This window comes from Ruegeria sp. C8 (genome assembly GCF_056537565.1).
In genome coordinates this window covers 1-54,469 of sequence record NZ_JBQFRV010000010.1, presented here as the reverse complement: position 1 = coordinate 54,469, position 54,469 = coordinate 1, and the positions used below count along the sequence as shown (strand labels likewise).

Sequence of the window (54,469 nt, the reverse complement as noted above, 5' to 3'; positions counted from 1 at the left end):
CCGGTCTTGCGATCGATGGAGACACGAATGTCCATTTCCGCGCCGTAACGGCTCTTGGCGGCACGGGCGAGCGATTCCTCCATCGCTTCGACAACCAGACCGGGGTCGATCATCTTTTCGCGGGCCACGGCCTCGGCGGTCTGCAGCAGCTCCAGCTGGTTGGCTGAGGTGATTGCCATCAGTTCGTCTCCTCTTCGGACCCTTCGGTCTCAATCTCGTCGAAAGCGTTTTCGTTCAGGGCACCCGCGTCTTTGCGCTGGCGCAGCATTTCCTTGATCAGCTCATCGGTCAGGACCAGCTTGGCGTCGCTCAGCCAGTCGAATTGCAGACCGATGGTGATCGTCTCAGCCCCCTCGGGGATGTTGATCAGAACCTCATCCCCTTCGATCCCGGCCAATTCACCCTTAAAGCGGCGGCGACCGTCGATCAGCTCGGCAGTTTCGATCTTGGCCTCATACCCTTCGAAATTTTCAAAGTCCTTGAGACGGGTCAGAGGGCGATCAATACCGGGGCTCGAGACCTCTAGCGTATAGGCATCGAGGATCGGGTCCTCGACATCCAGCGTAGCGCTGACCGCGTTGGAAATCTCGGCGCAGTCATCCACTTCGATACCGCCATCGGGCTTGTCGGCCATGATCTGCAGCGTGGTTTGCTTGCCGCTCATCAAACGGATGCGCACAAGCTCATACCCCAGATCCTCGATCACGGGGGTGATGATCTCGGCAAGTCGCCGGTCAATGGCCGCTTTGGCTATCAGGTCGTTTGTCATCAGGTTCTCTACCCTATGGATCGGGCACAAAAAAACGGGCGCGCGGCCCGTCGAATTTTCCGGTGGAGCCTTGAACCAGAAGTTCAACGCGCCGCTGTTGCAACTGCATATACGCAGGAGTTCCCGAGTCTGCAACCCCCGGCGCAATTCGTGATCGGATTTACGCCAACCACCACCGTTCGGCGATACGGCCATCATCCAGCGTCGCTTTACCGATCTGCCTTGGCATTCCCACCTGAGCCGCCACGGCCAGCGCCATGTCCGATTCGCTCGGGTAATAGCGCAGCCCCCGCTGGGATTTCAGTTCGCCTCTTTCGGGCAGGGCGGCAATGTCCACATATCCGTCACGCAAGGCTTCGGCGCGGACGCGCGCATCAGGGATCACGATGATTTCCACTGTATCGGCCCAACCGGCCTGACCGTCCTTGTAATGCCCGGCAACTTTGCGGCCCAGGAAATGACGCCCATCCTCGGCCCGCTCGACCCGGTAGCATCCGGTCCCGTTGGCCGCGTGTAAAGGCGTCACCGCCTGCCCATCGCGCGCTACGACAAAGCGGCTGTCGGCCAGCAGGAAGGGAAGACCAGGATTGGCCTCAGCCAGTTCCAGCCGCACGTGATCAGCGGCCAGGGCCTCGGCCTGACCAAGTTCAGCCAGCACGGCCACAATATCATCAGCGTGCAGCGCCGTTCCATTGTGGAACGAGACGTCTTGGCGCAGATCAAATCGCCAGATGTGCGCATTGTCTTCGGTCTGCCACCCAATCGCCAACTCTCCGCGCAATGTGCCATCCGGTGCAATCTCGGTCAGGGTGTCGAACACGGCCCCACGGGCCAACTGTTCCAAACTGTCATCGCGCGGAACTGCCAGCCGCAGCGCGCCACCTTTCTTCGGAGTATCGGCCAAAGACGCCCCGGTGGCCGCCAGCAGCGCGGCGGCAGCACCCGATGCAAACAGAGCACGGCGGTCCATCCGGGTCATGCCACCCCCTCGGCCACGCGGTCCATGATGCGGACAAGCTCGGCACTTATTCCGGGTTCCGACAGGGCGTGACCTGCATGGCGAACCATTTTCAGTTCGACATTGGGCCAGCGCTCGGCCAGCGACCACGCCGCCTGGGGCGGACAGATCATGTCATAGCGCCCCTGCACGATATGCCCGGGGATATGTGCGATGCGATCCATCTGATCCAGAATTTGCCCATCCTTCTGCAGAAAGGCATTGTTGGTGAAATAGTGATTCTCGAGCCGCGCAAAGGCCCGCGCGTATTCACCGGGGCTTTCGCCCGTCGATCCGTTCGAATGGATCGATGCCAAGGCGTTCTCCCACGCCGACCAAGCGCGCCCATACAAAACTTCGGTTGCCCGGTCGCCCGAGAACAGGCGTTTGTTGTAGGCCGCAATTGTATCCGACAGCTCTTCCTCGGACAGCAGGGCGGTGAATTTTGCCCATTGCTCGGGCCAGAACTTGCCCGCGCCGCCGCCATAGAACCAATCCAGCTCGGCCTGTGTCGCAAGAAACACGCCGCGCAGAACCAGACGGCTGACGCGATCAGGATGCGCCTGCGCGTAGATCAAAGCCAGAGTCGCGCCCCAGCTACCTCCAAACACGGTCCATTCGTCGATATCCAACAGCGACCGCAGTCGCTCGATGTCCTCAACCAGATGCCACGTCGTGTTGTCCTCGACCGAGGCATGGGGCCGCGATTTCCCGCATCCGCGCTGATCGAACAGAATCACCCGGAAGACACGTGGATCAAAATACCGCCGCATCGCGGGGCTGCAGCCACCCCCTGGTCCCCCATGCAGCACAACCACCGGCACCCCGTCGGGGTTGCCGCTTTGCTCCATATAAATCTGGTGCCCATCGCCCACACTAACCAACCGCTGATCAAAAGGATCGATCGGCGGGTAGAGATATTGCACTGCGCGCTTTTGGTCCGGGTACTTGTCCATTATGGCCCTATATAGTCCTTAAGACGTAAAAGAGCACACGGAGACAGGAATGCAAGCGCATCCGAACACGGTCGACCCATCCGAGATCGCTAAATTCGAGGCGATGGCAGCGGAATGGTGGGACCCGCATGGGAAATTCAAGCCTCTGCACATGCTGAATCCGTGCCGACTGGATTATATCACACAACAGATCGCGGGTGAGTTTGACCGCGACTTGACCGCGCCTATGCCGTTCGAGGGTCTGCGCCTTCTGGATATCGGGTGCGGCGGAGGGCTGCTGAGCGAACCCATGGCCCGCCTTGGGGCCGAGGTGGTGGGGGCCGACGCCGCCGAGGGCAACCTGCCCGTCGCGCGCATCCATGCCGAGCAATCGGGCCTTGAGATAGACTATCGCCACACCACCGCCGAGGACATGGCCGCTGCAGGCGAGCAGTTCGACGTTGTGCTGAACATGGAAGTGGTCGAACATGTTGCCGACCCGCTAAGCTACCTGACCGCCACGCAACAATTGCTGAAACCCGGCGGGCTCGAGATTTGCTCGACCATCAACCGCAACCCGAAATCCTATGCCATGGCCATCTTCGGGGCCGAGGTTGTCATGCGCTGGCTGCCACGCGGCACACATGAGTGGAACAAGTTCATCACCCCCGATGAGCTGTTCGAACTACTACGCCAAGCAGGGCTGGAGCCGGTGGACCGCAAGGGATTCGTCTTCAACCCGATCCTCTGGAGCTGGTCGATCTCAGACAGGGATTTGAGCGTGAACTATGTGACGGCGAGTTTGAACCCGGGGTAGTCTCAGCACAAATATGCGACCGATCAGCAACTGGACAATTGGGTGGTTCCTTCCGCTCTATGATCGAAATCCGCTTGTCGGAAGCGTGTTGGGCTTAGCGTGCATATTTTTTGCGCTCATTGCGATTGGAGTGTTCATGCTTGCGATCAAAGAGAACGCCGGAACTCCGATTCCGACAACCGGGCTGGTATAGGCGCCTATTGTCATCATGCTGTTGAAACCATCGTCGATGGTTATATGCCTAGCGTGCGAATTCCTATGACGGAATTTTGGCGTATATTCTCTACTGAAAGTTAGAGGTTGCCCCATTCGCGAAAGATATGAACCTGCAGACTTGAGCAAGGTCCTCTCGCGCCCTCAAGAATCCATTACTGGTGCAGAGTGGCATTTCTCACCGCTACTCCCCCTCCAACTGCAACCGCAAATCCCTCAATACGGGCAGCGTGCTGCGGACGCGCTCCAACCCCAGCTCTCCAACCACGCGGTTGATCAGCGGAGCAATCGAGGAAATCGCCTGATCGCGCGCGCGGCGGCCAGCGGGGCTGATCGCGACCATCTTGCGGCGGGCGTCGTCCCAGTCGGGACGGATGTGGATGTAGCCGGCCCATTCCAGCTTGGCCAAAGTGTTGGTCATTGCGCCTCGGGTCACGTGGAAGGTGCTGGCGAGTTGCGCGGGCGTCCGTTCTCCTCCGGCATAGGCCAGATGGTTCAGCACCGAGAAATGCGAGATTTCCATGCCCTTGGGCAGCACCCGGCTCAGCCGGTTACGCAATAGCTGGTCGGCGGTCAGGATCTCGCTGAAAAGCGTGACCGCAAGGGCATTGGTGTCGTCTGTCATGGTCCGGTTCTGGTTCAGGGGCCGTCAAAAGCCCGCACATGGGTCAATGAGGGCACGCGACGGCGCGCCTCGGACACAGAACTATCATTCAATTCGAAAAAGTGAATGCCCGGATCGGTCCCTGCGTCGATCAGAACCTCTCCCCAAGGGGCGACGACCATGCTGTGACCGTGGGTGTGGCGGGTTTTGCCCCGCGTTTTGGGATGGGCGCCGGTTTGCGCGGGGGCCAGAACCCAGCAGCCGGTCTCAATCGCGCGTGCGCGCAGCAGCGATTCCCAATGCGCGGCCCCTGTGACAGGCGAAAACGCCGCCGGGACGGTCAAAATCCGCGCCCCGGCCTGCGCCAAAGCGGCATGCAGATGCGGAAAGCGGATGTCATAGCAGATGGTCAGGCCGACTTTGCCGAAATCTGTCTCGGCGATGACGGCCTTGTCGCCGGGGCGGTAATTGGCCGATTCGCGGAAGGTTTCGGTCTCGGTCACCTGCACATCGAACATGTGGATTTTGTCATAGCGCGCTACGATCTGCCCTTTGCGGTCGATCATGAAGCACCGGTTGGCAAAACGGCCATCTGCATCATGGGTCTTGATCCCCAACGAGCCGATCAGCAGCCAAACACCCAACTCAGCGGCCTGCGCCCGCAGACCGGCCAGAGTTGTGTCGTCTTCCTCATGCTGCAACACCTCGCGCTGCCGGGTGGTGCTGTTGGACACGCAATTCGTGACCTCGGGGGTCAGGATGAACTGCGCGCCTTGCTCGGCGGCCTCGGCCATAATGGCGCGAACCATTTCCAGATTCGCAGCCGGATCGTCCGACGAGGTGATTTGCAGCAGAGCGGTCTTCATCACGCCGCCAGCAGACGGTCCAGCTTGCCCTGACGGTCGAGCTCATAGAGGTCATCACAGCCGCCAACGTGATCGGGGCCGATGAAGATCTGCGGCACGGTGCGTTTGCCGCCGGCACGTTTGATCATCTCGGGCTTGCGCTTGGGGTGCATCAATACGTCGATTTCCTTGAACTCGACCCCTTTTTGCTTCAGCAGGCGTTTGGCCGCGTGGCAGAAGCCGCACAGAGGCGATGTGTAGATTTCAACAGGTTTCATAAATCCGTCCCTTCGGGTTTCACACGATCTTGTGCGAATTAGGCATCCTTGGCAACGCGCGCCAGCACCAACACGAAAATATGATTTGCCCCAGCGGCAAGACACGCCTGCGTACAGGCCGCCAGCGTGGCACCTGAGGTCATCACGTCATCCACCAACAGGATATCACGCCCTTTGATGCGCTGATCTCGTTTGGGATGCGGCGCTATGACCCCATCCAGTGCATCAGCACGCTGGGCGGCTGTTTTGCCGTCCAGAACCGGCGTACGCGCCGTTCGAACCAGCAGGTCCAGGCAGACCTGCAACCCCGTTTCGCGCCCCAGATGCTGCGCCAGAAGCGCCGATTGGTTATACCTCCGTTTCACCAGGCGGGACCAGTGCAGCGGAACCGGAGCGATCAACATGTCGGGCTTCAGAACCTCTCGGCCCGCCTGCGCCATCCAGCGCGCGGCGGGTTTCGCCAGTTCGGGCCGGTCGCCATGTTTCAACGCCAGGATCAGGGATTTCGCCCGCCCTTTATACAGCAGCGCTGCGCGCCCGTCCTTCCACGGGCGAGGCGTCTTTCGGCAATCGTCACAGTCGATCCGAAAGCCGTCCCTTTCGCCGGGGACGGGCATGCCGCAACTGTCGCAGACCGTGCCGCCGATGAACGGCGTGTCCCGCCAACATGTTGCACACAGGCCAAAGTCGGATTCGGTCAGCTCTCCGCAGCTCATGCATCGCGGGGGATAGATCAGGTGCAACGCTGTTTGAACTCGGGGCCAAATGCGATACCTGCGGGGTATGAAAATGCCTGCGTCCAATGCACCCTCTCTGTTTGACCGCGCCACCCAGCGCCACCGCCGCGCGCGGGTTAGGGATGAGGCCCTATTCCTGCACCGCGCCGCTGTAGACGAGGTGCAGGATCGGCTAAGCATGGTTAACAGAACCTTTACGGCGCCTGCGATTGTGACCCCTTTTGCGCATATCTGGCAGGATGCAATGCCCGGCGCGACGCTCGTGGCGGATGAAGAAACGCTGGAGCTTACGCCTGGCACGCATGATCTGGTGGTTCACGCCATGGCCCTGCATTGGGCCAATGACCCGGTCGGCCAACTGATCCAATGTCACCGCGCCTTACGCCCGGATGGGCTGCTATTGACCGTCTGTCTGGGCGGAGAGACCCTGCATCAGCTGCGCGCCGCCCTTGGGCAGGCCGAGATTGAGGTGACCGGTGGCCTCAGCCCCCGAATCGCTCCGATGGGAGAGCTGCGGGATCTAGGAGCTCTGCTGCAACGCACTGGGCTGGCGCTGCCGGTGGCGGATGCGGTGCCTATGACTGCGGAATATCGAGACCTGACCCATCTGATGCAGGACCTGCGCGCGATGGCCGAGACCAACGTGCTGACCAACCGATTGAAATCCCCGACCCGCCGCAAGGTGTTCGAACGCGCGCAGAGTATCTACGCAGAACATTTCGCGACACCTCAAGGCCGCCTGCCCGCCACGTTCGAGCTGATCTGCCTGACCGGCTGGTCGCCCGACGACAGCCAACCCAAACCGCTGCGCCCCGGATCCGCCCGGATGCGCCTTGCCGAAGCCCTTGGTACCAGCGAGGGCAAACTGTCCGATTGACGACCGGACATTTCCCCTTATCTCAGGCCAGACCTAGAAAATGCAGGAAGACCCAAATGTTTGACGCCACACGCCCCGTGCATGCACCAGCCGACCACCCCAAGGTTAAAATGGGGCGCGTGGGCATCCTGCTGGCCAATTTGGGCACGCCCGATCACTACAGCTATTGGCCAATGCGCCGCTATTTGAACGAGTTCCTCTCGGACCGCCGAGTGATCGACTACCCGGCGTGGAAATGGCAGCCGATTCTGCAGGCGATCATCCTGACCAAGCGCCCCTTTAGCTCGGGTGAGGCTTACAAGTCGATCTGGAATCATGACAAGGGTGAAAGCCCGCTGATGACGATCACCAAGGACCAGACCGCCAAGCTGCGCGATGCGATGCAGGCTCGCTATGGCGATCAGGTGATAGTCGATTTCTGCATGCGCTACGGCAATCCGTCTACCAAATCCAAGGTCCGGAATATGGTGGCAGAAGGCTGTGACCGCATCCTGTTCTTCCCGCTCTATCCGCACTATGCCGGTGCCACGACGGCAACCGCCAATGACCAGTTCTTCCGTTGCCTGATGGAGGAACCGTGGCAACCTGCGAGCCGTACGGTACCCGCCTACTACGACGACGACACCTATATCGAGGCGTTGGCCCAATCCGTCGAACGCGCCTATGCCAAGATGGAGACAAAGCCGGACGTGCTGGTCTGCTCCTACCACGGGATGCCTGAACGATATCTGCAGCAGGGCGATCCCTATCACTGCCAATGCGTCAAGACCTCACGATTGCTGAAAGAGCGGCTCGGCTGGTCGGACGATCAGCTGGTCTCAACCTTCCAGTCGCGCTTTGGCCCCGAGGAGTGGTTGAAGCCCTATACGGTCGACCACGTGGCCGATCTGGCGAAACAGGGTAAAAAGAACATCGCGGTTATTGCACCGGCGTTCTCGGCCGATTGCATCGAGACGCTGGAAGAGATCAATGAAGAGATCAAGGAAAGCTTTGAAGAGGCCGGCGGTGAACACTTCACCTATATTCCCTGCCTCAATGACGATGATTCGCATATCGCCGCTTTGGGCAAGATCATCGAAGACAATCTGAACGGCTGGCTGGACTAACCAGCCCCGACAACTGGACATGAAAAAAGGCGGTGGAAAGCTCCACCGCCTTTTCTCTGGATATTGCTCGTCGAATTAGCTTGCTGCAACAGCTGCGGCAACTACAACCAGCAGGATCAGCGGCAGGATGATGCCCTGCGACGTGCCCTGGGTTTCTTCAACAACAACAGGTGCCTCAACAACCGGCTCTTCCAGGTTACCGGCATAAGCGGTCGAAGCAGCAGCGGTCAGTGCAGCGGCGAGAACGAGTTTTTTCATATTAACCTCCAGAATCTGCACGGCTCCAGTCCGCGGAACCGCACATCTAAGACTTACCTCGTGATATTTTTCTAATCAGCAAAGCGGTTGGAATGCAATTGCAACTTGCCGATTAATCGAGTCGGTGAGCGAAAATGTCGTCAAATTAGCAACACTTGCGTGCCGACCTTCGCCATTGAGAACAGCTCGGCGATGTCTTCGTTGAACAGGCCGATGCAGCCATTCGAAGATTTCCGCCCGATCTTGCGCGTGTCATGTGTACCGTGGATGCGGTAATACTTCCACCCCAGATACAAAGCGTGCGTTCCCAATGGGTTATCGGGGCCGGGCGGGATGTAATCGGGCCATTCAGGGTTTCGTCTCTTCATCGACGGCGTCGGAGACCAGCTTGGCCCCTCAACCTTGCGAATGACGCTGGTGCGCCCGCGACGGGTCATCTCCTCGGTCAAAGGAACCGAAGAGGGGTAGAGTTTGTATACAGATTGATCATTTGACCAATAATGCAGCGCTCGTGACGTGGTATCGACAAGAATGGCCCCGTTTCTGGTGTTCGAGAAATAAGGCCGCCAGTCCTGAGCGCGGAATCCTGAGACATTACGCCGGACCGGCGCTTCGGGTTCAGGTGCAGGTCGTAGCGGGTCGCCCGGGATGTACTGCGCGATCGCAGGCGCGGCCAGCAGAGACGAGGCTCCGGCCAGAAACCCCCGGCGCGTCGAAAGAGGAATGTGCTTTTTAACCATGACAAAAGGTCCTTCGTTATGGCGAAATGGAAAATCTGGCCCATTTTATTGCCAGAATGCTTCAGTCGCAAACCAAACCGGCAGAATCATGCAGGGTATGGTCATTGTGCGTTTGCTCAAGACAGCCTAGCGCGTTATGCCCGTTAGCGACACAATAATCAGGTCGATCATGACGCGTATCTTTTCTTTTCTGTTGATTTGCCTTGTCGCCTTGGCGGCATGTACCGACACGAGCACCACGGCGCTGGGTGCCGATGGGCGCCCCTTACCTTCAGTCTACAAAATCCGTGGCAACCCCGAGAAGCTGCAGTTCCGCATGCTCGATTCGGTGAATGCACTGCGGCAGGCGCAGGGCTTGCAGTCCGTGCAACTGAACTCTCAGTTGAACGCGGCTGCGGCGACGCATTCCAAAGATATGGCCCGACAGAATCGTCCCTGGCACTTCGGATCGGATGGCTCTTCCCCGATCGACCGAGCGGCACGCGTTGGCTATTTCGGGACGTTCCTGGGTGAGGCGATCTCGGAAACCTATGAGACGGAAACCGAGACACTGGCCGCCTGGATGCAGGAACCCGGCCCCCGTTCTGTAATCCTGGACCCCAAGGCGACGCAGATGGGCTTTGCGTGGCATCAGGAAAACGGCGGTAAGATCTGGTGGACGCTGGAAATGGGAACCGGCGGCTAACAACCCTCCCCCTCCCAAAACAAAAAAGCCCGCGGTTTTCGCGGGCTTTTTTCAATTTCACAAGGCTTTAGGCGGCTTGCATAGACTGCGCTTCGGTAAGGATCGCGTAAAGCTTGACCGGATCAGGGTTCGCCCGCAGCTTGGCGCAAACCGCGCTGTCACGCAGAGTGCGCGACACCAGTGCCAAAGCCTTGAGGTGATCCACACCCGCCTCTTCAGGTGCAAACAGCGCAAAGGCGATGTCCACCGGCTGGCGGTCAACCGCGCTAAAGTCGATCGGCTTCTCAAGCATCACAAAAACGCCTGAGACCGACTCGATCCCGCCCAGCCGCGCATGTGGCAATGCCACGCCATGACCTACACCCGTGGGGCCGAGGCTTTCGCGCTCCAGCAGGCAATCCACGACGATCTGGGTATCCAGATCCAAAGCACTGGCAGCAACGTCGCCGATTTCCTGAAACAGCCGCTTCTTGCTAGATGCGGCAGATAACACACGTACTGCTTCGGGCTTGAGAATGCTCGAAAGCTCCATGATCATGCTCCATAGCGGCCTTTGCGTGCTAAGGCCGACCTCTCTCAACTTGCCTGTTTAAGGATCAATCCAGCCGATATTGCCGTCATCGCGGCGATACACGACATTCAACCCATCCTTGTTCTCATTCCGGAACACTAACACCGGCGCTCCGGCAAGTTCCATTTGCATTACGGCCTCACCAACGCTGAGCGATGGGATCTTTGTTTCCATCTCAGCCACAATCATGGGCTGTAGCGATTCGGGTTCATCTGCCGTGTTCGATTCGTCAGAGGCGAGGATATAAGAGGACGCCCCAAAGAGTTCAACAGGCTCAGAACGATCCTTGTGATGGTCCTTCAGGCGGCGCTTGTAGCGGCGCAACTGTGTTTCCATCTTGTCACAGCATGCCTCGAACGCTGCATAGATCTCGGTTGCGTGGGCCTTGGCCTGAGCGGTCAGGCCGGTAGATAAATGTACAGTCGTTTCGCATACATATTCATGCGCCGAACGGGAAAAGACGACATTGGCGTCGGTCGGGCGCTGGGCATACTTGCCAACAACTTCGCCCAGTTCGGTCTGCACGTGGGTCTGCAGGGCCGCACCGATGTCGATCTGTTTTCCGCTGATTTGGTAACGCATGTGATCTCCTTCACAATTCACACCCATTCTGACGTTGCGTCACGCAACATGCTTGTTTTTATCGGGTGGGGGATATCGACATTTTGATCGGTTGCTGCCGTCCCAGCCCTTCAGTGAAGGGGTATCGAGATCCAGACTGGAACCGAATAAATGCCATACCCCAATTGAGACAAGAGGCGGCGGAAGAGTCAATCAAAACAGAGCTGTATATACGCGATTTCCGCGAAGCGTCCGGCGAAAAATCGCCCAACCCTATGAAATACGGAAGTTTTCGCCCAGATAAACCCGGCGCACGTTTTCGTTCTCGACCACTTCGTCAGGTGTACCTGACATCAGAACCTGCCCGTCATGCAGGATATAGGCGCGATCCACGATCTCGAGCGTTTCGCGCACGTTGTGGTCGGTGATCAACACGCCAATCCCGCGCTTCTTCAGATCAGCCACCAGATGCCGGATATCCCCCACACTGATTGGGTCAACGCCAGCAAAGGGTTCATCAAGCAGCAGATATTTCGGATCGGCGGCCAGACAGCGCGCGATCTCTACCCGGCGCCGCTCACCACCGGACAGGGCAAGCGCGGGCGCGCGGCGCAGGTGTTCGATCGAGAAATCCGACAGCAACTCCTCCAACCGCTCTTTCCGGCGATGGGCGTGCTTGACGGTGATATCCAGAACCGAGGCGATATTGTCCTCGACGCTCATGCCGCGAAAAATCGACATCTCCTGCGGAAGATAGCCGATCCCAAGACGAGCGCGGCGATACATCGGCAGCGTCGTGACATTCTGCCCGTCTATCGTGACCTTACCGGCTTCGGGGAAAACCAGCCCGGCGACGGAGTAAAAGGTCGTCGTCTTACCCGACCCGTTCGGACCCAGCAGTGCGACTACTTCGGACCGGTCGAGCGTCATGGACACATCCCGGATCACAGTTTTTTTCCGATAGGATTTGCGCAGTTTATCGATGCGCAGACCTGCGCTTCCTTCCGCGACAGACAAGGTTGGGGCGGCCATCAGTTTCCGCCACCCTGCTGAAGAATGGTTTTGACGCGGCCCGTCATCGTTGCGGTGCCCGAGGTCAGGTTCGCAACCATCTGGTCGCCGCTGATCGTGCTGGGCCCCTGTGTCAGCAGCACGTTGCCCTTCATCACGATCACACCTGTGTCGATGGTGTATTCCGCCTGATCCCCTTCGGCGGCATCCGGAGGGCTGACCAGAACGACATTCTCGGTCGCTTCCATCCGTTCAATGGATGAGCGGTCCTGACTGTAGATCACCAGAACCCGCTCAGCCGACAGGCGCATTTCCCCCTGAATCACGATCACATTGCCGAGAAACTCGGCCGATCCATCCTCTTGATTGACGTTCAGTGAGTCCGAGGTCACCTCGACCGGCAGGCTGGGGTCGGCCTTGACCGAACCGAATGCAACCTGCGCTTCCTGTGCGATGGCAGAAACCGGGCCCATCAACAGAGCCATGCAAACAAAGAGAAATCGAAAATAGATCACAGGTTATCTTTCTGCTTTTGTTGGCTCATATACCAACTTCACGCCGTCTGTAAAAAGAATATGGACCGGTCCGTCCTTTTTTTCAGTGCCAAATTGCATACGACCGGCAGAGAATGTTCCGATGACGCCGGTGCCATCGACCTGACCGGGAGTGTCGCCACGTATTTCTTCCAGCGATGTATTCAAAAGGTCGGTCGTGACCTTAATGCCGTCCGAGGTGGTAATCACCACATCGCCAACAAAAGTCGCCGTCCCCTTATCGGGCCGGATCAGGCCCGAGTTGGAATCCAGTTTGATCTCACCACCGTTCAGCATCCCGAACCGCCCGCGAAACTGCGCCGCCGTCGGCTCTTCGCCCTCGGACCCTTGGGTCACCCTGGTCGACTCAATCTGTACCTCTTCGCCCTTTTTGGTGGTACCGCGGTAGTTGGGTTGCGTAATGACCTGCCCGGCCAGGCGATCTTCGATATCCTCCTGCGAGAAGGGCACCGAGACATCGGTTTCGATGCTGCGAGACAGAAGGAAAACGGTGGACAGCAAGACAATCGCCGTCAGAGGCAGCAGCACCTTGAGGAACTGAACCATGCGGGAATAGCGATCCACCGTATCGCTCCCTAACCCAGACCGACGCGCAGGCAGTCGTGGATGTGCAACAGACCCTGCGCCTGCCCATCCGCTTCAGGATCGACCACGAACAGCGATGTGATCTTGCGGTCATTCATGATGCCTACGGCCTCTTCCGCCATGGCGTTAGGCGCGATGGTCAGAGGATCGCGGGTCATGACCTCATCCGTGGTCTTGTTCAAAAGCCCGTCCATGTTGCGGCGCAAGTCGCCATCCGTCACGATGCCCAACAGTCGACCCGCATCATCTGTCACACCTACTACGCCAAAGCTCTTCTGGCTCATGACCAGCAGCGCCTCGCTCATGGAGGTACCGGACCGCACCACGGGCAAATCGGCATGCATGAGGTCGCGCACCGTGGACAGCTGCGCGCCGAGTTTGCCGCCGGGGTGGAAGGCGCGGAAGTCCTCTGGCTTGAAATCACGGTGCTTCATCAGCGCGATCGCCAAGGCATCGCCCATAGCCAGCGTCAGCGTGGTCGAGATCGAGGGCACCATGCCGAACCCGCAGGCCTCACCCAAAGAAGGGATCAGCAGATGCACGTCAGCTTGTTTCATCAGCGTGCTTTCCGGCTTGCTGGACAGACCGATCAGCGGAATGCCGAATCGGCGCGTAAAGGCCAGAAGGTTGACCAGCTCCGGCGCTTCGCCGGAGTTCGAGATCGCCAGAACCACATCATCCTTGGACACCATGCCCAGATCACCGTGGCTCGCCTCGGCGGGGTGGACGAAATGGGCGGGCGTGCCGGTCGAGGCCAATGTGGCCGCGATCTTGTGGCCGATATGGCCCGACTTGCCGATACCGCTGATGATGATGCGACCGGTGGCCTGCAGGATCAGCTGCACCGCTTCGGCAAAATCCTCGTTCAGGCTTTCGGCCAGCGCGTCCAGTGCGCGGGCCTCATCGGTGACAACCTGACGGGCGGTTTTCAGGAATGCTTCGGTATCGGTCATGAGTGCGCAAAAATATCAGTTTCGGGCCAGCCTGCGAGGTCGAGTTTCGCACGCATCGGCAGGAAGTCAAAACAGGCCTGCGCCATCTCGGTCCGGCCTTCGCGGGCCAGCCGCTTGTTCAGCTCATCCCGCAGGCGATGCAGGTACAACACGTCCGAAGCCGCGTATTCCAGTTGGGCCTCAGACAGGGTCTCGGCGCCCCAATCGCTCATCTGCTGTTGCTTCGAGATATCGACGCCGATCAACTCCTGACACAGGTTTTTCAGCCCGTGGCGGTCGGTATAAGTGCGCACGAGGCGGCTGGCGATCTTGGTGCAATAGACCGGTGCGGCCAATGCCCCAAAGGCGTGGTACATCGCGGCGATATCGAAACGCCCGAAATGGAACAGTTTCAGCACGTTGGGGTCTTCCAGCATGGCGCAGAGGTTCGGAGCCTCGGTCTGCCCCTTTTCAACCTGAACGATATGGCTGTTGCCGTCGCCGCCAGACATCTGGATCACGCACAAGCGATCCCGATGCGGATTCAGCCCCATGGTTTCACAGTCGATGGCCACGAACGGCCCAAGGTCCAGCCCTTCAGGCAGGTCGTTTTTATAAAGGTGGTTTGCCACAGAGGTTTCCTTTGTGCGGTCTCGACCCCGAGATAGGCGGTTTATCCGGTAAACTCAACGCTGAGCCTGTAGCCGGGCATTCTGTCGCTTTGTGGGCTTGATATTATCCCTATGGGGGGGATAAGGATAAGCCATGACTGATCACACGCATGAATCGCACCCGCTAATCACCGCCCGCCTGAAACGGGCGCATGGGCATCTGGCGAAAGTCATTGCCATGCTCGAAGATCAAGCGCCCTGCTCCGACGTTGCCCAGCAACTGTTTGCGGTCGAGAAAGCAATCACCAATGCCAAGCGGGTTCTTATCCACGATCATATCGACCATTGCCTGACATCCGAGGACGGATCGGCCATCGAAGATTTCAAAACCATTACAAAGTACCTCTGACCAATGCTCAGTGTCCTGCAAAATCGCACCTATCGCCACCTTCTGGCAGCTCAGGTCGTTGCGTTAACGGGGACCGGGTTGGCGACGATCGCTTTGGGCCTTCTGGCCTATGATCTGGCGGGCGAGGCTGCGGGGATGGTGTTGGGCACGGCTCTGACCATCAAGATGGTCGCCTATGTGGGGATTGCCCCGCTGGCGGCGGCGTTTGCAGAACAACTCGACCGGCGCAGGATGCTGGTGGTGCTGGATCTGATACGGGCTGCGGTCGCACTGTGCCTGCCCTTCGTATCCGAGGTCTGGCAGATCTATGTACTGATTTTCGTCCTGCAATCGGCCTCGGCCGGGTTCACCCCCGCGTTTCAGGCTACGATTCCCGACGTCCTGACGGATGAACAGGACTACACGCGCGCGCTGTCCTTGTCGCGCCTTGCCTACGATCTGGAAAGCCTGCTCAGCCCAATGCTGGCGGCTGCGTTGTTGGTCTTTGTCAGTTTTGACACGCTGTTTTGGGGGACCGGAGCTGGGTTTATTGCCTCGGCGCTGCTGGTGGTGTCCGTTTTTCTGCCCTCGCCCAAACCCGCAGAGCGACGCGGAATATACGAACGGACAACGCGCGGCATCCGCATCTATCTGTCGACAACACGTTTGCGCGGCCTTCTGGCACTCAGTTGGTCTGCAGCGGCGCTGAGCTCTATGGTGATCGTCAATACTGTGGTCCTTGTGCGCGCGGATCTGGGCCTGTCCGAAAGCGCCGTGGCCATAGCTCTGGCCGGATTCGGCGGCGGCTCGATGATCGCGGCCTTCGTACTTCCCTCTCTGCTGGATCGGTTCAAGGACCGCCGGGTCATGCTGACCGGGGCGACAATTGGCGTGCTGGCCATGGCCGGAGCAGCCATGACATCCGGAGCACTCACCCTACCGCTGCTCACGGCCTTCTGGGCCTGCGTGGGCTTCGGCTATTCAATGACCCTGACCCCCTCGGGCCGCCTATTGACCCGCTCGGCCCGGCCCGAAGACCGACCCGCCGTATTTGCCGCCCAGTTCACCCTATCCCATGCCTGTTGGTTGGTCCTCTATCCGCTATCGGGATGGCTGATGACCCGTTTCTGCGCAACCGTGGTCATGACCACCACAACCTGCGTTTCTGCCTTAGGCATCGCTGCTGCACTGATCATCTGGCCGCGGTCCGACAAAGCACCCTCTGCGCAGAAGCCTTGAGCCTCCGGGCGCTTCTGCCGTAAACCAGAGCGACCCTGCCGGAGGCCCCATGGATCAGCTCGACCGCCGCATCATCACCGCGCTGCAGCACAATGCCCGTGAATCGACCACGAATATCGCGGCCAAGCTGGGTGTGGCCCGCACTACCGTGCATGAGCGGATCAAACGCATGGAAGACCGCGGCGTGATTGCGGGCTATTCCGTTCAATTGCACGCCACCGACGATACCCCGCGCGTGCAGGTGATCGTAATGCTTGAGGTCCAGCAAAAGGAAACCACCCGCATCATCAAACGGCTTGAAGCCTATCCCGAGGTCAAACGATGCCTGTCGATCAATGGCGAGTTTGACCTGCTGCTCTCCGCCGAGGCCCCCCGGATCGAGGATCTGGATATTCTGGTCGATGAACTGGCCAAAATCCCCGGCGTTCTGCGCACCAATACCAGCGTCGTGTTCGGACGTCGGATCGACCGAAAATGATGGGGCGATAACCCTCTGTAAACTGATGACTGGCTAGCTTGGCCCGGAATGACCCGAATCCCGGACCGGCAGAATGCCCCATTGTTTCGTCTCGATTGTCTTTGTGCTGACGCTTGCGCTGATTGCGCAGGTCGGGCGTGCCATGCCGGATGCCCGAACGGGTGATATCTGCGATCAGGCCGCACGCCGCGCCGCGCTGTCCGAAGGCGTACCACTGGACGTGTTGCGCGCCATTTCACGGGTTGAGACGGGGCGCACCCATGAAGGGCGGCTACAACCCTGGCCCTGGACCATCAATGTCGAAGGGCAGGGCTATTGGTTCACCTCCGAGCTTGAGGCAAAAACCTATGTTTTCCGAATTTTCAAAGCCGGCAAGCGCAGCTTTGACATCGGGTGTTTTCAGATCAACTACCGCTGGCACGGTAAAGCCTTCCGCTCGATCGACGCGATGTTCGACCCGCAGGAAAACGCCACCTACGCCGCACGGTTTCTCAAAGACCTCTATGCCGAGCTTGGATCGTGGCCCGCCGCCGCCGGGGCCTATCATTCGCGCACGCCGTCTTTGGCCGAGGCTTATCGCGGTCGGTTCCAGACCGTTCTGACCCAGCTGGACGGGTCCGTTCCACCACAAACTCACGTCGCGTCGCGGGACCCATTCACCGGCGCCGCAGCCCCGCTGATCCCGGCGCAACCGGTTGAATCCAATGGCGGGTCTCTGGGGTCTCTGGTTCCGGCGGCGGGTGCTGCCACCGCCTTCATCGCATTCAACTAGGAGGTCAGCGTGCCCACCATAAACGCCCGGTCCCTGTTCTCGCCCACCGTCCTATTGGCGCTGGCGCTGATGACCGTCATCGTGATGATGATCCTGCCGATGCCTGCCTGGGTGTTGGATGTGGGGCTGGCCGCGTCCTTCGCGCTGGCCATTTTGATTTTCACCCTGACGCTGTTCATCGAACGCCCGCTGGATTTCTCATCCTTCCCGACGATCCTGCTGGCCTCGCTGATGCTGCGGCTGTCGCTGAACGTCTCGTCCACCAAACTGATCATCGGTCAGGGCCATACCGGGCCAAATGCGGCAGGCAACGTCATCGAAGGCTTCGCCAACTTCGTGATGGGCGGCAGCATCTTTCTGGGCCTCGTGGTGTTCTGCGTCCTGCTGATCGTGAATTTCATGGTGATCACCAAGGGTGCCGCGCGGATGGCCGAGGTTGGCGCACGCTTTGCTCTGGACGGGATGCCGGGCAAACAGCTGGCCATCGACAGCGACATGTCCGCCGGGGCCATCGATCACCAGCAAGCCAAAGAGCGGCGCGAACGCGAACAGCAGGAGACGACCTTCTTCGGCTCGCTCGATGGTGCGTCGAAATTCGTCAAAGGTGATGCGGTCGCCGGGCTGTTGATCACGCTGCTGAACCTTGTGATGGGGCTGGTCATGGGCGTGATCGTACATGGTATGCCGGTCACATCCGCCTTTGAGACCTACGCCATTCTGACCGTGGGCGATGGTCTGGTCTCGCAAATCCCAGCGGTGATCATCTCCATCGCTTCGGCGCTATTGCTGGCGCGCGGCGGCACGCAGGGCGCGACCGACAACGCCATCTTCTCGCAACTGGGCAAGCACCCAGCCGCGCTGGGCACAGTGGCTGTGTTGATGGTTCTCTTCGCCCTCGTTCCCGGCCTGCCCTTCCTGCCCTTCATGCTGGGCGCGGGTGTCTTGGGATACGCGGCCTACAGGGTCCATCAAAAGCAGAAGGCCGACACGCTTCAGGCCCAGACCCCCGCGCCCGAAGCGGAAACCCCTGTTTCGCAAGCCATTGGCGATATTCTAGATCTGGACGACGTACATCTGGAGTTCGCGCCCGACCTTGTCAGCATGGTGCTAAACCCCGGAACCGGGCTGGACGCGCGCATTGCGAATATGCGGACTTATGTGGCCTCGACCTTTGGCCTCATCCTGCCCGAGATTCGCCTGACCGACCGCGCCGACCTGCCCACCGGCACCTATGTCATCAAGGTGCAGGGCGTCGAACAGGCGCGCGGTGTGCTAAACCCCGATCTGGTATTGGCGCTGGTGCAGGACGGGCATGAGTTTTTGCCCGATGGCAATGACGTGACCGAGCCTGTCTATGGTGCCCCTGCTCGCTGGATTCTACCCAAAGATCAAGAGGATGCCGCCCTGAACGGCGCCACCATCGTTTCTCCGCCCGAGATTCTGGCGACCCATCTGCTGGAGATCATCAAGCAGAACTTTTCACGCCTGCTGACATTGAAATCCCTGCGTCGTCTGTTGTTGGAAATGACCCGCCTCAGCGATCCCGGCCGGGCCGAGGCAAACCGCAAGCTGCTGGATGAACTGATCCCCGACAAGGTGCCGATCGACACGCTGCACGCCGTTCTGAGGTTGCTGCTGGATGAGCGTGTTTCGATCCGCAACATGGCCCTCATCCTTGAAAGCGTGGCCGAAGCGCGGCTGACCACAACCCAGCCCGAAGGCATTTGCGAGCTGGTCCGCCAGCGGCTGGGCTTTCAGCTGGTGGCCGAGATGAAGCGTGAGGATGGCTCGATCCCGCTGATCCAACTGGCTCCGGAATGGGAGGATACGTTTGCCAGCTACCAAATCGACGGACACGCCGCCGGGCTGGACGTGGCGCTGCCCCCCAACCTGTTCAACAAGCTGGCCGATGGCGTGGTGGACAGCGTCGCACAATCCGCCGATCACGGGTTGTTTCCAGCCGTCGTGACCTCAACACGTCGACGACGCCTGTTGCGCTCGATCATGCAGGCGCGCGGGGTGTCCAATCCGGTTCTCTCTTTCGAAGAGATTGGTCTCGAGGCTCGCCCCGCCCTGGTCGGAACCGTACCCGCATGATCGCCCTGCCGCCCGAGCTGTTGGGACAACTCGGCACTGGGCTGTGGCATGTGTTTGCCGTTTTTCTGAGGGTGTCCGCTGTGGTCACCCTCTTGCCCGCTTTTGGCGAACGCAGCATCCCGGTCCGGGTCAAGTTTGCGGTCACCGTGGCCTTTACCCTGATCGTGTTGCCTGCGGTACCCTCCCCGCAATCCAATCCGGACCTGCTGCCGATGGCGCGTCTGGTCGGCACCGAGGTTCTGGTCGGCATGGTTCTGGGCATGGGGCTGCGCCTGTTTGTGCTGGCCCTGCAGACCGCCGGGTCTATTGCGGCGCAATCAACATCGCTATCTCAACTTTTGGGTGGCGCGGCCGCCGACCCGGCCCCTGCCTTGGGGATTTTCCTGACATTGGCCGGACTGGCCCTTGCGGTGCTGATGGATCTGCACATCAGAATAGCCGAGTTTCTGATCCACAGCTACGCGATGTTTCCGATGGGTCAAGCCCTCTCGGCCCCTGATCTGTCGCAGTGGGGCGTCAGACAGATCGCCCACAGCTTCGGGCTAGCCTTTGCGCTGGCCACTCCGTTCGTGATCGCCTCATTGATCTACAACCTCGCCCTCGGGGTCATCAACAGGGCGATGCCGCAGCTGATGGTTGCCTTTGTCGGCGCCCCCGCGATCACCTTTGCCGGGCTGTTCCTGCTATTTGCCGGAGCGCCCCTGATCCTGTCTGTGTGGGCACATGCGTTGTTTTCATTTACCCTCAACCCACTGGAGTCCGGTCGATGAGCACCGATGACGACAGTGACAAGTCCTTTGACCCGACGCCTCAGAAGCTACAGAAGGCACGCGAAAAAGGTGAGGTTGCAAGGTCCACTGATCTGTCCGTTGTTGCCGCCTATACCGGTTTGCTGATCGCGCTGCTGACGGTCGGCAAGTTCACGGTCGATCAGATGGGCGCATTGTTTGTGGTTCTGATCGACCAGTCGGATGGCATCGCGCAGCTTGTTACATCGGGGCCGGCAACAGCACCGGTCGCCGGAATGCTGAAAGGCGCGCTTTTACCCGTGGCCCTTCTGTTTGCGCTTCCCACGGCGGCGGTCTTGCTGAGCCTTATCGCCCAGCGCGCATTGATTTTTGCACCCACCAAGTTGCAACCCAAACTCGCGCGGATCTCACTCCTATCCAACGCCAAAAACAAGTTCGGGCGGGGCGGGCTGTTCGAATTCGCCAAGAGCTTTGCCAAACTGCTGATCTACGGCACCTGTCTTACCCTGTTTCTGAAGGCCAATCTGGCCGAGATCGTTTCCGCCAGCGCAGCCCCGGCCCATAGCTCGATCTTGCTGATGATGAACCTGCTGTTTCGCTTTCTGTTTATCGTGATAGCTATCGCACTTGCGATCGGGGTCGTCGACTACGTTTGGCAATATGCCGAACACATGCGCAAGAACCGGATGTCGCGTAAGGAAATCCAGGATGAGACCAAGGACGCCGAGGGCGACCCCCATGTCAAACAACAGCGCCGCGCGCGGGCGCAGGAGATTGCGACCAATCCGATGATGGCCGATGTGCCAAAAGCCGACGTCGTGATCGTGAACCCGACCCACTACGCGGTCGCTTTGAAATGGTCCCGGGCAGCTGGGGCGGCCCCCGTCTGTGTAGCCAAGGGTGTCGATGAGGTGGCCGCCGCAATTCGGTCGGCTGCAGGCGAGGCCGGCGTTCCCATCCATTCGGACCCGCCAACGGCACGCGCGATTCACGCGACCGTCGACATCGGGCAGGAGATCGCCGAAGAACACTACCGCCCGGTCGCCGCTGCGATCCGGTTTGCCGAAGCCATGCGAAAGCGCGCGAAAGGACAGATTGGATGAAACGTCACGAACTGCCCGCCCTGAAATCGGTCACCGAAGCGGTCTACCAAAGCGAATATCAAAAGCTGCGGCCCGTGCTGGAGGCCGAAGCGCGTGTGCAGGCTCAGTTGGCGCGTCTTGACGCACAGGTCGTGCAAACCCGCCAGGACAGTGCGGTGACCGATGGGTATCAGATCACCGGAACCGATGTTTTGTGGAATGGGTGGGAGGCCGCGACACGGCGGCAATTGAACATGGAATTGGCGCGATGCCGGGCACAGAAACTTGCAGCCATGCAGCAACTGCGTCAGGCCTTTGGGCGAAAACAAGCGGTTGAACGCCTGAATGACACCCTCAAGGCCGAACAGAAGCGCGCGCGGTCACGGCCTAAACCGTGACGGCCTCAGGTATCCTGGCGACTGACACTCATGATCAGGACCTTCGAGACATCGTCACCCAGATCCTTCTTCGCCACCTCAAGCAGAGATTTTCGCAAGGTGCCGAGGTTGTCGGAATGCGTGAAAGCACCGTCGAACCCTCCGGTATTGGCGTGATCGAACAGCACTTGCAGAAAACCGTCCCGCAGCTTTGGTTCGATCGCGTAGAAGGTTTCGGTGATGGCCGAGTTTGCCTCAAGGCTCAGGGACATGGTGACGAGGGCTGAGATCTCCTTATCCTCCACGATCGGCACAACAAATTGCTTGGTGAGCTTCAGGTATTCAAAGCCTCCACCTTCACCCTTTTTCCCCTTGTCTTTGTCATTGCTCTTGGACTTGGCGGGTTTTGCCTTTGTTTCCTTTTCAACCTTTTCAGTCCCCTCGGCTTCTTTCTTCGTTTCACCGGACCCAAGGAAGGTCCCGGCGCCGATGCCGGCACCCGTGCCAACGACCAGAAAAATCACGGGGAGCAGTTTCTTGATCATAAGAGCCCCTTAGAACGGCAAAAGGGTATCGAGGATCTGCTGGCCGTAGCGCGGCTGTTGCACATCCGTGATCTGCCCGCGACCACCATAGGACACACGCGCCGAGGCGATCTTGTCATAGGTGATCTCATTCTTGCGCGAGATGTCCTGCGGGCGCACATAGCCTGACACCAGCAGCTCTCGCAGTTCGAAATTCACGCGCAGTTCTTGCGCGCCCGAGATCGACAGAACTCCGTTCGGCAGCACGTCAATCACCGTCGCGGCCACGCGCAGGGTCAGTTTCTCATTCCGTCGCACCGATCCGCGACCGGAACTTGAGGCCTCAGATTCGATCCCGACGGCCTCATCGAACGAAGCCCCTTCGGGCAGTTTGTCTTGTGCCCTTTGCGGCAATCCGAATAGGTTCGGCACTGACAGATTTTCAGATACTGACCGCGACCTGTTGGTGTTGTTGGAGATCTCAGCCTCTTCGTCCAGCTCAATCACGACGGTCAGGATATCGCCTTTCTTGATGGCCCTCTGGTCACCAAGCAGCGATTGCTGCCCCCCACTCCAAAGCGACGACCGATCCACCGTTCGCTGCGGTTGAGTATGCAAGGGCAGGCCGGGCCACAGCATCGCCACCTGTTCCGGCGAATCTTCGGTCGGGGTGAAGCTGGGCGGTTTGCCCAGGTGATCCAACCGCCCGCAGGCAGAAATCGTAAGTACCGCAAGAAGAAGGGGTTTTGACAATCCAGACATCATTTTACCTCGATTTGACCATCAGACCGTATCCGGCCCGTCACTGTTGTCCGCGAGGACAGGTTCATAACGCGAATTCGGTCCCCCACCGCGCCCCGGCCCAGCGCGCGGCCTTCGGTTGTGATCGACAGCGGTTGGCTGCTGAACAACAGAACGACCAGATCATTGCGATCCACAAGCGCGGGCGGACCGACATCCGCCGCGCGAATGGGGCGGCCAGGATAAAGCGCGACACGGGCCTCCTGCCCGATCAGTGCATTCGGATCGGTCACAGCCCCCGGCAGGTCGCGCGGCTTTGTCTCAAGATCCACATGCGAGATGATCTCTTTCGCGCGGATCGTCCGGGTCGGCACCACAATCTCGGCAAGGGCCCCAACCGGCGCCATCAGGGTCAGGCCAAGCAATAACACTCGCATCAGCGCACCTGCGTCGTTGCGCTCATCATCTGATCGACGGCGGTGATGACCTTGGCGTTCATTTCATAGCCCCGCTGGGCCTCGATCAGTTCCGTCACCTCGCGCACAGCATCGACCGAGCTGTCCTCAAGATACCCTTGCCGCAACGTGCCCAATCCGTCCTCTCCCGGTACGCCCTGTACCGGTGCGCCGGAAGCCTCGGTCTCTTTGAACAGGTTGCTGCCAATGGCCTCCAGACCCTTGGCGTTTGAGAAACTGGTCAAGGTGAACTCGCCCAATCGTTGGCCTTCGGGGGCATCGTCGAAATAGGCATAGACCTCACCCGACGCGTTGATCGAAATGGACCGAGCGTCATCTGGGATTGTGATCTCGGGTGACACGGCGAACCCGTCCGATGTCACGATCAGCCCTTCGGCCGAGCGTTTAAGGCTGCCATCGCGCGTATAGGCGGCCTGACCGTTAGGCAGCGTCACCTCAAGATAGCCGCGCCCTTCGATGGCCACGTCCAGATCATTACCCGTGGCCGACACGGCCCCTTGTGCCAGCTGCACCGTCACGGCGGCAGGGCGCACGCCCAGACCCAGCTGAATACCCGTTGGCAGAACCGTCCCGTCTGAAGCATTGACTGCGCCGGCCCGCGCCATTTGTTGGTAGTGCAGATCCGCGAACTCGGCCCGGCGCGCGTTGTACCCGGTGGTGTTCATGTTCGCCAGGTTGTTCGAGATCGTCTCGACCCGCATTTGCTGCGCGGTCATACCTGTCGCCGCGATTTTCAATGCCCGCATGGGATATCTCCTTTCTTAGCGCATCAGCGCTTTGAGCGCGCCGCGTACCCGTTCATGTTCGGTTTCGAGAAAGCTTTGACCCAATTCGTAAGCGCGCTGGATTTCGATCAGCCGGGTCACCTGAGCGATGGCGTTGACATTCGAACCTTCGAGAAAACGGTGCAGGACAACAGGCGCATCAACGGGGTCAATATTGCCGGTCGTGCTGAACCGCGTATTGCCCTCACGCACCAGTTCCTTGAGATCTTCGACGCGGTAGACCCCGATCTGTCCCAGCAATTGCCCCTCGACACTGAGCGTCCCATCGCTGCCCACATCAATCGAGGCCGCATCGGGCGGGATGAAAACCGGCGAGCCATTGCTGTCCAACACCTGTGCGCCATCCGGTGCGACCAGATCGCCCTCGGCATTGGGAGAGAAACTGCCCGCGCGGGTCAGGCGGTTGCCTTCCGGGGTTTCCACCATGAAGAAGCCGTCCCCTTCGATGGCAAAGTCGAACTGCCCTCCGGTTTCGGTCAGAACCCCTTGCTGCTGAGAGGTATTGCGCGCCTCGGCCCGGCTCATGGACAGGGAGGGATTGCCCGGCATGTCACGGACAAATTCCGAGAACACCAGCCCCTGCGCGCGATAGCCGGTGGTGTTGGCGTTGGCGATGTTATTCGCCACCAGCCGCATTTCATTCATCAGCCCGGATTGGCGAGACAGGGTGACATAGGCGGTATCCATCAGCGACCTCCTGCGATCAGCGGAACCAGGGTTCCCGTGAAAAACGTGACAAGTGTCTGGGTCATGAACCCCATCGAAATCCAGAACACGACAACGATGGCGATCAGTTTGGGCACGAAGGTCAGCGTCATCTCCTGCACCGAGGTGAGGGCCTGAAACAGACCCACGATCAGGCCCGAGATCAGCGCCACCGTCAGGATCGGGACCGAGGTGATCACCGCGACCCAAAGCGCCTGGCGGACGATGTCGTAGAAAAGACCTTCGTTCAGCATGGCTCAGACCGGCATTCTCAGGATTTCCTGATAGGCCTCGACCACCTTGTTGCGAACGATCACGGCCGTTTCGACCGCAAGTTCAGTCTGGGCCAGCGCTTGCACCAGCGCATGTGGATCGGCCTGCCCGGTCATCGCGGCCTGCGACTTCTGCTCGCTTTGCTTGAGGGTTGTGGCAAAGTCCTGAAACGTTGAACGCAGGCCCTGTGCCATGCCTTCATGGTCGGGATTGGCCTGCGTTGCAGGGCGGGCCACAGTATAGTTCTGTGCGGCGGTCAGGGATCGGATATCCATTCTGGTTCTCCTTTATTTTCTAAGCAATTCCATAAGCGACGACGACATCTGCCGCGTCTGATCGAACATTTTCAGATTGGCCTCGTAGCTGCGCTGCGCTTCACGCGCGTCGGCGATCTCGATCATCAGATCGACATTCGAACCGAGGTAGTGCCCGCTCTCATCCGCAAGCGGGTGACTCGGGTCGTGAATGCGCGACAGGTCGCGGCGATCCAGTTGCACACGGCCCGCCTGCACCATCGCCCTGCCGTCCTGCTGGACGGTCTCAAACGGGACGGTCTTACGCCGGTATCCGGGCGTATCCGCGTTCGAGATATTCTCGGACACGTGCCGCAATCGGGCCGCCTGCGCGCGCAACGCACTGGCCGAGGCGGATAGGGAATGGGAAAAATCGCTCATATCAAACGCTCCTTACCCGCGGCCCAGACTGGTGCGCAGAATGCCAATGGACGAGCGATAGATCGCCAAAGCGCGGTCGTGCTGGCGCTTGACCTCAATCGCTTTGAGCATCTCGCCTTCCAACGACACGCCATTGCCATTGGGATCGCCATGCGGCTCAGCCTCATACTCGGCCCAGCTTTGCCCGGTTAGGTTGCTGCCGTTCAGATGACCCTGCCGGGTGGCGGTCATTTCGGTCTTGGCCGAGGTGTTTTCGAATGCGGTTTTAAAGGCCTCGATATCGCGGGGCTGGTAGCCCGGCGTATCAGCGTTGGCCATGTTGCGCGCAATGACCGCCTGCCGTTGTCCGGCATGGGTTGCCATTGCGTACGCTGTCTTAAAGACGTTCAGGTCATAGAACATCGGGGCTTCTCCCTCGATCAATTTCAATCAAGGCTTAACCCCGATTCCTTTAGAAACCGTTTTCAGAACACAGTTGGAGAACCCACAATGTCCGATCTCGACCCTATGCTTCTGAAATACGAATTCGACAGGCTGTCCGCAGTGCGCCATGTGGGCCTTGTCTCCGGCGTGGCGCATGGGGTGATCGAGGTCAGCGGCCTGACGGAGCATGCGCGAATCGGTGACCTGTTGACGCTCCACCGCCGCGCGGGTCCTGATCTTGAGGGCGAAGTTCTGCACGTGGGGGCCGAGCATATCCGCATGATTCCCGGCTCTGCCCCCGATGGAGTCAGTCTTGGCGACCGTGTGAGCCTGAAAGCCTCGCCCGAGTTTGCGCCGGGGATGCATTGGTTGGGTCGGGTCATTGACCCGTTTGGCCTAGCGCTGGACGGAAAACCGCTGCTGCCGGGGGCGCAGGCGCGGGACATTGTGCAACCTCCTCCGCCCGCTGTTGAGCGCAAACCGCTGGGTGAGCGAATGGCAACCGGTCTGTCTGTCCTCAACACCATCTTGCCGATCGTGCAGGGCCAGCGCGTGGGTCTATTCTCTGGCTCGGGCGTTGGTAAATCGACGCTGCTGGCGACTCTGGCCCGGTCGATGCAGGCGGATGCGGTTGTCGTGGCTCTGGTCGGGGAACGCGGGCGCGAGGTGAATGAGTTCGTGACCCATGCGCTGGGGCCTGAGGCGATGAAACGCGCGGTTGTGGTGGCGGCGACCTCGGATCAGTCCGCTCTGGCCCGTCGCCGCTGCGCGTGGTCGGCAATGTCGGTGGCCGAGTATCTGCGCAATCAGGGCCTCAACGTTTTGTTCCTGGCCGATTCGGTTACCCGCTTCGCCGAGGCGCATCGTGAAATCGCCGTGGCGATGGGGGAATCACCGTCGCTGCGCGGGTTCCCCCCGTCGGTGACCCCTTTGATCGCCAATCTGTGTGAGCGCGCGGGTCCGGGCACGCAGGCGCAGGGCGACATTACTGCCGTTTTCAGTGTTCTGGTCGCTGGCTCCGATATGGACGAGCCGGTTGCAGATATCCTACGCGGCGTTCTGGACGGCCATATCGTGCTAAGCCGAGAAATCGCCGAGCGCGGGCGATTCCCCGCCATTGACCTCAGCCGGTCGGTGTCGCGCAGCCTGCCTGCCGCCGCGACCGAGGCCCAGAACCAGATGATCTCGGAAACCCGCAAGCTGGTGGGCAGCTATGAACAATCCGAGGTGATGATCCGGGCCGGTCTTTATGCCGAGGGTTCGGACCCGCTGCTGGATCAGGCCGTGCGTGTTCATGATGAGCTGGATAGCTTCTTCGGCAAAACCGATCCCGAGGGTATCGAGAACAGCTTCAACCGGTTGTCGCTGATCCTGCGCAGGGCGTCGGCAGGTTTGCCGCGATGAGGCGAAATCCGAAGCATTTTAAGTGTTAAGCCGCCCTTAAGACCTGCACTGCTACGCCTGTAACTGGGTGATAAAAAGGTGGTGGAGATGGGTGCGCAAACCAATGCGGCGCCAATCATCATCAAGAAGAAGCGTGTATCAGGTGGCGATGGCCATCACGGTGGCGCGTGGAAGGTCGCATATGCGGACTTCGTCACGGCCATGATGGCCTTCTTCATGTTGATGTGGCTGCTGAATGCAACGACCGAAAAACAACGCAAAGGGCTGGCGGATTATTTCTCGCCAACGATTCCGGTGAACCCGGTCTCGGGTGGGGGCGACGGGGCCTTTGGCGGCAACAACATGTTTTCCGAGAAAACGATGGTGATGGACGGATCGGGCGCAAGTGCCCGCTTCCCGACTGACGCCCGAAAGGCGCGCGGCTCCACCGGAGTGGATGCCGACGGCGCAGGCAAAGGAACGACCGAGGAGTTCTCGACGCTCGAGGCGCAGCTTTTGGGGCGCACGGGCGAGAGTATGGTGTCGGACAAGGTGCTGAAGCACATCGTCACGCGCGTCACCGACGAAGGGTTGGTGGTCGAGCTGTTCGACACCGAGGATCAGCCGCTGTTCGAATCGGGAACAGACAAGCCGACCACGATGATGCGCGCGCTGGCCCTGTTGGTGGCCCGATCATCGGATCTGGTGCGCAATGACGTCGCCGTCGAAGGGCATGTCAGCGCGTCTCCGGTGGTTCTGGCCGACAACCCGGCCTGGGATCTGTCCACCGCGCGGGCGCAGGTTGTCCGGCAGCTTCTTGAGGATAAAGGCTTTTCAGAACAGAGGCTTGACCGGGTGACCGGGCACGCGGACCGAGAGTTGTCGAACAGCAATCCCATGGCCGTTCGCAACAACCGGATCGAGGTGATCTTTCTGCGAAATCGCTAAAGGATAGGTGGCATTTTACCTGTTAGCGCGCTGTTAAGGCCCAGCGCGTTACCTGTTGCATCAACGATTGACGCAACAGAAGGGCGTGCCAATGACCATTTCCTCTTCGCTGAATGCCGGTGTGGCGGCGTTGAAGGCCAATGCCAACAGGCTGGCTACGATTTCAGACAACATCGCCAACTCCTCAACCTACGGCTACAAGCGGGTGGAGACGGATTTTCATTCCATGGTCACCTCGGGCCAGGGGGGCAGCTATTCCGCTGGTGGTGTGCGCACCACAAGCCAACGGCTGATTGATCAACGCGGCTCACTGGTCACTACGAACAACTCGACCGATTTGGCGGTGCGCGGGCGGGGTATGCTGCCGGTGCGGCCAAGCTCGCAGATTGCGGGTGGCTCGAATGAGATGCTGCTGACCACCACCGGATCATTTCGCACAAATGATCAGGGCTATCTGGTCACCGAATCGGGTCTGGTCCTTCTGGGATGGCGCGCGAACCCGGATGGCTCGATCCCTGCTGTGCCACGGGATACGCCCGCGGCGCTTGAGCCCATTCAGCTGAGTGTGAACCAGCTGTCCGGTGCCCCAACAACACAGATGAACCTGCGCATGAACCTACCTGCGACCGCTACAGATGCGGGCGCGCCAGGTGATACACAGCCCCTGTCTGTTGAATATTTCGACAACCTTGGCAAATCCGAAAGCGTCGATATCGAGCTGGTGCCAACCGTCCCGGCAACAGGGTCGAGCAATGAATGGACCATGATCATGCGCGATTCAGCGTCGGGCGGGACGGTGATCGGCGAATACACTCTGACCTTCACTGACAACCGGACCGCAGGCGGTACGCTTGCCACGGTCACTCCGGTAACAGGTGGCGCGTATGATCCGGTAACCGGAAGCGTGGTTGTGAACGTCGCGGGCGGCCCGATGGAGATCAATATCGGCCAGATCGGCGACGCGGATGGGATCACGCAATTGTCGGACACCTTCGCCCCCGTCTCGATCACGCGCGACGGGTCAGCGGTGGGAACGATGACCAGCGTTCAGGTCGATGAAAACGGATATGTCTACGCCTTCTACGACACCGGTGTCAGCCGCCGCATGTTCCAGATCCCTCTAGCAGACGTCCCAAACCCCAACGGCCTGACCGCGCTGGATAGCCAAACCTATGCACCGTCGCGTGAGAGCGGCACGTTCTTCCTGTGGAATGCGGGTGAAGGCCCCACGGGTGACCTCGTATCCTTCGCGCGCGAGGAATCCACCACGGATGTCGCGACCGAGCTGACCTCGATGATCAAGACCCAGCGCGCCTATTCCTCAAGCGCCAAGGTGATCCAGACCGTCGATGAGATGCTGCAGGAAACTACCAATATCAAACGCTGACTTTGACCCTCGGAAAGGACCCGTCGGATGAACCTGTCGACAGCTTTGAACAACGCCATGACCGGCCTGACCGCCACCAGCCGGGGTGCGTCGGTCGTTTCCGAAAATATCGCCAACGCCCTGACACCCGGCTACGCGAAACGCTCATTGGAGCTGACCACCAGCCTGATTTCAGGCAATGGCGTTCGCACCGCAGGCATCATTCGGCATCAGGACCCGGTTCTGACGGCCAATCGCCGCGCCACCGACGCCGATCTGTCGCACCAATCCGCTGTGGCCGACTTTCACACTCAGCTTGAAAGGGTCGTGGGCACGCCCGAGGATGCGGCGTCGCTCACCAATCGTCTGGCCGAGTTCGAAAGCAGTCTGATCACCGCCGCCAGCCTGCATGACTCGGTCGAGCGTTTGGATGAAGTGGCCCGCAGTGGCAGCGACCTGGCCGCCAGTCTAAATCGGGCATCGGAAGGATTGCGCCAGTTGCGCTCGGACGCGGACCGGACGATCGGCTCGCAGATCGCCAGCCTGAACCAGACCCTCAAGGATATCGAGGATCTGAACGCCAGAATTCCCGTGATCCGGAACTCGGGCGGTGACATCAATGCCTTTCTGGATCAGCGGCAGGTTCTGATCGACCAGGTCAATGAGCTGATTCCGGTCAATGTCGTCCCGCGCGACAATGACCGTGTTTCTCTCTACTCCGATGGCGGGCTGATCCTGCTTGAAGGCAAAGCGGCTGAGTTTTCCTTCACCACCACAGGCGACACTCAGCCCCATATGACCGTTGGCAACGGCCTGCTGTCAGGGCTGGAGATGAACGGAAACCCGGTCCGGACCAGCGGTGATGCCGCACAGATCCGCGGCGGGGCCCTGGCGGCCCAATTTGAAATCCGCGACCAGCTTGCACCCGAGGTGCAAACCCAACTCGACACGGTTGCGCGCGATCTCGTGGAGCGGTTTGAAACACCCGGGTTGGATCCAACGGCATTGGCCACCGATCCGGGTTTGTTCACGGACGGCGGAAACCGTCTGGATTTGACGATGCTGACCGGGATTGCCTCTCGCATCAGCCTCAACACGGTCGTCGACCCGGATTCCGGTGGCGACAGCTGGAGGCTGCGTGCAGGTCTCGGCGCTGCTGCCCCGAACGATCCCGGAGATTCGACCCAGCTGCAAGCGTTCAGCGCCGTTCTGGTCGAAGCCCGCCCAGTCGCCGGGGCGATCTTTGGCACCGGAAACATGCGCACCTCTGAGATCGCCGAGGCGATGATGTCGCGCGTTGGCGCAGATGCCCATGTTGCCGAACAACGCAGGACATTCGCAACCGGCGCCCAGAAGCAGATGCAGCAGCTAGAGGCAGAACAGGGCGTTGATACCGATCAGGAACTGCAACAGCTGATGCAGATCGAACAGGCCTACGCGGCCAATGCGCGTCTCATCTCGGTCGTGGATGAGCTGATGGACACTCTATTGAGGCTATAAACATGACGCTGACATCCATAGGTGATCTTGCCCGAGGTCTGACCTTGCAGACCCGGTCCACCCAGATCAAGCAACAGATTGAAACCCTGTCGTATGAAATGTCGACCGGAAAGGTGCAGGACGTCTCAGGCCATCTGGGCGGCGACTATTCGCATCTCCTCGATTTGGACCGCAGCCTGACGCGTTTGGATGCGTTTGGCATCGCCACGTCCGAGGCCAAGCTGTTCTCGGACGCCATGCAGCAAAGCCTCGGCGTGTTCAGTGAATCGACAGGCGAGATGACAGCAACCTTGCTGGCCTTTGGTACGGCGAACCACGCTGTGACGCATGAACAAGCCTCGGTCCAGGCCCGCAATGAGCTGGATACGATGATGTCCGCGCTGAACACCCGGATTGGCGGCCGCAGCCTGTTTTCGGGCACCGCGACGGATGTCTCGCCGCTGCCATCGGCCGAGACCTTGCTGACCGCGCTTGAGGCTGAGTTGACGGGCTTGGTGACTGTGACCGACATTCGCAACGCAGCCGAGGCTTGGTTCAACGACCCTGCAGGTTTTGACGCGGTGATCTACCAAGGGTCGAATGCCGCACTGCCGTCCATGCAGATTGCCGAGAATGAACGCATTACTCTCGATATCACGGCAACGGACCCAGCGCTGAAGGCGGCGCTCAGGGATGTTGCTGTGGCCGCACTGGTTGCCGACGATGCCTTGGCGGTGCCAAACGATCAGCGCACCGGGTTGTTCAAGCAATTGGGTGTTGCTCTGGCAAATGCGCAGGATGACACGGTCATTTTAAGGGCCGAGGTCGGTGCCGCCGAAGCGCGTGTCGAACAGGCGACAACCCGCAACGCCGCCGGGCGCACCAGTCTGGAATACACTCGCAACGCCCTGATCGAGGCCGATCCTTATGAAACGGCCACCAAGCTTCAGGCCGTGCAGTTCCAATTGGAAAGCCTCTATTCCGTCACAGTTCGCAATGCGAACCTATCACTGGTGAACTTCCTGAGATGAGGGTTCTTGTTTTTCTTTTGGCTCTGATGCCCTGCCTTGCTTTCGCCGGCGCAATCCGCCTGAAAGATCTGGTTGATTTCGACGGGGTGCGCGGCAACGACCTGGTCGGCTACGGCCTTGTCGTAGGCCTGAATGGAACCGGCGACGGGTTGCGGAATTCCCCCTTCACCGAAGAGATCATGTCCAACATCCTCGAACGGCTGGGCGTGAATGTGAATGGCGAGGATTTTCGCCCCAAGAACGTGGCCGCCGTCCTTGTGACGGCCAGCCTCCCCCCGTTTTCGCGGGTCGGAGGGCAAATCGACGTCACTGTCTCGGCCATCGGGGATTCAAGTAGCCTGTTGGGCGGCACGCTGATCATGACCCCGCTGAACGCGGCGGACGGACAGATCTACGCTGTTGCCCAAGGCACAGTGCTGGCAGGTGGCGCATCGGCTGAAGGTGAGGCCGCGTCCGTTGTCCGGGGCGTTCCCACCTCGGGCGTGATCCCATCCGGCGCGCGGGTCGAGCGCGAGATCGACTTTGATTTGTCCACCCTGACCCAGATGCGGCTGGCCCTGCGTGAGCCTGATTTTACGACAGCGGGGCGGATTGAAACGGCCATCAACCGTGAATTCAATCGCGCCGTGGCCATCATGCGCGATTCCGGAACCGTTGAACTGAACATCGCAGCCACTCAGTCCGTGTCCACAGCGCACGCTATCGGTCGGATCGAAAACATTCTAGTTGAGCCTGAAACCAAGGCCCGCGTTGTGGTCGATCAGCGCTCGGGTACGATTGTCATGGGGCAAGAGGTTCGGATTTCTCGGGTCGCGGTTTCCCAAGGCAACCTGACTTTGACAGTGGAAGAGGCTCCGATTGCCATACAACCCAACCCGTTCGCTGACGGAGAGACCGTCGTGGTGCCCAGAACCTTCGCAGGCATCGAAGAAGAGGAAGGCACCGGTCTGGCCGAAATCCCAGAAGCCACCACCCTATCTGAGGTCGTGGCAGGGCTGAATGCCCTGGGGGTTTCGCCGCGCGACATGATCGACATTTTGAAAACGATCAAAGCCGCGGGCGCCCTGCATGCCGAATTCATCGTACGATAGAGGCCCCCTTCACGGGCCGGGCCTCTATTTTGATTTCCAACTATCCAGCCAACGGCGGAACCGACTGCGCCGTTCATCTATGGCGTCGCCTGCGGCATAGATCCCATCTTCCATCGACTCGAGCATCGGGTCGATCCGCGCCTGACGGAACCGGCGCCAGCGCACCCAAAGCGCCCAGACAATGGCAGCAAAGACAGTCAGGAAGGCAATGTTGAACCATGGGATGATCCGCGCGTCTGGACCTTCGACCGGATTGATAAAGACGGCGTTGGGAAAGATCGACATGAACTCATTGCGCCAGCCATAGTGGGTTACAACAACCCAGTCGGGATTGTTCTTGTCCGAAATCGCGTCATTGGCCTCGGTGTACAGGTTGGCGGTGTCGAACTTGAAATAGAACGGCCAGCCCCAGCCGGTATCCTCGTTCCGGTAGACGATGGGCTTCCCGTTGGCACGGACGGCCTGGATAAACTGCACGTCGCGGTTCGACAGGCTGGTGGATTGGTCTTCGGGCTCGGACCAGAAAATACGTGTCCAGTCATTCAGGTCTTGCCGCTCTTCATAGGTGTTGACGATGCGCACGACATCATGCTGCGGCAGCGAATATTGCAGGATCACAGCGACAGTGCCCCAGAAGATGATGATAAACGCCCATTTCACATAGGCCATGCCGTAACCCTCACATATAATTCACGATGTAGATCAATGCGCCGATTGCCACCCAAGGGACAATATACACCGCCAGGATCAGTTTGCGCCGGAACGAATTGTCATAGACGTGCAGCCCGCGTTCCACAAAGGCCTCTTTATTTCCCTGTTTGCCCTTCTCGTCCCACCACGTCTCAAGCTTGCGACGGCGGACGCCGCGCGAATAGAGCGACAGCGCGAAATAAGCAATTGTCTGCAGAACCAGCAGGACCAGAAACAGGCGCATCGCTCCGAACATCTCAACTCCTCCCGACTGCGCCCCAGGGGCCGACTCGCGCTATGATTGTATCGCTGACACGATCTTCTCCGCTCATATCCGGTTCGTGACCGAACAGAGCCGCGCGGGCGCCGGATTTGTCCACTTGATACTCGCGGGCCAGAAACTCGGCAACATAGGCCTTCTTGGCCTCGGGCCATGTGGCGTAGGTTTTGTAGAACAGCTCTTTGTGGCAGATGAACATCTGGCGAGGATCCAGCGGGGCCAGTTCGGACAGTAACATATTCACCAAATCACGCTGCGGCGTATCCGCGGCGCGCAACGTATAGAAATACGCCGGATGGTCCGAGGTGATACGCGGCCAAGGCCCGCCATCGGTTGCCCAGCGCAACAATTGGGCGAGGCCTTGATATGCCTCAGGTAGGCGATCTGAGTGGTTTCGCGCCAAACGCCTCATATCTCGGCGATCCAGCCCCATCAGATCAACATCGGCATCTGCGGCGGCGGCAACGGTCAGGAAATCCATCTTTTGCTGAAGGATCGCTGCCGCATCCACGCCGCGCGCCTTCACGATGGGTTCGACCAGATCATTGTAGTCGAGGAATTTGGCAATCTGGTTCCTCTGGGATGGGTCAAACGTGTACTTGATTTTCAGATCGTCGGGCTTTTCACCCATGCAAATCGCCGCCGGGTGATCCATGTCGGGAAACAGGTACAGCCCACCGAAATGCGCCGTCCAGAAGTTGCGCTGTTCAAATACCGTGTGGCGCAGATGGACCGGGTTGCGGGTGACGTCTCCGGTTTCTTTCGCCGTTTCGATCATCTGGGCGATCAGGACATCATCGAACCACGCATCCTCTTCGGTCTTGAACTTTTCGACCATGCCCGCCAGCTGCTCGGCTTTGCGCAGGGTGCCGCCTGCTGTATCGGCCTCAATCTCGATCTTGCGCAGGTTTAGAAGATCATTGGGCGTGGTGAGTTTGAAGACCGAGTTCACCAACTCTCCGGCCACCGCATCGGTGGCGGTCAGGGCAAACAACTGCGCCTCGTTCATCTCGATAAACTCGCGCAGAATATCGCGCGAGGTCGAGAATTTGACGTTCAGAAGAGGCGCGCGTTTCTGCTCGGTCGTCAGCAGGATGAACTGTCGGTTGACGCCATTGGGGTTGAGGTAGAGCGGGTCGTCCAGCTCAATCCCCACCTCTGGCGAATAGCCCGAGATATCGACATGGAAATCCGTCAGCGCCGTGGTCTTGCCGGCCAGATGCTGCAACGCGCGGTTATACCGCTCGACCAGAGCCGGGCTGGAGATGTGAACGAGGTTGCCGAACATCAGGCCTTTTTCGATGAGGCGGATCATTCCGAAAGCCTATGCGTAACTTGTATGCTTATCCCTTTGATCAAACCAACCCAATAGGGTGCAGACAAGATAAGACTTCCGATAAACACAATAGAAGGGTCTAGCCTTTCACCCAGCTCCCAGACATCAAAAACCAAAATACCAGATGCGGTATCGAACCCAACAAAAACAATGACAGCGGCAAACAAACTGGCGGTCCACCAAAAGAAGAACCTCAGCCACATGAACCCGCCTAAGGGAACAGGTAAACTGCGGCGGATCACCCAAAGGACAAATTTGGTACCCGCATAAGCCAATAGAGCGCAAGCTATAAGGAATGGTATATCAAGCACTCAGTTGGCCCTTCTCTTCGGTTGGAAATAGTGATCCACTCAGTTTATTCTCCCGCTAAATCGCCCAACTACCACAACCGCCAACACCAACAACGGCAATGCAAACGCTCGCCCAGTGATCTGCAAGTTGAACCCGAGGTAAGACAACACACTGCTCTCAAACAGGATCAGGGACTCTTCCCATGAGGTGCCCTCAAACCCGCTGCTCGCGTTGACACCGAACTGGGTCAGAAACAGCACCAACACGGCGCCCAGAAATCCGATCACGCCCCAACGCAGCGGCAGGATCAGGCCCAATACAAGCGCAAAACCGGAAATCGCGTAGACGAGCATTATCCCTTACCCTCCAGATACCGCCGCTTGGCCTCTTCCATCCGGCCCATCTCACGCACCGCGTTTTCGATGGCGACCTCATCACTCTTGTCGGCATAGCGGAACTCGCTGTCGGCGTAGCGGTTGATTTCCTGTATCACCATCTCAACCGTGATCGGCTGGCGAAGGTCTTCGATCATGGCCTTCTTGGTTTCGTAGTCACGGAACAGGAACAGGTCGGGGTTCTCCATCCATTCGTCGGGCAGTTCGAAATCCATCGCGCGGACCTTGACCGCGTCGGTGATGTTCTTGATCGCGCGGCCGGTAAAGCGCTCATCCGCCTGCTGGATCGCCTTTAGGTAAGTGCCCAGCTTGGCGATCGTGTCCATCTGGCCGATCTCGCCTGCGACCCGGTCATAGATCTGCAGCAAGGCGTCCTCATGCGGGCGGGAGTGGCTTTCGAAACTGGCGGCAACGGCCTTTTTGATCTCCTGCGCGGCATAGGCATCGTGTTCACCCAGCGGGATGTCATGGTTGCGGCCCATCAGCAGGTGCAGGATGTCGACGTAATCCTCGCGTGTCTGCGGCCCGTCCACCAGGAACCGCGCGCCCGCCCGCTGGCGCAGTGCGTCGTCCACATTCTCGGGGTAGTTGGAGAACATGCCAAAGGTGCAGTTGCCGCGCACGACGGTGTTGGCACCCGCAAAGCTCTCCATCAGCACGGCGGTGATTTCCAATTGGCCCGCGCTGGACTGCCGGTCGCCGCGCTTGCCTGCCAGCTGATCGATATCGTCGATGGTGCCAAACCCGATGACCGAGGGGTCGATGATCGTGTTGATAAACGCCTTGGCGTTCTGGCCGGATTTGCCCTGATAGCTGTCGATATTGTCGGTGCTCAGGTTCTGATAGCGGAACGGATAGCCTGCGTTCTGGCAATAGTCGTTGATCAGCCCGGCCATCATCTGGATCAGAGTGGTCTTGCCCGTACCCGGCTTGCCGTCGCCCATGAAGGTGAAGATGAACCCGCCGAGTTCCGCGAACGGGTTCAGGCGGCGGTCGAAATCATAGGCCATCACCATCTTGGCCAGCTTCATCGCCTGATACTTGGCGATATGGTTGCCCACGACCTCGTTCGGTTTCTTGAACGTCATGGTCAAGCTGGTGGACTTGGCCTTGGATGCTGGCTCAAACCCCCGGATCGTCAGATCATCCGCCTCGATATGCCAGGCCGCGTTTTGGAACGGGGCCAGATGGCCAGCGGACTGTGCACGCAGGGCAGCCTTTTCCATCAATTGCTCGGAATAGGCACTGGTGGCGGCGATCAAGTGGGCGTCGTCGGGGGCGTGTTTGGCCAGCACCTGATCCAACTCCCACAAGGCACCGTGGAGGGCAAGCTGGCCGTTGTCGGTCAGAATCTCTTCAATCTCGCCGATATCGACGGTGGTTTCGCCCAGATGGGACGACATCAGATAAGCCAGCGCGTTGCCTAGGACATGAGACGTGACCAGTGCCTCAGCCGTCAGCAATTCCGAAAACTCGGTCTTGCGCGCAACAGGTAGATCCCCCGCCAAATTGGCCCGCTTCAAATCGGACAACGGAGTCTGCTCCGTATAGGCCTCAGCCACGGCGAGAGAAATAGCAATTGCCCGCCGAATGGCCTGCTGCGCCGTGGCCTGAGGGGGCGAGACCAGCGTATCGCCCTCATCCGAGGCTTCGATCCGCTCGACCAGATGCACCCCATCCGCCCGCACAGTGCGCCGCGTCACAAGCCCGGGCGTCGTCGATCGAAACCGTCGCCCCGTCGAGACGCCCGAGGACCGCTCGACCGCCACATCAACCGGTTTCGCAATCCGCGGCGCGTGTTCGAACCCGTTCAACAAGGCCGTCGCCGCCGGGTAATGCTTGCGAATATCGTCTTCCCGCAATTCCATCTGATCTGACGTCAAACTCATCTCAAAAACCGCCCATTCTTCTTCTGTTCAAAAATACCTCTGCCGGAGGCAAAAAATCTAATAGCGCAACACCTGCCCCGATTTGCTGACCACGAACTTGCGCACATCGGCAAAGCCCGGAGGGTTGCGCTCGGCCAGTACCTGAAACGGACGCTGAGGCAGGATGATCGAGCGCTGCGTCCGCGTCGCTCCGGTCTCGGCCCCTTGCCCGCCAAACGGGTCCAGCGCAAACACCTCACGCTCGACGGTCGAGAACCACCCGGCGCGCTCTTCGATGACCTCTTCGCTTTCCAACTCCTCAGTCGTCCAGGCCAACGCCCAGTCCTGACCTTGCGGAGCTTGCGCGTCCTCCAGCACCTGCCGCAAAGGCCCGGATTGTTCCGTGAAAGCCGAGGAATACATCGGCCCCACATGAATGCGGCGCAGGTGTTTGGGGTGCAGGTCGTCGAAATCCTGATCGAAGCCCTTGGCAATCGTCACCAGTTTCAACCCGCCTAAGGATTGCGCCATCAGATGTGCCTGCACCTCGGGCCAGCGGCGTTGATCCTTGGGCAGGGCCGTCTTGCCGCTATCCTCCAACTGCATCAGGTAGATGACCGGCAAATTGATCTGGCTGTCATAGACCGCCCAATGGATCATGAACTTCCGCCGTTCACCCTCATTCCCGATCCAGTGGCATTCGGGATCGTTGCGCGCCCAGAACAGCTGACCTTTCAGCAATTCCTCGTAATAGAGCCTTTGAGACAGCGCGAATTGCAGCTTGGTCGGGATTTCCTGGTCGCCGATGATCGTTCGCACCATGTCGGTTTTCAGATCATCTTCCGAGGGCATATTCGCCAGATGCACCTGAGCCTGCTGCGCGTCATTGGCCATGGTCAGCAACTCGGCCGCCACCGGAAAGCCGCTGTCGCGCTTGTCCATGGCGAGGCTGCCGAAGAACCGCCCGGTATCGCGCCCGACCAGCAGGTATTTCATGCTGAGCGCCCGGAAGGTGTAGAGCAACCCCGAGAGGTAGCGCGACACGATCCGCACCTCTTGCTTGCTGATCGCGCCCTCCGCCTCCATCGTCGCGGCTACGCGCAGAAGGTGGACGGTGATCACCTCGAATTTGCGGAAATATCGGCGCGAGGCGAAGGTGTCGGTCAGGCCGACATGGTCTTGGGTCGGGTTATTCATTTAGCTTATCGACCAATAGAAGGAATACCTCGAATGCCAACCAAAGTGCGCCCCAGACTGCGAACACGGCTGAAACTCCAAATGATCCGAGCGCGAAGACCAATGGCACGAAGAACATCATCAATCTCAGATCGGGACCAAGGTATGCTGGAATCAATTGGGTCATGTACCCGAACAGGATGAGAATCGCCCCAAAGAGCGCAACGCCCACTGCTGAACTTAGCATCTTTAGCGGCGAACGGATCGCGTCCTCACCCCCCATACAAATTCTTATCATGCTTCTCGACAATCGAGGCGAACCGGCGGGCAAAGCGTTCATCCGCCTTGGCCTTTTTCTCCAGCACGTCGCGGGCAAAGACCATGTGGTCCTCATGCGCCTCGAGCATGTCGGCCATCTTCTGGTTGGTCGCGGTGCCGATGGCGGCCATGGCCGTCTGCGCCTCTTGGTCGGTCTGAACGCCGATCTCGTTGATGCGGTGGGCCACGTCCTGCTGTTGCGCGGTTTTCAGCGATTTGGTCAGGGCGTCATACAGCACCACGCGCTGTTGCGTGTCTGTCTGCAGCTTGTTGATCAGCACCATCTGCGTCGCCGCCTGATTTTGCAGTGAATCGACCCAGGTCTTGCCCTTTTCGATATAGCGCTCCAGCGTCTGTGACTTGGCCAGCTTGACCTGCTCTTCCTGAACCTTGGCGTTGTATTGCTTGTTCAGCTCGGCCAGCTCGGTTTCCAGCTGGGTACGCGCAGCGGCATCCTGTTCGACGCTGATCTTGTTTTCCAAGGTGATGATCGTCGGGTCCATACCCTGAATTTCGGCCCGCAAAGCCTCGAGTTCCGCAACGGTCGCTTCACGGTCGTCCAGCGTGACGGTCAGGTTGTCCTCAACCTTGACGCGCTGTTCTTCCAGCACGGACAGTTGACCCTCCAGCAGCTTCACGATCACGTCGGATTTGGCGATCAGGTCCTGCAGTTTGTCATCGATATTGGCCGTGCGCATCCGCTCCTGCCGCATCGACTCGGATTTACCTTTCGAGAAAATGCCAACAAACGATTCCCACCCGGTTTTCGAGCGCATCTCATCGAAATCCTTGGAAAACGCACTGGTGACATCGTCCAGCCCCATGATCAGCTCGGCGATGTTGGCGTTCATCACTTCGGTATGGGCATGCACGTCCTCAAGCGTGGCATTTTCGATGTCGATATCCGCCTCGGCCGTACCGATCTTGGCACGTGCGGCCTCGATCCGTGACGTCAGGCCTTCGATCTGCGATTGCGACTCACGCACTTTGGACTGAGTCTCTTTGATCAATGCCTCAAATTGCTGGTTCGACATCTATGCTATCCCTTTTTCTTTATATTTCTTTATAGATAGGCAATGTAACACTCATTTACATCCCCTATAGCTCGGAAATTTCGAAAACTGTCGCAAACTCCCAAGAGAAATGAAAGCCATATGGTACCGACTGGGAGCCAAAGTCCTTGCGCGGTGGAAAAGAGGCACAACTGGGTTCATCGCCGCGCGACAATGGACATAGACAAAGCGCATGACACCTGCTTGGGTGCGCGCAACGCAAATATTGCCGGAGGCTGACCCATGCTGGACGCGACGACCGATCTGAAATCCCTGCTCAAGAATCCCGACCTTCTGGTGACCAAAGCCTATATCGGTGGCCAATGGGTAGATGGCGACAACGGCACGTTCGCAGTGACCAACCCCGCACGCGGAGACGTGATTGCCGAAGTTGCCGATGTCAGCCGCGCGCAAGTCGCAGGCGCCATCGCGCAGGCCGAAGCTGCGCAGAAGGAATGGGCCAAGCTGACCGGTAAGGAACGCGCCGCCATCCTGCGCCGCTGGTTCGACCTGATGATGGAAAACGCCGAGGATCTGGGCAAGATCCTGACCGCCGAGCAAGGCAAGCCCCTGGCCGAGGCTGTTGGCGAAATCGGCTATGGCGCCTCCTTCATCGAGTTTTTCGGGGAAGAGGCCAAGCGGGTATATGGCGAGACCATTCCCGGCCATCAGCGCGACAAGCGGATCATGGTGATGAAACAGCCAATCGGCGTTGCTGCTTCGATCACGCCGTGGAACTTCCCCAACGCGATGATCACCCGCAAGGCGGGCCCGGCACTGGCCGCCGGCTGCGCCTTTGTTGCGCGCCCGGCCACAGAGACCCCTCTGTCTGCTCTGGTTCTGGCGCTGCTGGCAGAACAGGCGGGCGTGCCTGCGGGTGTCTTCAACGTCGTGCCATCGACTCAGGCCAGCGAGACCGGCAAGGAGTTCTGCGAGAACCCAGGCGTGCGCAAGCTGACCTTTACCGGCTCGACCGAAGTGGGCCGCATCCTGCTACGCCAGGCGGCCGATCAGGTCATGAAATGCTCGATGGAGCTGGGCGGCAACGCGCCCTTCATCGTGTTTGACGACACCGATCTGGACGCAGCCGTCGAAGGCGCGATGCTGTGCAAGTTCCGCAACAACGGCCAGACCTGTGTCTGCGCCAACCGCATTTACGTGCAGGCGGGCGTCTACGATGCCTTTGCCGCCAAGCTGAAAGCTGCGGTTGAGGCGCTAACAGTCGGCGACGGACTGAGCGCTGGCACAACCACCGGCCCCTTGATCAACGACGACGCAGTGGCCAAAGTCGAAGAGCATATCAAGGATGTCACCGACAAAGGCGGCGCGGTTTTGACCGGCGGTCTGCCTCATGATCTGGGTGGCACTTTCTTCCAACCCACGATCGTGACCGGCGTGACTCAGGACATGATGGTCGCGCAGGACGAGACCTTTGGCCCATTGGCTCCCCTGTTCAAGTTCGAGGACGAAGATGACGTCATCGCCATGGCCAATGATACGATCTTCGGGCTGGCCTCGTATTTCTATGCCAAGGACCTGAGCCGCGTCTACAAAGTGGCCGAGGCGCTAGAGTACGGTATCGTCGGCGTGAACACCGGCATCATCTCGACCGAGTTGGGCCCATTCGGCGGCGTCAAGCAATCCGGCCTAGGCCGTGAAGGCAGCCACCACGGCATGGAAGACTATATGGAAATGAAATACGTCTGCCTGTCGGTCTGAACAGGAAGACTGCCCCCTCTCATCGCGTTGAGGGGGCAGTTTATACGATAGGGCACGACGTATCTGACATTTCACCATTCCCCAAAACAGAACGAAGATGCGCGTAGGTGGGCGGATCGTAAGGCATGCGCGCGTCTCAACACTTCGCGCGTCTCGGGTATTCCTTGTAGCAGGGATGAATGTTGAGACATAGGTGGTGCCGCTGAAGGGACTCGAACCCCCGACCCCATCATTACGAATGACGTGCTCTACCAGCTGAGCTACAGCGGCACCGTTGGTCCTCCGAAGCTGAATTCGGAAGGATGCGAAGGCTTCTTTAATTCGTCAGGTCTGCGCCTGCAAGCCCGGATCAGCGCGCCGAGGCTTCATGAAAATTCTGTGACACAATAGGGTTCCCGGTTGACCACCAATATATATTTCCATAATTCATGAAATATGATAGAAGAGATCACCGATCAGCTGGCCATTCTGGGGCATCCGCAACGCATCACAGTCTTTCGCATGTTAATGCGACGGTTTCCTGACACCGTGCCAGCGGGTGAGCTGGCCTCGGAGCTGGATATCAAACCCAGCACCATGTCGAACTATCTGAATGCGCTGCAAAGGTCCGGGCTGGTGACACAGGAACGCTCTGGCACGTCTCTGCTTTATTCCGTCGACATGGCTAAAGTTCAGGGAATGCTGGATTTTCTGGTCGTCGATTGCTGCCGGGGTCGTCCCGATATCTGCATGCCTTTCACACAGGGAAATGAAGACATGACTGACCGCAAGTTCAACGTCCTGTTTCTATGCGTGGGCAATTCCGCCCGCTCGATCTTTGCCGAAACACTGCTGCGCCAATTGGGTGGCGACAGGTTCACCGTCTATTCCGCCGGAACGCAGCCCGCGTCCGAGTTGAATCCCTTTGCCGTGCAGGTGTTGCAGGACAAGGGTCACGATACTTCGGTCCTGCGCTCCAAGCATATGTCGGAATTTGCGGCCGACGGTGCGCCGGAGATGGATTTTGTTTTTACCGTTTGCAATCAAGCTGCGAACGAAGACTGCCCGGCCTGGGAAGGCCAACCGATCAGCGGCCATTGGGGCATGGAAGACCCGGTGAAAGCTACCGGAACCGATGCCGAGAAAAGCCTCGCCTTTCAAAACGCCTATGGCGCGCTGAAGCGCCGGATCGAGGCGTTCACCTCCTTGCCGGTCGAAAGCCTTGACCGGATCGCCCTACAATCTGCTGTCGATGACATCGGCAGAACCTCTGTCGGAGACTGAAATGACCACATATGCTGTGAATGGCCTGGGCCGGATAGGAAAACTGGCCCTGAAACCGCTGTTGGAGAAAGGCGCCAAGATCGCCTGGATCAACGACGCGGTCGGAGATGCCGAGATGCACGCGCATCTGTTGGAGTTCGATACGGTTCATGGCCGTTGGGACGCCACTTTCGAGCATGATGACGAAAGCGTCACCATTAACGGCACCCGCCTGCCCTTCATCGGCACCAAGGATCTGAGCGCTCTGCCGCTGGACGGCGTCGATGTGGTGATTGACTGCACCGGTGTCTTCAAGACCGAGGCAAAACTGGCCCCCTATTTCGATGCGGGCGTAAAAAAAGTTGTCGTCTCGGCCCCGGTCAAGGACGGCCCGACCGCCAATATCGTGATGGGCGTGAATGATGACATCTACGATCCGGCGACCGATCAAATCGTGACCGCAGCCTCCTGCACGACGAACTGTCTGGCCCCGGTGGTGAAGGTCATCCATGAGAACCTGGGCATCCGCCACGGCTCTATGACCACGATTCATGACGTGACCAACACGCAGACCATCGTGGATCGTCCCGCCAAGGATCTGCGCCGGGCGCGCTCGGCCCTGAACTCACTGATCCCGACCACAACCGGCTCGGCCACGGCGATCACGCTGATCTACCCTGAACTCAAGGGGCGTCTGAACGGCCATGCGGTGCGGGTGCCGCTGTTGAACGCCTCACTGACAGACTGCGTGTTCGAGGTGGAGCGTGAAACCACTGTCGAAGAGGTCAATGCCTTCTTCAAAGCAGCCGCCGAAGGTGAGTTGAACGGCATTCTGGGCTATGAGACCCGCCCGCTGGTCTCGACCGACTACACCAATGACGAACGCTCTTCGATCGTCGATGCGCCGTCGACTATGGTTGTGAACGGGACACAGGTGAAAATCTATGCCTGGTATGACAACGAGATGGGCTATGCCCACCGTCTGGTCGATGTTGCGCTGATGATTGGGGCCTCGCTGTGACCGATCGGCCCGAGGGGCTGTCGGCCTATATCGCGGTCACGGCGGCCTATTGGGCCTTTATGCTGACCGACGGAGCCTTGCGGATGCTAGTGCTGTTGCACTTTCACACGCTTGGCTTCTCGCCGGTGCAACTGGCCTATCTGTTTGTCCTCTATGAAATCGCTGGGATGGTGACGAACCTTGCAGCGGGCTGGATCGCAGCGCGGTTTGGCTTGACCTCGACGCTCTATGCCGGGCTTGGGTTGCAGGTGGTGGCGCTGCTAGCGTTGACGCAACTAGACCCTAATTGGGCGATTGGCGCATCTGTGGCCTTCGTCATGATCGTGCAAGGCGCAAGCGGAGTGGCCAAGGATCTGGCCAAGATGTCCTCGAAATCCGCAGTGAAATTACTGGCCCCAACCGAGGGCGGCGGGCTGTTTCGCTGGGTTGCGGTGCTGACCGGATCAAAGAACGCCGTCAAAGGGCTGGGCTTCCTTCTCGGTGCAGCCATGCTGGCAACGCTGGGCTTTCAGGCGGCGATCATCGTGATGGCAGTTGTTCTCGCGGTGATCCTGTTCGCCGTCATCCGCTTCATGCCCCCCGGCCTGCCCAAAGGGCGCAAGGGCGCAAAGTTCTCTGAGGTCTTCTCAAAGTCCGCCAACGTCAATTGGCTGTCCGCCGCGCGGGTTTTCCTGTTCGGTGCCCGCGACGTGTGGTTCGTGGTTGGCATCCCGATCTATTTCTATGCCGTCCTCTCGGATGGCACAGAAGAGGGCAACCGCGCCGCCTTTTTCATGATCGGCACCTTCATGGCATTCTGGATCATCCTCTACGGCGTCATTCAGGCCAACGCGCCCAAAATCCTGCGGGCCTCAGACCGGTCCGAGGGGGATTTGATCCGCGCTGCGCGCAGCTGGGCCACAATGCTGTTTTGCGTTCCTGCGGCTCTAACATTGGCAGTTTTGCTGTCTTCAGGGCCGGAGAAATGGCTGACAATCACGTTGGTTTTGGGCCTTCTGGTGTTTGGGGCAATCTTCGCCGTTAATTCATCCCTGCATTCCTATCTGATCCTCGCCTTCACCAAGTCCGAGCGGGTCACGATGGATGTCGGCTTCTACTACATGGCCAACGCGACAGGCCGCCTTTTGGGCACCGTCCTGTCCGGCTTTACCTATCAGGTCGGCGGCCTCCCCCTTGTGCTGGGAACAGCGGCTGTCATGGTGGCGCTTGCGGCGCTCACTTCGGGCAAGCTGGCCGACCAAACAACTGAGGCATATTCATGAGCATCTTCGAGCGCTATCTGACCATCTGGGTCGCCCTCGCCATGGTCGGTGGTGTACTGATCGGACTGGCCGCGCCCGGTCTGGTCGGCCTGATCGCCGGGGCCGAGGTGGCCAGTGTCAACCTGGTCGTAGCCCTGCTGATCTGGGCCATGGTCTATCCGATGATGGTCGGCGTCGATTTCAAAGCGGTCGCGGGCGTGGCCCGGCAACCCAAAGGCCTGATCGTGACGCTGGCGGTCAACTGGTTGATCAAACCCTTCACCATGGCCCTGCTGGCGGTGTTGTTCTTCGATTATGTCTTCGCGCCGTGGATTCAGCCAGAGGACGCAGCGCAATACACCGCGGGTCTGATCCTGTTGGGGGCCGCACCCTGCACCGCGATGGTGTTTGTCTGGTCACAACTGACCAAGGGTGACGCGACCTATACTTTGGTGCAGGTCTCAGTAAATGACCTGATCATGGTGGTGGCTTTTGCACCCATTGTGGCCTTCTTGCTGGGGGTCACCGATATCTCGGTCCCATGGCAAACGCTTGTTCTGGCAACTGTCCTCTATGTGGTTTTGCCGCTGATTGCTGGTTTGATCACCCGCAAGCGGCTGGGCTCGGAGGAGGCCATCGACGCCTTCTCCGCCCGTGTCAAACCGTGGTCGATCATGGGTCTGATCGCAACGGTGGTGATCCTTTTCGGCCTTCAGGGAGAGACGATCCTGGCCAAGCCGATGGTCATCGTCCTGATCGCCGTGCCGATCCTGATCCAAAGCTATGGCATCTTCGCGCTGGCGTACGGAGCTGCCTATGCCTTGAAGGTCCCCCACCGCATCGCCGCCCCTTGCGCTATGATCGGAACCTCAAACTTTTTTGAGCTGGCCGTAGCGGTCGCTATCAGCCTGTTCGGCCTGAACTCGGGCGCGGCGCTTGCGACGGTGGTGGGTGTGCTGGTCGAGGTACCGGTTATGTTGTCACTGGTTGCCTTCGCCAACCGCACGCGGGTCCGGTTTCCCGAACCCGCGACGCAGTAGACCATTCAGCGCACCGAATGATCATACAGCACCGCAATCGCCGCGGAGGCGATGCGAGTGCGGCGATCATCGGCGCGGCTGGTCAGCATGATCGGAACCTGCGCGCCCAAAACAATCCCTGCGGCCTCAGCTCCGGCCAGATACATGAGCTGCTTGGCGATCATGTTGCCGGCCTCAAGGTCCGGCGCGACCAGTATATCGGCCTGCCCCGCCACGTCGGATTTGATGCCCTTGGTCGTGACAGCACGCATCGACACGGCGTTGTCAAAAGCCAGAGGGCCATCGAGCATACCGCCCGTGATCTGCCCGCGATCCGCCATTTTGCACAGGGCACCAGCCTCGACCGTGGATTGCAGCCGGGGTGTAATGGTCTCTACCGCTGACAGGATCGCTACTTTTGGCGTTTCGATCCCGATGGCGCGCGCCAGGTCAATGGCATTCTGAACCATGTCCGCCTTGGTCTGCAGATCGGGCGCTATGTTGATGGCCGCATCGGTGATCAGAAGCGGTTTGGAGTAGGTCGGCACATCCATGACATAGACATGGCTCATCCGGCGTTCGCTGCGCAAACCATTGGCCTTAGAGACAACGGCGGACATGACCTCATCCGTGTGCAAAGCGCCCTTCATCAGGGCCTTCACACGACCATCCCGCGCCAGATGCACCGCTCGTTCGGCCGAGGCATGGCTGTGCGGCGTATCAATGATCTCGAGCCCGCCGATATCCAACCCAGCCGCATCCGCCGCATGTAGTATCCGGCTGCGCGGACCGACCAAAACAGGCTCTAACAAACCCAAATCGCGGGCCGAGAGCGCCCCCTCCAACGCGCTTTCATCACAGGGATGGACCACGGCTGTGGGCAATGGGTCCATTTTCTGAGCCGCGCTCAGCAATCGGTCATAGGAGGCGCCCCGGTGATGCAAAACCAAATCCGGCATCGCCATTCGGGGTCTTTTGACCTTTTTGTCTGGCGCGATCACAACGGCCTGTCCGGTGATGACAGGCTTGCCATCGCCAGTCGTACAGAGGCAATCCAGAGTGACGTGCTTCTTCTCGGGCTGCTTTTCGGTCACGGTGACGCGCACAGTGACCGTATCGCCGATACCAACGGGTTTGAGGAATTTTAGGGTCTGATCCAGATAAATCGTCCCCGGCCCCGGCAATTGCGTGCCCAAAACATTGGATATCAGCGCACCGCCCCACATGCCATGCGCGACCACCCTGTGAAAGACATCCTCCTGCGCGAAGGCCTCATCCACATGGGCCGGGTTCACATCGCCCGAGACCGCTGCAAAGGCGTCGATATCCTGTGCGGTCAGGGTGCGGGACAACTCGGCGGTATCTCCGACACTTATCTCATCAAAAGGCCGATTTTCGATGAAGCCGATACCGGTATCCTCATCCGATGACATCCATTCCCCTTTCAATACAAAAGCCAAACCTTGGGCAGACAACCCGAACAGTTGCTGTTCAACGACCCATAAAGGCTCAATATGACAGAGACATGCAAGCGCCGCGACGGTCAGACCGCGCGATCCTGTGCGCGATACGAACCCGGGCTGCGGTTGGTCCATTTCCGGAATGCGCGGTGAAAATTCGCCGGGGCCGAGAACCCCGTATCGAACGCAATCTGCTCGATACTGTCGCCGCTTTGCTGCAGGGCGCGGATCGCAATATCGCGGCGCAGGGCGTCCTTGATGTCCTGAAACGAGGTGCCCTCGTCCTTGAGACGCCGGTTCAGGGTCCGGGGCGTCATCTTCAGAGCCAGGGCCGCATCGGGAAGCTGGCTGCTTTTCCAGGACGTCCGATACAGGAACGCCCGGACCTGCAGGCTGTTTGTATGGGCGCGTGAGTTGGTGAAAATCCAGTCGATCGGTGCGCGTTCCAGAAATAGAGACGCCTCAGCCGGACTGCGCGTGATCGGGGGATCAAAGCGGCGCGGATCGAACAGAATGCTGGTCTGCGGAGCATCGAATGTGACCGCGCAGGGGAAGACAACCGCATAGTCCGCCGCAAAACTTGGCCGCGCAAAGGCAAAGCGAACGGCCTTTACCGGCGTTTCCGATCCGCCCAGCCATGACAGCAGCCCATGCGCAAGTTTCAGGATCAGCATATGGCCGAAGCGTTGGGGCGCTGTGTCTTGCCGATACGGTACCAGCGAAAGTTCAGCCTCGTCCGGTCCGGTGCGCAGTTCCAGATGGAAATCATCCAGCAACAAGTTCCAGAATGTCGAGAAACGATACAGCGCCGAGGTCAGGCTGCTTGCTTCGCGCAAAACGGTCACAAGGTGCTGCAGGGCGCGTGGCCGAATGGGACGGCTCCAGAGGCCCATCATCTCGTCCCCGGTCTCAGGTGCGGCCAACTGGTACAGGCGGGCGATTTCCTGAAGCGTCACACGCTGTGCAGGCTCTGACGCAGTGACGTGCAGGCCCGAACGGCTCAGCAGGAATTGCATCTGATCTGCGCTGCAACACACCCTCAGCGCCTCAAGCCAATCCTGGATGAAACCGGCAGAAACAGTTGTAAGTGAGATGGGGTCATTGCTGACCATGATCGCCCCCAGTTTGGCAATATCGGATAGTATCTTGGCAATATATGAGCTTTTCGGCAAGCTGCACGGCAGATAAATGACGTGAAACCACAATTACCATTGGGGGAATCTGGCATGTCCTATCAGCCACCCGTACAGGATCTGATGTTCTGTATCGAACACCTGTCCCATTGGGAAACAGTGTCCACTCTGGACGCATACTCGGGTTTCGACCTGACCGATATCGGCGCTGCGCTAAAGGGATATGCCCGGTTCTGCAGCGAACAGATTGCGCCCCTATCCCATATCGGCGACACGTTGGGCGCACAGTTTGACAATGGCCGCGTGACGATGCCCGAAGGGGACGCGCAGGCCTATGCACAGTTTGTTGAAATGGGCTGGCAGGCCCTCACGCACCCGCCAGAGTTTGGCGGCATGGGACTGCCGCGTACGGTTGGCGCGGCGGCAGTCGAGATGCTGAACGCCGCCGATATGAGCTTTGGCCTGTGTCCCTTGCTGACCGATGGTGCGATCGAGGCGCTGCTGCTGACAGGCTCGGACGTGCAGAAAGCCACCTACTTAGAGCCTTTGATCGCTGGGCGCTGGTCGGGGACGATGAACCTGACCGAACCGCAGGCGGGCAGCGATCTGGGTCGTGTCTCGACCAAGGCGGTGCAGCGCGAAGATGGCAGCTATGGCGTGTCCGGCACCAAGATTTTCATCACATATGGCGCGCATGACCTGACTGAGAACATCATCCATCTGGTTCTGGCCCGCACCCCTGACGCGCCCGCCGGACCTAAGGGTCTGAGCCTGTTCATCGTCCCGCAGAAGATGGTGGCAGAGGATGGCTCGGTCGGCGCCGAGAATTCAGTCAACTGTGTCAGCATCGAACACAAGCTGGGCGTGCGCGCCAGCCCGACGGCGGTGCTGGAATACAAAGACGCCACGGGCTTCCTGATCGGTGAGGAAAACCGCGGGCTGGAATACATGTTCATCATGATGAACGCCGCGCGCTTTTCGGTTGGTGTTCAGGGCATCGCGACCTCAGAGCGTGCCTATCAGCGCGCCCTGGCTTATGCGCGGGACCGGGTCCAGAGCCGCCCGGTGAATGGTCATGTCAAGGACGCCGTGGCGATCATCGAACACCCCGACGTGCGCCGCATGTTGATGCGGATGCGCAGCCTCACCGAAGGCGGGCGCGCCATGGCGGCGGCCACAGCCGGGCTGCTGGACATTGCACATCATCAGGATGATCCGGACATGGCCGCTCTGGCCGAGTTCATGGTTCCGCTGGTCAAGGGCTTCTGCTCGGAACGCGCGGTCGAGGTCGCCTCTCTGGGCGTTCAAATCCACGGCGGCATGGGCTTCATCGAAGAAACCGGAGCCGCTCAGCACTTTCGCGACGCTCGCATTCTGCCGATTTACGAGGGCACCACCGCCATTCAGGCCAACGACCTTCTGGGCCGCAAAATCATGCGCGACGGAGGCGAGACCGCCCGCCGGTTCGCCGCCCGCATTGCGGCAACCGAGGCCGAGTTGGCAGAAGGCGATGCCACCGCGCAAAGCATCGGCGCAAGCCTTGCGCAGGCACGCGGCGCGTTTGAGGCCGCGTTGGAATGGCTATTGGAACACAGCAGCAAAGATATCGACGCCGCTTTTGCGGGCTCGGTCCCGTTTTTGATGCTGGCCGGTACGCTTGCGGCGGGTTGGAAACTGGCAAAAGGTGTCACCCCGGCGCAGGCGGCTTTGAACGATGGGCAGAACACTCAGTTCATGACCGAAAAGATCGCCACCGCGCTGTTCTTTGCCCAGCATATCCTGCCGGAATGCAGTGCCGAACACGCCCGCATCTTATACGGTGCGCGCAGCCTGCTTGACGCGGCCTTCCCCGAATAATGCCTGCCAAAGGACCTGACCTATGAATGACGTCGTGAACCCCGCCACCTATGAAAACCTCGCGATTTCCGAGCGTGACAACGGCCTCTATGTCGTGACCCTGAACCGCCCGACCAAGCGCAATGCATTGGATGTAGCGACGATTGAGGAACTGATCCGCTTTTTCAGCGGCGCGCGTATGGCCGGCGTTAGGGCTGTTGCGCTGACCGGCGAGGGCGACCACTTCTGCGCAGGTCTTGATCTGGTTGAACACTGGAAGGCCGACCGCAGCCCCGATGACTTCATGCATGTCTGCCTGCGCTGGCATGAGGCATTCAACAAGATGGAATATGGTGGCGTGCCGATCATCGCCGCCCTGAAAGGCGCGGTGGTTGGCGGAGGGCTGGAGCTTGCCAGTGCTGCCCATATCCGCGTCATCGACCCCGGCACCTATTTCGCTTTGCCCGAGGGGCAGCGCGGGATTTTCACGGGTGGAGGCGCAACCATCCGCGTCTCGGACATGATCGGCAAATATCGCATGATCGACATGATCCTGACCGGTCGCGTCTACCAGGGGCAAGAGGCTGTCGATCTTGGACTGGCGCAGTACATCACCGAAGACGGTGGCAGCATGGCCAAGGCAATGGAACTGGCAGACCAAATCGCGCAGAACCTGCCTTTGACCAATTTTGCAATCTGTTCGGCGATCAGCCATTTGAACAATATGTCCGGCATGGATGCAGCTTATGCCGAAGCCGTAGTCGGCGGTGTGGTCAACACCCAGCCAGCCGCCCGCGAACGGCTGGAAGCCTTTGCCAACAAGACCGCCGCCCGCGTGCGGCCCAACAGCTAAGACAGGCGGGATCCGGATGCGTCACCATTTCGAAGCTCTTCAGAAGACACAGGCCAACCATGTGCCGTTGTCACCTTTGTCCTTCCTGCGCCGCGCCGAAACCCTGCACGGCGCGCGCACAGCTGTTATCTATGGTGACATCCGACGAAGCTGGGCGGAAACTGCCGCCCGCATTCGCGCGGTGGCCAGTGGGTTGGCAGCACTTGGCGTGCAGAAGGGTGATACGGTCTCGGTCCTCAGCCCGAACATCCCGGAACTGTTTGAGCTGCATTTTGCCCTGCCCCTGACCGGAGGGGTGCTGAATACGCTCAACACCCGGCTCGAGCCCGAAACCATCGCGTATATTCTGGACCATGCGGACACCAAACTGGTGATTGTGGACCGGGAACTGGTGCCGCTTCTGTCCAAAGCTTTTGATCTGCTGGGTCGCACAATACCTGTGGTCGAAATCGCCGATCCTGCGGCCACTGGTGAAAGCCTCGGCGGCCAAACCTATGAGGCGCTGACCACGGCCCCGCCCCTGCCTATCGATCTGCCCGATGATGAGTGGGACGCGATTGCGCTGAACTACACCTCGGGCACCTCGGGCCGCCCCAAGGGCGTCGTCTATCACCACCGTGGCGCCTACCTGATGGCGTTGGGTACGGGCACCGCATGGCAGATGCCCCCCTATCCGGTCTATCTGTCCGTCGTACCGATGTTCCACTGCAACGGCTGGGGCCATCCCTGGTTGATGGCGATGCTTGGAGGGAAGGTTGTATTTACACGCGTCCCCGCCGCAGACCGTATTCTAGACGCAATCCGCACCCATGGCGTGACCCATTTCGGTGCGGCCCCCATCGTGCTGCAAATGCTGGCCGAGGCCGAAAGCGACGCCGCCCCCTTTGATCCCGCAATCCGGGTGCTGACCGCCGGTGCGCCTCCGCCCCCTTCGGTCTTGGAGAAGACCCGCGCGATGGGGTTTGACGTCATGCAAGTCTATGGCCTGACCGAGACTTACGGCCACATCTCGCAATGCCTCTGGCAGGAGGAGTGGAACGATCTCAGCCCAGCGGAACAGGCTGAATTGCAGGCGCAACAGGGCGTTGCCTTCCCGATGGTCGAAGAAGTCACCGTAGTCGACCGCGACAGCGGCGCGCCGGTGCAGCGCGATGGTGCCACACAAGGTGAGATCGCCATCCGGGGCAACACGGTCATGGCCGGGTACTACAAAGACGTCGAGGCAACCTCGAACGCCTTCGAGGATGGCTGGTTCTGGTCCGGCGACGGAGCTGTCATACATGAAAACGGATATATCCAGATCCGCGACCGCCTGAAGGACGTGATCATCTCGGGTGGCGAAAACATCTCATCCGTCGAGGTCGAAGCGGTGTTGTATCGCCATGACGCGGTTCAGGCCGCCGCCGTGGTCGCAATGCCGCATGAAAAATGGGGCGAAGTCCCATGCGCCTTTATCGAATTACGCGACGGGGCCGAGGCAACCGCTGAGGACATCATCGCTTTTTGCCGCGATAACTTGGCCGGGTTCAAGGCCCCAAAAGCGGTTGTTTTTGAGACGCTTCCCAAGACCTCAACCGGCAAGATCCAGAAATTCCAACTACGCGACCGCGTCAAAACACTGTCGCTTTGACATAGCTCTGCCCGGGTTTCTCCAACGAAACTCGGGCAAAGCCTCAAACCTAGGTTCAGGCCTCATAGCCAATAGATAACGAGTGCTGCGAGGGCGATTGCTGACAGGAAGACCTTTGGGCACCTGTCGTAGCGGGTTGCCA

At 59.4% G+C, this 54,469-nt stretch carries 62 protein-coding genes and 1 tRNA gene (1 of these 63 cut by a window edge); 26 read left to right on the top strand and 37 right to left on the bottom strand.

The features are described from left to right. The 4 genes from nusA to pip all read right to left on the bottom strand — a co-directional run. Positions 1–179, bottom strand: the 5' end (the start) of a protein-coding gene (gene nusA / locus ACR0KL_RS14155; protein ID WP_170679221.1) for a transcription termination factor NusA. Its footprint begins 1,432 nt before the window's first position; 179 of the gene's 1,611 nt are visible here — the first part of the coding sequence; its start codon is at positions 177–179; its stop codon lies beyond the left edge, outside the window. Further along, the gene (rimP, locus tag ACR0KL_RS14150) at positions 179–769 is read right to left on the bottom strand and encodes a ribosome maturation factor RimP (RefSeq protein WP_170679223.1); all 591 of its coding nucleotides are present in this window, start codon (positions 767–769) and stop codon (positions 179–181) included. The genes nusA and rimP overlap by 1 nt, the downstream gene beginning before the upstream one ends. Before the next feature lie 160 nt (positions 770–929). Then, positions 930–1,748, bottom strand: a complete 819-nt coding sequence (locus ACR0KL_RS14145) for an ABC transporter substrate-binding protein (protein WP_170679225.1) — start codon at positions 1,746–1,748, stop codon at positions 930–932. After that, entirely contained in the window at positions 1,745–2,722 is a 978-nt protein-coding gene (gene pip / locus ACR0KL_RS14140) for a prolyl aminopeptidase (RefSeq protein WP_480777174.1), read from the bottom strand. The genes ACR0KL_RS14145 and pip overlap by 4 nt, the downstream gene beginning before the upstream one ends. 49 nt (positions 2,723–2,771) lie before the next feature. Here pip and ubiG point away from each other — a divergent pair, with 49 nt between their 5' ends. Then, the gene (ubiG, locus tag ACR0KL_RS14135) at positions 2,772–3,518 is read left to right on the top strand and encodes a bifunctional 2-polyprenyl-6-hydroxyphenol methylase/3-demethylubiquinol 3-O-methyltransferase UbiG (RefSeq protein WP_170679229.1); all 747 of its coding nucleotides are present in this window, start codon (positions 2,772–2,774) and stop codon (positions 3,516–3,518) included. Positions 3,519–3,915: 397 nt separating this feature from the next. Here ubiG and ACR0KL_RS14130 read toward each other — a convergent pair whose 3' ends face one another. Genes ACR0KL_RS14130 through ACR0KL_RS14115 form a run of 4 tightly spaced genes read right to left on the bottom strand, consistent with a single transcriptional unit; the run spans position 3,916 to position 6,261 of the window. Then, positions 3,916–4,356 (bottom strand): MarR family winged helix-turn-helix transcriptional regulator, encoded by a 441-nt coding sequence (locus tag ACR0KL_RS14130; RefSeq protein WP_170379967.1) that lies wholly within the window; start codon positions 4,354–4,356, stop codon positions 3,916–3,918. A gap of 14 nt (positions 4,357–4,370) precedes the next feature. Beyond that, a complete protein-coding gene (locus tag ACR0KL_RS14125; RefSeq protein WP_480777173.1) occupies positions 4,371–5,201 on the bottom strand; it encodes a carbon-nitrogen hydrolase family protein in 831 nt (276 codons plus the stop codon). Then, positions 5,201–5,458 (bottom strand): glutaredoxin 3, encoded by a 258-nt coding sequence (gene grxC, locus ACR0KL_RS14120; RefSeq protein ID WP_170379965.1) that lies wholly within the window; start codon positions 5,456–5,458, stop codon positions 5,201–5,203. The genes ACR0KL_RS14125 and grxC overlap by 1 nt, the downstream gene beginning before the upstream one ends. 38 nt (positions 5,459–5,496) lie before the next feature. Continuing rightward, on the bottom strand, positions 5,497–6,261 hold the full coding sequence (locus ACR0KL_RS14115) for a double zinc ribbon domain-containing protein (RefSeq protein WP_480554987.1): 765 nt from the start codon (positions 6,259–6,261) through the stop codon (positions 5,497–5,499). Between ACR0KL_RS14115 and ACR0KL_RS14110 the strand changes: the two genes are divergently transcribed. Then, complete coding sequence (locus ACR0KL_RS14110; protein ID WP_170679332.1) at positions 6,242–7,072, top strand: methyltransferase domain-containing protein; 831 nt, start codon at positions 6,242–6,244, stop codon at positions 7,070–7,072. The two genes, ACR0KL_RS14115 and ACR0KL_RS14110, sit on opposite strands and share 20 nt — an antisense overlap. A gap of 56 nt (positions 7,073–7,128) precedes the next feature. Further along, complete coding sequence (hemH, locus tag ACR0KL_RS14105; RefSeq protein WP_170679235.1) at positions 7,129–8,178, top strand: ferrochelatase; 1,050 nt, start codon at positions 7,129–7,131, stop codon at positions 8,176–8,178. A gap of 75 nt (positions 8,179–8,253) precedes the next feature. On the opposite strand, the gene ACR0KL_RS14100 is transcribed toward hemH, so the two are convergent. Beyond that, entirely contained in the window at positions 8,254–8,436 is a 183-nt protein-coding gene (locus ACR0KL_RS14100) for a hypothetical protein (RefSeq protein WP_170379961.1), read from the bottom strand. A 140-nt stretch (positions 8,437–8,576) separates the two neighbouring features. Continuing rightward, positions 8,577–9,176: a L,D-transpeptidase gene (locus ACR0KL_RS14095; protein WP_170470964.1), complete on the bottom strand. Its 600-nt coding sequence runs from the start codon at positions 9,174–9,176 to the stop codon at positions 8,577–8,579. Positions 9,177–9,345: 169 nt separating this feature from the next. Here ACR0KL_RS14095 and dalA point away from each other — a divergent pair, with 169 nt between their 5' ends. Then, positions 9,346–9,861, top strand: a complete 516-nt coding sequence (gene dalA, locus ACR0KL_RS14090; RefSeq protein WP_170379959.1) for a divisome-associated lipoprotein DalA — start codon at positions 9,346–9,348, stop codon at positions 9,859–9,861. A 67-nt stretch (positions 9,862–9,928) separates the two neighbouring features. On the opposite strand, the gene ACR0KL_RS14085 is transcribed toward dalA, so the two are convergent. The 7 genes from ACR0KL_RS14085 to ACR0KL_RS14055 form a co-directional block, all read right to left on the bottom strand. After that, positions 9,929–10,393 (bottom strand): PTS sugar transporter subunit IIA, encoded by a 465-nt coding sequence (locus ACR0KL_RS14085; protein ID WP_170679237.1) that lies wholly within the window; start codon positions 10,391–10,393, stop codon positions 9,929–9,931. A 57-nt stretch (positions 10,394–10,450) separates the two neighbouring features. Beyond that, the gene (hpf, locus tag ACR0KL_RS14080) at positions 10,451–11,014 is read right to left on the bottom strand and encodes a ribosome hibernation-promoting factor, HPF/YfiA family (protein WP_170379957.1); all 564 of its coding nucleotides are present in this window, start codon (positions 11,012–11,014) and stop codon (positions 10,451–10,453) included. Positions 11,015–11,266: 252 nt separating this feature from the next. Then, positions 11,267–12,025 (bottom strand): LPS export ABC transporter ATP-binding protein, encoded by a 759-nt coding sequence (lptB, locus tag ACR0KL_RS14075; RefSeq protein ID WP_170679238.1) that lies wholly within the window; start codon positions 12,023–12,025, stop codon positions 11,267–11,269. After that, positions 12,025–12,477: an LptA/OstA family protein gene (locus ACR0KL_RS14070; RefSeq protein WP_170491440.1), complete on the bottom strand. Its 453-nt coding sequence runs from the start codon at positions 12,475–12,477 to the stop codon at positions 12,025–12,027. The genes lptB and ACR0KL_RS14070 overlap by 1 nt, the downstream gene beginning before the upstream one ends. A 45-nt stretch (positions 12,478–12,522) precedes the next feature. Beyond that, the gene (lptC, locus tag ACR0KL_RS14065; RefSeq protein WP_170679241.1) at positions 12,523–13,122 is read right to left on the bottom strand and encodes an LPS export ABC transporter periplasmic protein LptC; all 600 of its coding nucleotides are present in this window, start codon (positions 13,120–13,122) and stop codon (positions 12,523–12,525) included. Between the two features lie 11 nt (positions 13,123–13,133). Continuing rightward, positions 13,134–14,096: a KpsF/GutQ family sugar-phosphate isomerase gene (locus tag ACR0KL_RS14060; protein WP_480777172.1), complete on the bottom strand. Its 963-nt coding sequence runs from the start codon at positions 14,094–14,096 to the stop codon at positions 13,134–13,136. Beyond that, a complete protein-coding gene (locus ACR0KL_RS14055) occupies positions 14,093–14,707 on the bottom strand; it encodes a ribonuclease D (protein WP_170679245.1) in 615 nt (204 codons plus the stop codon). Before ACR0KL_RS14055 ends, ACR0KL_RS14060 begins: the two co-directional genes overlap by 4 nt. A gap of 133 nt (positions 14,708–14,840) precedes the next feature. Here ACR0KL_RS14055 and ACR0KL_RS14050 point away from each other — a divergent pair, with 133 nt between their 5' ends. From ACR0KL_RS14050 to ACR0KL_RS14015, 8 genes are all read left to right on the top strand, one after another. Then, a complete protein-coding gene (locus ACR0KL_RS14050) occupies positions 14,841–15,095 on the top strand; it encodes a metal-sensing transcriptional repressor (protein ID WP_170679252.1) in 255 nt (84 codons plus the stop codon). Positions 15,096–15,098: 3 nt separating this feature from the next. Further along, complete coding sequence (locus ACR0KL_RS14045; protein ID WP_170679254.1) at positions 15,099–16,313, top strand: MFS transporter; 1,215 nt, start codon at positions 15,099–15,101, stop codon at positions 16,311–16,313. Between the two features lie 49 nt (positions 16,314–16,362). Then, positions 16,363–16,791 carry an Lrp/AsnC family transcriptional regulator gene (locus ACR0KL_RS14040; RefSeq protein ID WP_170679256.1) on the top strand — a complete coding sequence of 143 codons (429 nt, stop codon included), beginning with the start codon at positions 16,363–16,365 and terminating at the stop codon, positions 16,789–16,791. Between the two features lie 73 nt (positions 16,792–16,864). Beyond that, complete coding sequence (locus ACR0KL_RS14035; protein ID WP_480554982.1) at positions 16,865–17,563, top strand: lytic transglycosylase domain-containing protein; 699 nt, start codon at positions 16,865–16,867, stop codon at positions 17,561–17,563. Between the two features lie 69 nt (positions 17,564–17,632). Next, positions 17,633–19,660 carry a flagellar biosynthesis protein FlhA gene (gene flhA, locus ACR0KL_RS14030; protein WP_480555023.1) on the top strand — a complete coding sequence of 676 codons (2,028 nt, stop codon included), beginning with the start codon at positions 17,633–17,635 and terminating at the stop codon, positions 19,658–19,660. Next, positions 19,657–20,430, top strand: coding sequence for a flagellar biosynthetic protein FliR (locus ACR0KL_RS14025; RefSeq protein WP_170679260.1), 774 nt, complete (start codon positions 19,657–19,659; stop codon positions 20,428–20,430). Before flhA ends, ACR0KL_RS14025 begins: the two co-directional genes overlap by 4 nt. Then, positions 20,427–21,512 (top strand): flagellar type III secretion system protein FlhB, encoded by a 1,086-nt coding sequence (gene flhB / locus ACR0KL_RS14020; protein ID WP_170679262.1) that lies wholly within the window; start codon positions 20,427–20,429, stop codon positions 21,510–21,512. Before ACR0KL_RS14025 ends, flhB begins: the two co-directional genes overlap by 4 nt. Further along, a complete protein-coding gene (locus ACR0KL_RS14015) occupies positions 21,509–21,889 on the top strand; it encodes a hypothetical protein (RefSeq protein ID WP_170491458.1) in 381 nt (126 codons plus the stop codon). The genes flhB and ACR0KL_RS14015 overlap by 4 nt, the downstream gene beginning before the upstream one ends. 5 nt (positions 21,890–21,894) lie before the next feature. Here the strand turns inward: ACR0KL_RS14015 and ACR0KL_RS14010 are convergent, their stop codons facing one another. Genes ACR0KL_RS14010 through ACR0KL_RS13970 form a run of 9 tightly spaced genes read right to left on the bottom strand, consistent with a single transcriptional unit; the run spans position 21,895 to position 26,448 of the window. After that, positions 21,895–22,413 carry a flagellar basal body-associated protein FliL gene (locus ACR0KL_RS14010; RefSeq protein WP_170641837.1) on the bottom strand — a complete coding sequence of 173 codons (519 nt, stop codon included), beginning with the start codon at positions 22,411–22,413 and terminating at the stop codon, positions 21,895–21,897. Positions 22,414–22,422: 9 nt separating this feature from the next. Then, entirely contained in the window at positions 22,423–23,154 is a 732-nt protein-coding gene (gene flgH, locus ACR0KL_RS14005) for a flagellar basal body L-ring protein FlgH (RefSeq protein ID WP_480777171.1), read from the bottom strand. After that, positions 23,154–23,570: a flagellar basal body P-ring formation chaperone FlgA gene (gene flgA / locus ACR0KL_RS14000; RefSeq protein ID WP_480777170.1), complete on the bottom strand. Its 417-nt coding sequence runs from the start codon at positions 23,568–23,570 to the stop codon at positions 23,154–23,156. Before flgA ends, flgH begins: the two co-directional genes overlap by 1 nt. Beyond that, on the bottom strand, positions 23,570–24,355 hold the full coding sequence (gene flgG, locus ACR0KL_RS13995) for a flagellar basal-body rod protein FlgG (RefSeq protein ID WP_170479799.1): 786 nt from the start codon (positions 24,353–24,355) through the stop codon (positions 23,570–23,572). Before flgG ends, flgA begins: the two co-directional genes overlap by 1 nt. Before the next feature lie 15 nt (positions 24,356–24,370). Continuing rightward, positions 24,371–25,081 (bottom strand): flagellar hook-basal body complex protein, encoded by a 711-nt coding sequence (locus tag ACR0KL_RS13990; RefSeq protein WP_170679266.1) that lies wholly within the window; start codon positions 25,079–25,081, stop codon positions 24,371–24,373. Beyond that, the gene (locus tag ACR0KL_RS13985; protein WP_170550381.1) at positions 25,081–25,353 is read right to left on the bottom strand and encodes a flagellar biosynthetic protein FliQ; all 273 of its coding nucleotides are present in this window, start codon (positions 25,351–25,353) and stop codon (positions 25,081–25,083) included. Before ACR0KL_RS13985 ends, ACR0KL_RS13990 begins: the two co-directional genes overlap by 1 nt. 3 nt (positions 25,354–25,356) lie before the next feature. After that, on the bottom strand, positions 25,357–25,647 hold the full coding sequence (gene fliE, locus ACR0KL_RS13980; protein WP_480777169.1) for a flagellar hook-basal body complex protein FliE: 291 nt from the start codon (positions 25,645–25,647) through the stop codon (positions 25,357–25,359). Positions 25,648–25,659: 12 nt separating this feature from the next. After that, entirely contained in the window at positions 25,660–26,046 is a 387-nt protein-coding gene (gene flgC / locus ACR0KL_RS13975; RefSeq protein ID WP_170689418.1) for a flagellar basal body rod protein FlgC, read from the bottom strand. A gap of 12 nt (positions 26,047–26,058) precedes the next feature. Beyond that, the gene (locus tag ACR0KL_RS13970; RefSeq protein ID WP_480777168.1) at positions 26,059–26,448 is read right to left on the bottom strand and encodes a FlgB family protein; all 390 of its coding nucleotides are present in this window, start codon (positions 26,446–26,448) and stop codon (positions 26,059–26,061) included. 87 nt (positions 26,449–26,535) lie between these two features. Between ACR0KL_RS13970 and ACR0KL_RS13965 the strand changes: the two genes are divergently transcribed. The 6 genes from ACR0KL_RS13965 to ACR0KL_RS13940 all read left to right on the top strand — a co-directional run bounded on the left by ACR0KL_RS13965 (position 26,536) and on the right by ACR0KL_RS13940 (position 33,767). Further along, entirely contained in the window at positions 26,536–27,873 is a 1,338-nt protein-coding gene (locus ACR0KL_RS13965; protein ID WP_480777167.1) for a FliI/YscN family ATPase, read from the top strand. An 87-nt stretch (positions 27,874–27,960) separates the two neighbouring features. Next, entirely contained in the window at positions 27,961–28,800 is an 840-nt protein-coding gene (locus ACR0KL_RS13960; RefSeq protein WP_170379932.1) for a flagellar motor protein MotB, read from the top strand. Between the two features lie 91 nt (positions 28,801–28,891). Continuing rightward, positions 28,892–30,187 (top strand): flagellar hook-basal body complex protein, encoded by a 1,296-nt coding sequence (locus ACR0KL_RS13955; protein WP_170679274.1) that lies wholly within the window; start codon positions 28,892–28,894, stop codon positions 30,185–30,187. Positions 30,188–30,214: 27 nt separating this feature from the next. Then, the gene (gene flgK / locus ACR0KL_RS13950; RefSeq protein WP_480777166.1) at positions 30,215–31,666 is read left to right on the top strand and encodes a flagellar hook-associated protein FlgK; all 1,452 of its coding nucleotides are present in this window, start codon (positions 30,215–30,217) and stop codon (positions 31,664–31,666) included. Between the two features lie 2 nt (positions 31,667–31,668). Then, positions 31,669–32,676: a flagellin gene (locus tag ACR0KL_RS13945; protein ID WP_170679278.1), complete on the top strand. Its 1,008-nt coding sequence runs from the start codon at positions 31,669–31,671 to the stop codon at positions 32,674–32,676. Beyond that, positions 32,673–33,767: a flagellar basal body P-ring protein FlgI gene (locus ACR0KL_RS13940; RefSeq protein ID WP_170679280.1), complete on the top strand. Its 1,095-nt coding sequence runs from the start codon at positions 32,673–32,675 to the stop codon at positions 33,765–33,767. Before ACR0KL_RS13945 ends, ACR0KL_RS13940 begins: the two co-directional genes overlap by 4 nt. A gap of 24 nt (positions 33,768–33,791) precedes the next feature. On the opposite strand, the gene ACR0KL_RS13935 is transcribed toward ACR0KL_RS13940, so the two are convergent. The 8 genes from ACR0KL_RS13935 to ACR0KL_RS13900 all read right to left on the bottom strand — a co-directional run bounded on the left by ACR0KL_RS13935 (position 33,792) and on the right by ACR0KL_RS13900 (position 41,155). Then, positions 33,792–34,436, bottom strand: a complete 645-nt coding sequence (locus tag ACR0KL_RS13935; RefSeq protein WP_170679282.1) for a DUF1523 family protein — start codon at positions 34,434–34,436, stop codon at positions 33,792–33,794. 10 nt (positions 34,437–34,446) lie between these two features. Then, positions 34,447–34,713 (bottom strand): hypothetical protein, encoded by a 267-nt coding sequence (locus ACR0KL_RS13930; protein ID WP_170379920.1) that lies wholly within the window; start codon positions 34,711–34,713, stop codon positions 34,447–34,449. Position 34,714: 1 nt separating this feature from the next. After that, a complete protein-coding gene (locus tag ACR0KL_RS13925; RefSeq protein WP_170679284.1) occupies positions 34,715–36,052 on the bottom strand; it encodes a DUF6638 family protein in 1,338 nt (445 codons plus the stop codon). Further along, on the bottom strand, positions 36,049–36,384 hold the full coding sequence (locus tag ACR0KL_RS13920; protein ID WP_170679285.1) for a hypothetical protein: 336 nt from the start codon (positions 36,382–36,384) through the stop codon (positions 36,049–36,051). The genes ACR0KL_RS13925 and ACR0KL_RS13920 overlap by 4 nt, the downstream gene beginning before the upstream one ends. A gap of 39 nt (positions 36,385–36,423) precedes the next feature. Then, positions 36,424–36,717 (bottom strand): hypothetical protein, encoded by a 294-nt coding sequence (locus ACR0KL_RS13915; RefSeq protein ID WP_170679287.1) that lies wholly within the window; start codon positions 36,715–36,717, stop codon positions 36,424–36,426. Further along, the gene (locus tag ACR0KL_RS13910; RefSeq protein ID WP_170679289.1) at positions 36,717–38,648 is read right to left on the bottom strand and encodes an ATP-binding protein; all 1,932 of its coding nucleotides are present in this window, start codon (positions 38,646–38,648) and stop codon (positions 36,717–36,719) included. Before ACR0KL_RS13910 ends, ACR0KL_RS13915 begins: the two co-directional genes overlap by 1 nt. 57 nt (positions 38,649–38,705) lie before the next feature. Continuing rightward, positions 38,706–39,824, bottom strand: a complete 1,119-nt coding sequence (locus tag ACR0KL_RS13905) for a hypothetical protein (RefSeq protein WP_170679292.1) — start codon at positions 39,822–39,824, stop codon at positions 38,706–38,708. Positions 39,825–40,075: 251 nt separating this feature from the next. Continuing rightward, positions 40,076–41,155 (bottom strand): coiled-coil domain-containing protein, encoded by a 1,080-nt coding sequence (locus ACR0KL_RS13900; protein ID WP_170470903.1) that lies wholly within the window; start codon positions 41,153–41,155, stop codon positions 40,076–40,078. Positions 41,156–41,416: 261 nt separating this feature from the next. Between ACR0KL_RS13900 and ACR0KL_RS13895 the strand changes: the two genes are divergently transcribed. Continuing rightward, entirely contained in the window at positions 41,417–42,892 is a 1,476-nt protein-coding gene (locus tag ACR0KL_RS13895; protein ID WP_170679294.1) for an NAD-dependent succinate-semialdehyde dehydrogenase, read from the top strand. 194 nt (positions 42,893–43,086) lie between these two features. Here ACR0KL_RS13895 and ACR0KL_RS13890 read toward each other — a convergent pair. Next, positions 43,087–43,162: transfer RNA gene (locus ACR0KL_RS13890), tRNA-Thr, on the bottom strand. A 165-nt stretch (positions 43,163–43,327) separates the two neighbouring features. Between ACR0KL_RS13890 and ACR0KL_RS13885 the strand changes: the two genes are divergently transcribed. The 4 genes from ACR0KL_RS13885 to arsB are packed head-to-tail and all read left to right on the top strand — an operon-like array spanning position 43,328 to position 47,436. Continuing rightward, positions 43,328–44,155 (top strand): arsenate reductase/protein-tyrosine-phosphatase family protein, encoded by an 828-nt coding sequence (locus ACR0KL_RS13885; protein ID WP_170379903.1) that lies wholly within the window; start codon positions 43,328–43,330, stop codon positions 44,153–44,155. A gap of 1 nt (position 44,156) precedes the next feature. After that, a complete protein-coding gene (locus tag ACR0KL_RS13880; protein ID WP_170679296.1) occupies positions 44,157–45,155 on the top strand; it encodes an ArsJ-associated glyceraldehyde-3-phosphate dehydrogenase in 999 nt (332 codons plus the stop codon). Continuing rightward, positions 45,152–46,417: an organoarsenical effux MFS transporter ArsJ gene (arsJ, locus tag ACR0KL_RS13875; protein WP_170679298.1), complete on the top strand. Its 1,266-nt coding sequence runs from the start codon at positions 45,152–45,154 to the stop codon at positions 46,415–46,417. Before ACR0KL_RS13880 ends, arsJ begins: the two co-directional genes overlap by 4 nt. Next, positions 46,414–47,436, top strand: coding sequence for an ACR3 family arsenite efflux transporter (gene arsB, locus ACR0KL_RS13870; protein ID WP_170679300.1), 1,023 nt, complete (start codon positions 46,414–46,416; stop codon positions 47,434–47,436). Before arsJ ends, arsB begins: the two co-directional genes overlap by 4 nt. Before the next feature lie 5 nt (positions 47,437–47,441). Here arsB and ACR0KL_RS13865 read toward each other — a convergent pair whose 3' ends face one another. Both ACR0KL_RS13865 and ACR0KL_RS13860 read right to left on the bottom strand, forming a co-directional pair. After that, positions 47,442–48,848 carry a bifunctional enoyl-CoA hydratase/phosphate acetyltransferase gene (locus ACR0KL_RS13865; protein WP_170679336.1) on the bottom strand — a complete coding sequence of 469 codons (1,407 nt, stop codon included), beginning with the start codon at positions 48,846–48,848 and terminating at the stop codon, positions 47,442–47,444. Positions 48,849–48,958: 110 nt separating this feature from the next. Next, positions 48,959–49,987 carry an AraC family transcriptional regulator gene (locus ACR0KL_RS13860; RefSeq protein ID WP_480777165.1) on the bottom strand — a complete coding sequence of 343 codons (1,029 nt, stop codon included), beginning with the start codon at positions 49,985–49,987 and terminating at the stop codon, positions 48,959–48,961. A 114-nt stretch (positions 49,988–50,101) separates the two neighbouring features. On the opposite strand from ACR0KL_RS13860, the gene ACR0KL_RS13855 reads away from it, so the two are divergent. Genes ACR0KL_RS13855 through ACR0KL_RS13845 form a run of 3 tightly spaced genes read left to right on the top strand, consistent with a single transcriptional unit; the run spans position 50,102 to position 54,327 of the window. Beyond that, on the top strand, positions 50,102–51,865 hold the full coding sequence (locus tag ACR0KL_RS13855; protein WP_170679304.1) for an acyl-CoA dehydrogenase family protein: 1,764 nt from the start codon (positions 50,102–50,104) through the stop codon (positions 51,863–51,865). 22 nt (positions 51,866–51,887) lie between these two features. Next, a complete protein-coding gene (gene dmdD, locus ACR0KL_RS13850) occupies positions 51,888–52,697 on the top strand; it encodes a methylthioacryloyl-CoA hydratase (RefSeq protein WP_480777164.1) in 810 nt (269 codons plus the stop codon). 16 nt (positions 52,698–52,713) lie between these two features. Further along, a complete protein-coding gene (locus ACR0KL_RS13845; protein WP_170679307.1) occupies positions 52,714–54,327 on the top strand; it encodes an AMP-binding protein in 1,614 nt (537 codons plus the stop codon). Positions 54,328–54,469: the final 142 nt, after the last annotated feature.

Coding starts and splice junctions, on each gene's coding strand:
- rimP (WP_170679223.1), bottom strand. CDS start 769: ATGACAAACGACCTGATAGCCAAAGCGGCCATTGACCGGCGACTTGCC.
- ACR0KL_RS14145 (WP_170679225.1), bottom strand. CDS start 1,748: ATGACCCGGATGGACCGCCGTGCTCTGTTTGCATCGGGTGCTGCCGCC.
- pip (WP_480777174.1), bottom strand. CDS start 2,722: ATGGACAAGTACCCGGACCAAAAGCGCGCAGTGCAATATCTCTACCCG.
- ubiG (WP_170679229.1), top strand. CDS start 2,772: ATGCAAGCGCATCCGAACACGGTCGACCCATCCGAGATCGCTAAATTC.
- ACR0KL_RS14130 (WP_170379967.1), bottom strand. CDS start 4,356: ATGACAGACGACACCAATGCCCTTGCGGTCACGCTTTTCAGCGAGATC.
- ACR0KL_RS14125 (WP_480777173.1), bottom strand. CDS start 5,201: ATGAAGACCGCTCTGCTGCAAATCACCTCGTCGGACGATCCGGCTGCG.
- grxC (WP_170379965.1), bottom strand. CDS start 5,458: ATGAAACCTGTTGAAATCTACACATCGCCTCTGTGCGGCTTCTGCCAC.
- ACR0KL_RS14110 (WP_170679332.1), top strand. CDS start 6,242: ATGAAAATGCCTGCGTCCAATGCACCCTCTCTGTTTGACCGCGCCACC.
- hemH (WP_170679235.1), top strand. CDS start 7,129: ATGTTTGACGCCACACGCCCCGTGCATGCACCAGCCGACCACCCCAAG.
- ACR0KL_RS14100 (WP_170379961.1), bottom strand. CDS start 8,436: ATGAAAAAACTCGTTCTCGCCGCTGCACTGACCGCTGCTGCTTCGACC.
- ACR0KL_RS14095 (WP_170470964.1), bottom strand. CDS start 9,176: ATGGTTAAAAAGCACATTCCTCTTTCGACGCGCCGGGGGTTTCTGGCC.
- dalA (WP_170379959.1), top strand. CDS start 9,346: ATGACGCGTATCTTTTCTTTTCTGTTGATTTGCCTTGTCGCCTTGGCG.
- ACR0KL_RS14085 (WP_170679237.1), bottom strand. CDS start 10,393: ATGGAGCTTTCGAGCATTCTCAAGCCCGAAGCAGTACGTGTGTTATCT.
- hpf (WP_170379957.1), bottom strand. CDS start 11,014: ATGCGTTACCAAATCAGCGGAAAACAGATCGACATCGGTGCGGCCCTG.
- lptB (WP_170679238.1), bottom strand. CDS start 12,025: ATGGCCGCCCCAACCTTGTCTGTCGCGGAAGGAAGCGCAGGTCTGCGC.
- ACR0KL_RS14070 (WP_170491440.1), bottom strand. CDS start 12,477: ATGGGCCCGGTTTCTGCCATCGCACAGGAAGCGCAGGTTGCATTCGGT.
- ACR0KL_RS14060 (WP_480777172.1), bottom strand. CDS start 14,096: ATGACCGATACCGAAGCATTCCTGAAAACCGCCCGTCAGGTTGTCACC.
- ACR0KL_RS14050 (WP_170679252.1), top strand. CDS start 14,841: ATGACTGATCACACGCATGAATCGCACCCGCTAATCACCGCCCGCCTG.
- ACR0KL_RS14045 (WP_170679254.1), top strand. CDS start 15,099: ATGCTCAGTGTCCTGCAAAATCGCACCTATCGCCACCTTCTGGCAGCT.
- ACR0KL_RS14040 (WP_170679256.1), top strand. CDS start 16,363: ATGGATCAGCTCGACCGCCGCATCATCACCGCGCTGCAGCACAATGCC.
- ACR0KL_RS14035 (WP_480554982.1), top strand. CDS start 16,865: ATGCCCCATTGTTTCGTCTCGATTGTCTTTGTGCTGACGCTTGCGCTG.
- flhA (WP_480555023.1), top strand. CDS start 17,633: ATGACCGTCATCGTGATGATGATCCTGCCGATGCCTGCCTGGGTGTTG.
- ACR0KL_RS14025 (WP_170679260.1), top strand. CDS start 19,657: ATGATCGCCCTGCCGCCCGAGCTGTTGGGACAACTCGGCACTGGGCTG.
- flhB (WP_170679262.1), top strand. CDS start 20,427: ATGAGCACCGATGACGACAGTGACAAGTCCTTTGACCCGACGCCTCAG.
- ACR0KL_RS14015 (WP_170491458.1), top strand. CDS start 21,509: ATGAAACGTCACGAACTGCCCGCCCTGAAATCGGTCACCGAAGCGGTC.
- ACR0KL_RS14010 (WP_170641837.1), bottom strand. CDS start 22,413: ATGATCAAGAAACTGCTCCCCGTGATTTTTCTGGTCGTTGGCACGGGT.
- flgH (WP_480777171.1), bottom strand. CDS start 23,154: ATGTCTGGATTGTCAAAACCCCTTCTTCTTGCGGTACTTACGATTTCT.
- flgA (WP_480777170.1), bottom strand. CDS start 23,570: ATGCGAGTGTTATTGCTTGGCCTGACCCTGATGGCGCCGGTTGGGGCC.
- flgG (WP_170479799.1), bottom strand. CDS start 24,355: ATGCGGGCATTGAAAATCGCGGCGACAGGTATGACCGCGCAGCAAATG.
- ACR0KL_RS13990 (WP_170679266.1), bottom strand. CDS start 25,081: ATGGATACCGCCTATGTCACCCTGTCTCGCCAATCCGGGCTGATGAAT.
- ACR0KL_RS13985 (WP_170550381.1), bottom strand. CDS start 25,353: ATGCTGAACGAAGGTCTTTTCTACGACATCGTCCGCCAGGCGCTTTGG.
- fliE (WP_480777169.1), bottom strand. CDS start 25,647: ATGGATATCCGATCCCTGACCGCCGCACAGAACTATACTGTGGCCCGC.
- flgC (WP_170689418.1), bottom strand. CDS start 26,046: ATGAGCGATTTTTCCCATTCCCTATCCGCCTCGGCCAGTGCGTTGCGC.
- ACR0KL_RS13970 (WP_480777168.1), bottom strand. CDS start 26,448: ATGTTCTATGACCTGAACGTCTTTAAGACAGCGTACGCAATGGCAACC.
- ACR0KL_RS13965 (WP_480777167.1), top strand. CDS start 26,536: ATGTCCGATCTCGACCCTATGCTTCTGAAATACGAATTCGACAGGCTG.
- ACR0KL_RS13960 (WP_170379932.1), top strand. CDS start 27,961: ATGGGTGCGCAAACCAATGCGGCGCCAATCATCATCAAGAAGAAGCGT.
- ACR0KL_RS13955 (WP_170679274.1), top strand. CDS start 28,892: ATGACCATTTCCTCTTCGCTGAATGCCGGTGTGGCGGCGTTGAAGGCC.
- flgK (WP_480777166.1), top strand. CDS start 30,215: ATGAACCTGTCGACAGCTTTGAACAACGCCATGACCGGCCTGACCGCC.
- ACR0KL_RS13945 (WP_170679278.1), top strand. CDS start 31,669: ATGACGCTGACATCCATAGGTGATCTTGCCCGAGGTCTGACCTTGCAG.
- ACR0KL_RS13940 (WP_170679280.1), top strand. CDS start 32,673: ATGAGGGTTCTTGTTTTTCTTTTGGCTCTGATGCCCTGCCTTGCTTTC.
- ACR0KL_RS13935 (WP_170679282.1), bottom strand. CDS start 34,436: ATGGCCTATGTGAAATGGGCGTTTATCATCATCTTCTGGGGCACTGTC.
- ACR0KL_RS13930 (WP_170379920.1), bottom strand. CDS start 34,713: ATGTTCGGAGCGATGCGCCTGTTTCTGGTCCTGCTGGTTCTGCAGACA.
- ACR0KL_RS13925 (WP_170679284.1), bottom strand. CDS start 36,052: ATGATCCGCCTCATCGAAAAAGGCCTGATGTTCGGCAACCTCGTTCAC.
- ACR0KL_RS13915 (WP_170679287.1), bottom strand. CDS start 36,717: ATGCTCGTCTACGCGATTTCCGGTTTTGCGCTTGTATTGGGCCTGATC.
- ACR0KL_RS13910 (WP_170679289.1), bottom strand. CDS start 38,648: ATGAGTTTGACGTCAGATCAGATGGAATTGCGGGAAGACGATATTCGC.
- ACR0KL_RS13905 (WP_170679292.1), bottom strand. CDS start 39,824: ATGAATAACCCGACCCAAGACCATGTCGGCCTGACCGACACCTTCGCC.
- ACR0KL_RS13900 (WP_170470903.1), bottom strand. CDS start 41,155: ATGTCGAACCAGCAATTTGAGGCATTGATCAAAGAGACTCAGTCCAAA.
- ACR0KL_RS13895 (WP_170679294.1), top strand. CDS start 41,417: ATGCTGGACGCGACGACCGATCTGAAATCCCTGCTCAAGAATCCCGAC.
- ACR0KL_RS13885 (WP_170379903.1), top strand. CDS start 43,328: ATGATAGAAGAGATCACCGATCAGCTGGCCATTCTGGGGCATCCGCAA.
- ACR0KL_RS13880 (WP_170679296.1), top strand. CDS start 44,157: ATGACCACATATGCTGTGAATGGCCTGGGCCGGATAGGAAAACTGGCC.
- arsB (WP_170679300.1), top strand. CDS start 46,414: ATGAGCATCTTCGAGCGCTATCTGACCATCTGGGTCGCCCTCGCCATG.
- ACR0KL_RS13865 (WP_170679336.1), bottom strand. CDS start 48,848: ATGTCATCGGATGAGGATACCGGTATCGGCTTCATCGAAAATCGGCCT.
- ACR0KL_RS13860 (WP_480777165.1), bottom strand. CDS start 49,987: ATGGTCAGCAATGACCCCATCTCACTTACAACTGTTTCTGCCGGTTTC.
- ACR0KL_RS13855 (WP_170679304.1), top strand. CDS start 50,102: ATGTCCTATCAGCCACCCGTACAGGATCTGATGTTCTGTATCGAACAC.
- dmdD (WP_480777164.1), top strand. CDS start 51,888: ATGAATGACGTCGTGAACCCCGCCACCTATGAAAACCTCGCGATTTCC.
- ACR0KL_RS13845 (WP_170679307.1), top strand. CDS start 52,714: ATGCGTCACCATTTCGAAGCTCTTCAGAAGACACAGGCCAACCATGTG.